The organism is Aquiflexum lacus, from assembly GCF_015476655.1.
Classification (GTDB): Bacteria; Bacteroidota; Bacteroidia; order Cytophagales; family Cyclobacteriaceae; genus Aquiflexum; species Aquiflexum lacus.
The window spans coordinates 1-57,671 of sequence record NZ_JABFHF010000010.1; the positions used below are offsets into that span (position 1 = coordinate 1).

The window sequence follows — 57,671 nt, forward strand, 5'->3', positions numbered from 1 at the left end:
ATAGTTTAGTTTTAACCCTACTTCTCAATTCCGAAGGAATTTTCCAAGAAGGCCTTTTTAATCAAACCAAATTCTACAAATACCCCACCACCCAATACACCACAATCCCGATCCATTCCTTGAAAAGCTTATGCCAGAGAAAAATAGAATACGGTTCCGGTGCGATGAGTTTTGGGATACTGAACCTGACATCTTCTGCATAGTAATCCACCGGAAAGGTTTCAGTCTTGATTCCCGCCTTGTCAAAGCAGCCCTTGGCTCTTTTCATATGAAAAGCTGAGGTAATCAATAGCTGTGTTTGATTTAAAGATATACCCTTTTCAATCAATATTTCCTTTGTTAGGATTGCATTTTGGTAAGTGTTAACCGCTTGGTTTTCGACCAGAATATCTCCTTCAGGCACACCTGCCATGACCATAAAGTCCCGAAGCAATTCTGCCTCGGTATTGGTATTGGATGGGTTCAGTCCTTGTCCTCCTGTAATTAGAATTTTGTTGATTTTCCCCAACTTATACAGCTGAACAGTATGGGTAGCCCGATCGGCCCCTTTATTAAAAAAAGTTCTGTCGTAGGTGGTTTTGTTGAGATTTGTGACTCCGGTAAGGACTATTCCCAGGTCGTAGTTTTGTAGGCTCTCAAAAGACTTAAATTCCGGTTCCCAGGTATTCATGGCAAGGTTGGAAAGAAACTGATTGGAGAAAAAAAACAGTAGGATCATGCTGGACCAAAAGATTTTTTTGCTTTTCCACATTGCTCCGACCAAAAGTAGGACGATGACAATCGTCAAAGGCATGGCCAAAAAACTCAGAAATTGGGATAGGTAGAAGAACATGGGGTGTTTGGTTTTTCAAATATAGCAATCTCCTGCTATTTTGATTTTTCCTGAATTCTCACATCATGAACCCAGAACATTTTTATCTCCCCTTTATTTTTTGCGGGAACAAATCCACGTGGCTCGCAAATAAAATGATCTTTGATTTCAAAATAAGTTGATTCTGAGATGTTGATTTTTCCGGGTTCACTTGTTTCTTCAATTCTTGCTGCCAGGTTAACAGCATCCCCCCATATATCATAAACAAATTTTTTGTCCCCCACAACTCCGGCTACTACAGGTCCTGTGTTGATGCCAATCCTGAAATCAAAAAAAATATTACCGTTATTCAGTTGTTCATTTTTAAAATGGAGGTTAGTTTCTTGAATTTCAATGGCAGCCTCTACGACATTAATGGCATTTGCCTTATTGGACCCTGGCACGCCACCGGCAGCAAGATATGCATCACCGATTGTTTTGATTTTTTCTAAACCGTGTTTTTGAATAATTGAATCAATCCTTTGAAAATAGGCATGTAATAATTTGACAAGTTCGGGCGGAGTTAAACCTTCCGAAAGACTTGTAAAATTTTTTATGTCTGCAAAAAGAACAGTCACGTTTTCATGCAGACGGGCTTTAGCTTTGCCCGTTTCTTTGAGTTCTTCAGCGATTTCTTTGGGAAATATATTAAGCAATAGGTCTTCAGATCTTTTCTGCTCTGATTTAAGTTCTTTTTGCTTCGAAAGCAAACTATCCAAGGCCTGTTGCTTTAAAGCTTCAAATGTGGTGGTAATCAAGTAAAATATCACAATTAACCCCATCATAGCTAGTACTAAAAATATAAGATGAAATGAATCACTGTAAGTTTTTGGGAAATCATATCCATCCAAAATCATCCAATAAAAGCCTAAAACATAAAAAATGCACAAAAACAATATGATCAAAGCATTTCTTCTATTTGTTAGCAGCAAAACAAAAGGTGGCGTAAGTGTAATCCAAGGTGAAACAGGAGAGGCAAATAATCCCCCGGAGTAGAATACCAAAGTAGCATTAAGCCAAATTGTATAAACTCCTATTAAAAAACCAAGTGTATTGATGTTCAAATACTTTAAGAAAAAAATATTGGATGTAAAAAATATAACTGAAACAGCCATTGTCCATACTCCGACTTCAAATCCAATAAAGTAGCTGAGGACACCATATAGAAACCCGAAAATTGTCACAAAAAGACATGTAGTAACAAATAATTTATATTTCCTCACCGAATCTATAGATTGGTCCAGATTATTTGATAGAGCAAAATCGTAAATTTTAGATAAGTGATTTATCATTTGATTTAATGAAATTACGATTCTTGTAAATTAAAATTATAAAGGCAATATCGAAAATGGCCACTACAAAATAGATTGCCCAGAGGAAGTAATTATCGGGATATTTTGTGCTGAACATAACGCTGATGATCCCTGTTCCCAAAAATTTACTCCAAGCAAGCAATGCTGAGTGTTCTTGAAAATCAGGCACATACAAAAGACTGATAAAGGCAACACTCATAACCACGTTGACAATGTATGCATCCAAAACTCCCATTGGTAAGTCATATTGGATCATGAATAATACAGAGAGCGGGATGCTGCATGCCAAACCTGTAAACACTAGTGTTTTAAAATTGTTTTTAAAAAAAGGTGTCGTAAACTGCTTAGATCCAAATTCAAGTAGTTTGTACACAATTAATGTATCTAGGATCAACCAGCCCCAATATGCTATGACCAAGGCCTTTCCCATATCCGGGACAAAGAAAATTGCACCACCTACTTCGTTTCCATAGTTACAGATGACAGCTATCGCGGGTATTAGGACAGTTTTCTGTTTGAATGAATATTTAATAACCACTAAATATGCCAAAATCCATAGCAAGGCGCCGGTTGTGAAAAGTCCGATTTGGAGAGGCGTGTAATTTGTGGTGTCAAACCAAGGATGAGGTTCTTTGATGTAATCCCAAATGGTCATAATTAATTTGATTTATTTTTTTTACTAAAAAGTCTGAAGATTTTATAAACTAGATTGATGCCTGAATGCAGCAGCTTAAATGGCCATGGGAAATATTCATTCCATGGTAATCCTATGTCAAATCTTCTTCTATCATACCACCTAAATGGCGCGAGAATAAATGGTTCATGCAAATTCCAAACTTTGCATTTTTTTTGTGTACTGCCACTTTGCTCAAGAATGACGTTGACAGCCCTGCGTGCGGCTTCATTCGCACCTTCCATAGTTGCCAGGTCGGTGTGCGTTCTCACATAATCCGAAGCAAAAAACAGGTTGAAAATATTACAATAGGCTTCAGGACGCAAGTCCCAAGTTCTTGTATTATTTACCAAAAGTGGTTCTTTGTCGATTGTTTTGAAATCTTCTTTTTTTGTCCCTCCTATTGGGGAATCAAGTATGGAATTTGGTTTCACTTGATCCGGAGCACAATCTGTAAGTTTTTTGACATCAAGGTCCATATCATCATTAGGATTTTGAAACTGAATGTCCCTGTCAAGGTTACAGGCTACAACCATATCTGCCGATAATATATTTTGGTTGTTTTCTCTAAGTCCAAGACTTAATTGACACCATACTTCCTCCATTATTTCTTGTTTGGTACAAGCTTTTGCAATTTTCCCATTGTAGCCGACTCGTCCCCAATCACTGATATCCACAGAAATTATTCCTTTTACTTGACCATTTCCATAGTCGCTCATCTTAATTCTATCCCAAAATTGGGGTTGACTGATAGCCGTGATGGCCCAAGGTGAATCAATGATCATCATATGTCCCCGAGCAATTCTAATATCTTCATTCAGATAAAACTGAATACCTGTCATCCATTGTACATCTTTGGCCAATTCTTTAATTGCCAACAATTGGGGATCTGCTTTCAATATATTGGCATTCAACAAAGAGGACATCACTTCAACAGGTACAGCGGAAATGAAATAATCACCTGTTATTTTTTTGGTGAAGCCATCTTCATCTGTGGCGGTAATACTGGAAATAAAATTACGGTGTTTAGTTTTATCAAAACCGCAGTTAATTTCATTGACAATGTGTGAATGGTTAAATTTCACTCCCTTTTTCAATAAATAATCTCTCCATGGATATAGCCATGCCTCATTTGTGGGCCCATTTAATACTCTATCTGTATGAGTGAATGGATTGGCCATCTGAAAAATCAACTGAAGTAGAATATCTCCTCCTGTCCGTGTACTGACTAGCCTTGGCTTTGCAGCGACCAGGGTTCTTGTAATCCCGCCGACAAAAAATTCATTATAAGCTTCACTGTGATTGTCAGCTCCGGTAAATTCCCACCATGCTATCCGCTCGTAATCCTGAAGTCTTCTTTCATAGCAACTTGTCATTAATTGCCAGATTTTCCCCATAAATGAATTTACTTCCTCTATTGTAAGTCCTGTATTGCTGTTGTGGACTGCATTTGCCATTATTTTTAAATCGGCTAGTGATTTTGGGAAATTCACTAAACTCAATATATCATTTTTTCCTTCTCTTCCCATGACTACCCTTTGGGTTGCGACAAGGTTGTCATAAACACCATTTTTGTTCCCTTCGAATGGTATTCGTTTCATGGTGTCGGTGATATGGGTATAAAAACCTGGGAAAAATCGAAATCCATGTTCTCCTGGCAATGGCTTTTTGTCTCCAACTGCAGAATTCGGGACATCTGTACTTCTGGCTTTTCCTCCTACATAAGAAGGCTGTTGTTCAAAAATTTCTACCTCAAATCCACGTTCTATCAATTCATGAGCAGCGCTCATACCTGCTACACCTCCGCCAATAATTATGATTTTATTCATGTTATTATTTTGTGAAAAAATGAAATTAAGCAATTTCATTCAATGTTTTTGGCGAGGAAAGAAATAAATCTTGGATTTGATAAATTAATATATCAAGTCAGAATTCGTTTCAAAATCAACCGCATCATTAGTTTTTAATTATAGCCAAATTTGGAAAAACAATTGGGTTTGTTTCTTTTGTTAACAACACGATGTTTTGTATGTTTTATTTCTAAATCATTTTCAAAAAGCGTGTATCTACCTTACTTCTATTTCTTATTTTTGCCCCATGACTTTGACCAAACCTAACCTGTTGCCTTTATTACAGAATTTGTCAACCCAATTGGAAGGTGAACTGAAATATGATTCCCTTACCAAAACGCTTTATGCCACTGATGCTTCTGTGTATCGGGAAATGCCTTTGGCAGTCGCTTTTCCAAAATCTGAATCGGATATCAAAAAATTGATACTTTTTGCCAAAGAAAACAAAACCTCTTTGATCCCACGTACCGCAGGGACTTCCTTGGCAGGTCAGTGTGTGGGAAATGGAATCGTAGTTGATGTGTCCAAGAATTTTACCAAAATCCTTGAATTTAACAAAGAGGAAAGATGGGTCCGTGTTCAGCCCGGAGTGGTAAGGGATGAATTAAATAGATATCTAAAACCACATGGATTATTTTTTAGCCCCATTACATCTACGGCGAATAGGGCGATGATAGGCGGGATGGTAGGGAACAATTCTTCCGGAACTACCTCTATCGTCTATGGGGTCACAAGGGATAAAGTCTTAGAATTGAAAACCATTTTAAGTGATGGCAACAAAGTGGTTTTTGGTGAAGTCAGTCAAGAAAATTTTAAATCAAAATGTGAATGGGATTCTTTGGAGGGCACAATTTACAGACAAGCAAAACAGGAACTATCCAATCCTGAAAACCAGAAAAACATTATTGAGCAATTTCCAAAAAAATCCATTCATAGAAGAAATACAGGCTATGCCGTAGATGCCTTATTGGATTCGGAGATATTTACTGAGGGAGGAGATACTTTTAATTTCTGTAAACTTCTGACAGGCTCTGAAGGAACATTGGCCTTTACTACAGAAATCAAGATTTCACTTGATCTCTTACCTGATCCCATAGAAATAGTCGTTGCTGCTCATTTTGAGACCATCAACCAAAGTATGAGGGCAGCGCAGGTAGCCATGAAACATCCTGCGACTGCTGTGGAACTGATGGATAAGATCATCTTGGACTGTACCAAAGAGAGTATAGAATATGGGAAAAACCGGTATTTTGTTGAAGGTGACCCTATGGCCATGTTGATGGTGGAGTTCACCGGTAAATCTGAAGCAGAAGCCAGGGCCAAAGGAGAAAAATTGATCGCTGACCTGAAATTGGCTGGATTGGGCTATGCCTTTCCAGTTATCGGACCCGATATGACCAAATCCGCATGGGCCTTGCGTTCTGCAGGATTAGGATTGTTGGCAAATATTCCCGGAGACCGAAAAGCGGTGGCCTGCATTGAAGATACGGCAGTGGATATTGATGACCTGGCGGATTATATTGATGAATTTGACAAAATGATGGAAGTTTATGGCCAGGAACCTGTGCATTATGCCCACGCGGGTGCAGGTGAAATACATCTTCGTCCCATTCTTGATTTGAAGAAGAAATCGGATCAGGAGGATTTTTTCAAAATTTCTGAAGCCTCTGCCAAGTTGGTCAAAAAATACAAAGGTTCATTGAGTGGGGAACATGGAGATGGCCGGGTTCGGGCACCCTTTATTCCATTGATGGTGGGAGAAGAGAATTACCAACTTTTCAGAAGGGTCAAGTACACATGGGATCCGGATAATATTTTCAATCCCGGTAAAATTGTGGATACCGCCCCCATGAATACCTCGCTGAGGTATGAACCTGATATGGTGACTCCGGTTCAAGATACTTTAATGGATTTCAGTCATGTGGGTGGTTTCCTGAGGTTGGCCGAAAAATGTAACGGATCGGGAGATTGCCGAAAATTACCCGAATCAGGGGGGACCATGTGCCCCAGTTTTCAGGCAACCAGAAACGAACGCGATACTACAAGGGGTAGGGCAAATACATTGAGGGAATTTTTGACTTTGGACAAAAAAGAAAATGCCTTTGACCATCCCGAAATCAAGGAAGCCTTGGATTTGTGTCTTTCCTGCAAAGGCTGTACCTCAGAATGCCCTTCCAATGTTGACATGGCTTCAATGAAAGCAGAATTCCTTTATCAATACCAAAAGTCAAATGGGACGCCTTTACGTTCCAAGGCTTTTGCCCATATCAATGAATTGAATGGTTTTGCATCGATATTCCCGTCATTGGCTAATTTTTCTTTGTCTAATGGTCTGACAGGTGGTTTGATGAAGAATGTGTTGGGAGTTGCACCAAAAAGAAAGTTGCCGGTAATTTCCAAGGTGAGTTTGAGAAAGTGGTACAAAAGGCATTATGCTTCTCTTCCTGGAAAGACTCCTGTCATCAAATCTATTTATTTGTTTGTCGATGAGTTTACCAACCATAACGATACACATATAGGCATCACTGCTCTCAAGCTGTTAAAAAAACTGGGATATGAGGTTAAAGTAATCGACCATCAGGAAAGTGGGCGTTCAGCGCTTTCAAAGGGCTTGCTTGAAAAAACCAAAAAACATGCTGAGGCCAATGTGAAAATCTTTCAGGATATCATCAACGGAGAAACACCTCTTGTGGGGATTGAACCTTCTGCAATTTTAAGCTTTAGAGATGAATATCCCCGATTGGTAGGCAAAGAATTGGTTGAAGGAGCCAAAAAGCTAAAATTCCATACCTTAATGATTGATGAATTCATAGGCAGAGAAATAGCCTCAGGAAATATCAAAGCAGATTCATTTACTGAAAAGGTTCAAAAAATAAAGCTTCATGGCCACTGTCACCAAAAGGCATTGTCTTCTTTGACCTGGACCCAAAAATTATTGAGTCTTCCCAAAAACTACTCTGTGGAGGTGATTCCTTCCGGATGCTGTGGGATGGCGGGTTCCTTTGGGTACGAGGCTGAACATTATGACTTAAGCATGCAGATAGGGGAGATGGTGCTTTTTCCAGCAGTTCGAAATTCCGAAGAAAGTATCTTGATTGCCGCACCGGGTACCTCATGCCGTCATCAGATCGCTGATGGAACAGGAAAAAAAGCCAAACATCCTGTGGAAATTTTGTGGGAGGCCATGAACCTTTGAGGTCTTTTTTTGACCTCGAAGGTTTGAAAAATCTGAAAAAGTCATCTTATTGAAGCACAGAGTATGTTTTTAATTACCACATAGTCAGATAATTCACATAGAAATTTAGGTTTTTTTACTGTTAACAAATTCTATTGTTCCCGTAACTATGTGTTCTATGATACTATGTGGTAAATATTCTTTTTGGCGAAAGACCTTCGAGGTTTGAAAAAAACCTCAAAGGTCTTGTGCTGAAACTTTTAAGTTCAATCAAAGCTTTGTTTTATTTCGGGCTACCTTTTCCGCCATAATCAAAGCATTATAAGCATTGACCATTTTTCCTGACCTAGAAAGTTGTTCAAAAGGTAAAACCTTCTCGGGGTCTCCCGCCACTATTACATTTAATTTTGGCTTAATCCCGGACTCCATGATGATTTTCTTTACCTGTACAGCGCTCAGTTGGGGATAATGGGATCGGATCAATGCGGCCAATCCGGAAACCATAGGTGCAGCCATGGAAGTGCCTCCCTGAAAATCATATTCGTTCTCAGGCATGGTAGAATAAATTTCATCACCCGGAGCAAAAACATCGACATTTTCTTTCCCAAAATTTGAAAAAACAGCCACCAAATCTTCACCGAAATAGGGAGTCAAGGCGCCAACGGTAATGACATTGTCAACAAATTCCTGTCCTTTTATTAATTGATGGTCATTGGGGAAATTTGGGTTTTCGGGATCATCCAGGTCATTTCCATCATTTCCTGCAGCCAAAACAAATAACACGTCTTTTGAAGCTGCGTATTTCAAAGCATCATACACCCAATCAGCGTTTGGTGAAAAAGATTTACCGAAACTTGCATTGATGATTTTGGCACCGTTATCCACGGCATACCGTATTCCCAAGGCAATGTCTTTGTCATATTCATCTCCATCAGGAACAGCACGGATTGACATGATGCTTACATTATCTGCAACACCCATAATTCCCAAGGCATTATCACGCTTAGCCGCAATAATTCCTGCTACGTGAGTTGCATGGCTTTCATCCTTGACAAGATTCTTGGGATTGCCGTTACCATAGCCCAAGTCTGTGATATCATAAGGATCATCTCCCACTTTTTCCCGGCCGTCAAAGTCTATATTCAAATGGTAATTCAAACGAGAATCCATTTGAGTGATTCCTTCTGCTATCATTTCTTTCAAGTCTTCAATATTATCACCATAGGATAGCATTTCCCTTAAAAAAAACAGGATCTGTTCTGTCATTTCATTATCAGGCTCTATCTTATTCAAATCAGCAGCTTCATAAGTGGATTTCCCCAATTCCCTTACGATGAATTTGTCAGCTTCCTCGAGGAAGAATACCATTCCCTGCATCTGCATTGCTCCTTCTGTGATTTCGGCGAATTCCTTCTCATGAGCCATTTTTGCTTTTTCTTGGTAGGGTTCATCACCGATTCCCAACCTTAGGATTCTTGTGTATTCTACTTGTTCGTGATAGGAATCGCCCAGAAAATTATACCCATGGACATCATCCACGTATCCGTTGTTGTCATTATCGATACCGTTTCCTAGAATTTCTTTGGAATTTGACCAAAGAACCTCCATTAAATCTTCGTGCTCCAAGTCCAAACCCGAATCTAAAACCGCTACTGTCACAGGAGCACCCTTTTTATCTTTGATGATCTCCGCATAGGCACGGTTGAGACTCAAACCAGGAATAGTGTCTTTTAAGAGATCAAGATGAAACCAGTTTTTATTTTCCGCCTCAGTGAGATCCACGGATTTGGAAATTGGTTTTCCTTTATATTCAATCAGCTTTGGGAGTGGAGCGAGTGAACTACAAGCCGAGAAGAAAAAAACAAATACTACAAAAGTTGAAATTCTATTTAAAACAGCCGTTTTATAATTGTTATCTGGGTTTATTGTCATAATCGGAATTGTATTTTTAAAATAAAAGATTTCAAAAATAGTATTTCTTCCTACTAGTTTTTATGAATAGCTGAGGTTTTATTTGAGTGGAATACTTCTAGGCTAATCTAAGGTCTTATCAAACCAGTTTGAACTGATGAATTGAACTTTGTTTTTTTTTATTTGGACAACTCGTGTCAGTTGTTTTTTTATCTCTCGATTTTCTCTTTGATTTGTTTAAATTGATTTTTGAATATGAAAAGCAGACCTTTTATCATCTATAAATCTTCAGCAGGTTCGGGTAAAACTTATACCCTTACCACAGAGTATCTCAAGTTGGCCTTGATTTCCCCGGAAAGTTTCAGGTCCATATTGGCAGTGACTTTTACCAATAAAGCTACGCAGGAGATGAAAGAGCGGATTTTGAAGGAATTGAAGCGATTGAAAACTGAGATCAGACCTGATGAGAAAATGGATATTGAAATCCTATTGGCCTTGGGGGTGGGGGAAGATGAACTGAAAGTCCGTGCTGCCCAATCTCTTACTGCTATCCTTCATGATTATGGTCGGTTTTCGGTCAGTACCATTGATAGTTTTTTTCAGAAAGTGGTAAGGGCTTTTGCCCGTGAAATGGATCTGAATGCCAAATTTGAAGTGGAAATGGATCAGGATGATGTGTTGGACAGGGTAGTGGATAGGGTGGTAGACAAAGTCATGGAAGATGAGTTTTTGCATAAATGGTTGGTGGATTATGCAATAGAACAAATACAAAACGGAAAAACATGGGACATCAGAAAAAATATCAAATCACTTGGCAGTCAGATTTTTCAGGAGGGTTTTAAAAAGTTTGGGACAGAAATCAAGGAGTTTTTAAAGGAAAATGAAAATGTGAATTTCCTTCAAAAATACCTCAGAGATAGAAAAAAGGAGATTATAGAAATCACCTTGCAACTCAAGGAAGAAGCTAACCACATCCGGGAAGCCAATGGATTACAGTGGACTGATTTCTCAGGAGGCTCAAGATCTTTTGCGCTTAAATTCGATAAATTGGGAGACAGAAACCAACCGGTTTTAGAATTAAGTCCCACACAGGTCAATTTACCCGATTCCGAAGATGGATGGTTTTCAAAAAGCAGCAAACAAATTGATGCCATTGTGACTGCCTATCACCAAGGTTTAGGTAATATTCTTGCCCAATTTGAACCACTGTCCATCAAGTGGAATACCCTTGAGGCTATTTCCAAAAATATCTTTGTTTATGGGATATTCAGGAACTTATTGGAAGAACTTACCCAGGTAAAGGACGAGGAAAACATGTTGCTCATCTCAGATGCCAACGAATTTCTCAAGGAGATCACCCGCGAAAATGACGCTCCATTTATCTATGAGAAAGTGGGGAATCAGTATAAAAACCACCTAATCGATGAATTTCAGGATACTTCAGGCTTTCAGTGGGCAAGTTTCAAGCCCCTACTGGAAAATTCCCTTGCACAGGGAAATACCAATCTACTTGTTGGGGATGTCAAACAATCCATCTACCGTTGGAGAGGTGGGGAGATGAAATTGCTGTTGGAACAGGTGGAAAGCGAAATAGGCGCTCAAAACATTGACCATAGAGACTTGGATACCAATTTCAGGAGTTTGCCCAATATCATTGCTTTCAACAATGCACTATTTAAGAAGTTGCCGCAATCATTTGAGCATTTGGCGACCCATTCGTATCACGCAGAAGATGCCGGTATCATTTCTAAGGCGTATCAGGATGTTTTTCAACATGTATCTCCAAAAAAAGCAGGATCTGATTATAAAGGAAAAGTAAGGTTTGAGTTTATCGATGTGAAGGAAAGTGAAGAAGAGGAAGGGAATTTTGAGGAGCAGGTGTTGAGTCGGTTGCCAAAAATGGTAATGGAATTGCAGGACAAAGGTTATGGATTGAAAGACGTCGCTTTTTTGGTCAGACGAAAATCGGAAGGTGAAGCCATTGCGGATACCTTGATGGCGTTTGCTTCTGAAAATCCTGGTTTGGAATACCGCTTTGATGTGCTGTCCGATGAATCCATGTACCTGCACAAATCTGCTTCGGTCAAAGCATTGGTAGCAGGATTGAAATACCTGCATGACCCTGAGGACAAAGTGCAGTTTAAGACCATGTGGTATTACCGGTCGGTATTGCGGGATGAGCCCGTAAACCATGATCTTTTTGCCTTGGACAAAAGTCCGATTCATTTAAAGGAAAAAATAAATGCATTTCAGGAAAGGGAAAAAACCCTATTGCAATTGCCTTTGATGGAAGCCTTGGAGGAATTGATAGCGGAACTGGATTTGCAGGAATCAGGCATGGAAAAAGCCTATCTATCCGGTTTTAAGGAAGCTGTTTTTGACTTTACCGCTAACAATAGGGCTGATCTTCCGGGTTTCTTGGCTTGGTGGGAGGAAAATCAAACCAAAAGAACTGTCAAAATTCCCGAAGGGCATGATGCCATGCGGATATTGACCATTCATAAATCCAAAGGGCTGCAGTTTAAGGTGGTGCTGATGCCCTTTTTGAAATGGACCATTTTTGAAACCAACAAGGGCAATGTAGTCTGGTCTCCTTTTGAAGATAAGGACAAAGGTTTAAATGTCATTATACCTTTGAACCTAAACGCAAAACTGGCCAAGTCGGACTTTAAGGAGACTTATGGCGAAGAAGCCATTATGGCCTATTTGGACAGTTTGAATATGATTTATGTGGCTTTGACTAGGGCAGAGGAGGTAATATGGGGGATTTCTCCCTTCAAACAGGAATCCAAAAAAGATATTTCTTTGAACAATATGCAGATCCATTTGCAACAAGTCCTCAGCAGCTCCATGGATGGGCCCGATGGACTTTCTCTTTCTGAATTTTTTGATCATGAATCAAAAACATTTGATTTTGGGGATTGGCCTCAAAAAGTTGTTAAAGAAAGGGGGGATTTCAAAACTCCCGAACTTCGCTGGACCTATCAGAACTGGTCTGAATTGCTAGAGGTCAAGCAATATGCTGTTGATTTTTCCAAAGGAGGATTGGATCAAAGACAGAAGCGCGATTTTGGTTTGTTGGTTCATGAGCTATTAGAGAAGTCCCGAACCCATGCTGATATCAACATGCATTTGGAGGCATTTTACTTTGAAGGCCGATTGGATGAATCGGAAAAAAATGAAGTTAGTAAACAATTGGATAAGCTGTTTGATCATCCTGTTTTTGCATCCTGGTTTGAAGGAGAGGGACAGTTGATGGCCGAGCAGGGTATTTTACTTCCAGATGGTTCCCAAAAGCGCCCCGATAGAATCATTCTTAAAGAAAAAGAGGCAATAATTGTGGATTTTAAGACAGGTTCTGAATTTGAGAAACACCAAAAGCAGGTGAAAGAGTATATGGATTTGGTTTCATCTTTGAGTCAAAAGACGTGCAAAGGTTATTTGTGTTATTTGGAAGATGGGAAGATTGTTGAAGTTGAAAATTTGAGAAAATGAACAGTTTTTTAAGAAATACCGCCCAGGAAATCATTCAGACCTATCCGGAATTACAAAACTTGGTTGTTGTACTTCCAAATAGGAGGGCAGGGCTTTTTTTTACCAAACACTTGGGGACCCTGATCGATAAGCCCACTTGGATGCCTGAGATCAAGACCATTGAAGATGTCTTTTACCAATATGCCGGACAAAGGCCCTCAGATGACCTGACTTTGATTTTTGAACTCTACAAAGTCTATCAGAGCCTTCATCCTGAACCGGAAACCTTCGACCGATTCTATTTCTGGGGAGAGATGATTCTCAAAGATTTCAACGATGTGGATCAGTTTATGGCGGAGGCCAAAAAACTATATTTATATCTCTATGAGATCAAAGAAATAGAATCCGATCTGAGTTTTTTGACTGACCAGCAAATTGCTTTGATCAGACAATTTTGGGATTCTTTCCAAAATCAGGGTAGGGGACATCAGGAAAAATTCCTCAAATTCTGGCAGATTTTATATCCTTTGTATGATGCTTTCAAGGCTTCCCTGAATGTTTCAGGAATGGCTTACTCAGGGATGTTATATCGAAAAGTCGCCGAAAAATTGGATGGGGTTGCAACATCTGAAAAGCAGTATGTTTTTATCGGTTTCAATGCTTTCACCAAAACAGAGGAAAAACTGATCAAGCATTTTGTATTGGAATTTGGGGCCAAGATTTATTGGGATATAGATGCCTATTATTTGGAAGACAAAAATCAGGAGGCAGGTTTGTTTTTCAGGGAATATCAAAAAGACCCTGTTTTTGGACCTACATTTCCCAAAGAAATACCAGAACAAATTGCAAACCGAAAGGCAAAGATCCAAACCTATGCAACGCCACTCAAAACGAATCAGGCCAATCTGGTAGGCTCTTTATTGGAGAAGGTTGACAAAAATGAAAACTGGGAGGAAACGGTCATCATCTTGCCGGATGAACAATTGCTGTTTCCTGTATTACACACCTTGCCTGAAAATATTGACAAGGTCAATGTAACCATGGGCTACCCTGTCAAAAACACGCCGGTTTACGCTTTCTTGGAAGCAGTCCTTGAAATGCAGCGGTATATTAAAATTGAGGATGGAATACCTTTATTTTATCATCAGCCCTTGAAAAGTCTCCTTTCCTCCATTTACCTCCAATCTGTCAATCCAACTTTTGTGACGGATCTGCTTAGGGAAATGAAGGAGCAAAATCAGATTTACATCACCCAAAAGAAGTTGCATGAGGGAGGGGCATTTTTTGAATTGATTTTCAGACCGCTTGGCAGTGCACAGCTATTTCCTTACCTCTCTACCTTGATGGAGGAACTCGCCAAACGATTGGGAGAAGAACCCCTTCAGCGATCTTACCTTTATCAGTGTTTTAAGCAATTGAACAGGCTTAGGGACAATTTTGAGAAGCAGGAAGGACTTTCTGTGGACCGGGAATTTTTCATTCGTTTGTTCCGTCAGGTTTTCAGAGAGGTCAAATTGCCCTTTGAAGGAGAACCCTTGCAGGGATTGCAGGTCATGGGGGTATTGGAATCGAGAAACCTTGATTTCAAACGCGTCATCATCTGTAACATGAATGAAAGTAGTTTTCCGCCAGCAGGCAGTCTCAATTCCTTGATTCCCTATAATATCCGCAGGGCTTTTGGATTGCCGGTTCAGGAACAGAATGATGCCATTTATGCCTACACCTTTTATCGCTTACTGCAAAGTGCAGAAGAGGTACATATGATTTATACAACAGCAGCAGACCAAGGAAAAGCGGGAGAAAAGAGCCGATACATTCAACAGATGGATGTGGAAATGGGATTGGACATGAAAGAGGAAGTGGTATATGTTCCTGTTGATCTCAAAGAGACGGCATCTATTGTTATTGAAAAGAATGAAGAAGTACTCCAATTGCTGGAAAAATATGTGGTAAATCCCGATGGAAGATCCAAGAGTACAATTTCTCCATCGGCCCTTAGTGTGTATTTGGATTGCAGGTTTAAGTTTTACCTCAGGTACCTTGCCGGCATAAAAGAAAAAGAGGAAGTAAAGGAAGAAATTGATGCTTCGGTTTTTGGTAATATAGCCCACTACAGCATGGAGTTTTTGTATGAAGGATTTCAGGAAAGGAAAAAGCGATCTTTACTTGCGAAAGAAGATTTTGCTGAGTTGAAGAAAAATTGGATTTTTCCGGCCATAGAAAAAGGAGTAAGGAAATTCTATCATTTGGATGAACTTGCCGATACCAAGCTTAGCGGTCAGATGGCTATTGTCAGGGATGTATTGCAGAAATACATCCAAAGACTATTGGAAATCGATGAGGAAGCAGCTCCGTTTCAGATTCTATCTATGGAAAAAGCCCATCAGGCCAAATTCCAAATTGACACCGCAAAAGGTAAAGTGGAAGTTGGTTTGGAAGGATACATAGATAGGGTGGATGAACAGCAGGGTACCGTGAGGTTAATAGATTATAAGTCCGGTGCTGACAAAAAGGCCTTTAGCAGTATTGAATCTCTTTTTGACCGGGAAGATAAAAACCGCAATAAAGCAGCCATGCAGACCATGTACTATGGATTACTCTATCAGTCAATGCACCCTGAAAACACTAAACCCTTAAAACCTGCTTTATTCAATTTCAAAGAAATATTTAAAGAAGATTTTAATCCCTATTTGCAACTAAAAGAACCAAAAGGTAAGGCTGAAGAGGTAGGAAATTATAATGAATACGCCCAACCTTATGAAAATGGATTAAAACGATTATTGGAAGATATGTTCGACCCGAAAGTTCCTTTTAATCAAACCGAGGATTGGGATAAGTGTAAGTATTGTGCCTACAAAGAGATTTGTGGAAGGTGATATTTAATTTTTAATATTTTATTAACATAAGAATGCTACCTAATTGGTATAGAAATTGATAAATTCAAATTGTTGATTGGGTTAAATAGGATTCCCATCAGGGTGACTTCTATAAGTCTTTACGTTTGAAACTTTTTACTTTTCCACCATTGATTATTTATTTATGAAATTTTATTGCAAAAGGATCTATCTTTTGATCTTGATTCCTCTTTTGATGTCTTCCTGTTTGGAAGAAGAAAAGGAAGAAAATATGATAACCTCTGAAGATTATATTGATGGGGTGTTTTTCTTGGAGCACTTGGATGAAGGCTTAAAAATTAACATTGAGACAAATAAGCCGGCAAAGTTTTTCCCTAATTCCGAACGTCAAACCTTTGAAATTGAAGAATCTGGTTTTGCGGGACTGTCACTTCCTCAGGGGGTTTATTGGATTGATTGCTCATTTGAAGAAAGTCCAAATATTATTGAAACCATTCCTATCCTCATCATGAAAAATAAGGCTCATGCAATCAGGACAGTTCGTTCACTAAGAAATATGAAGGAAGATTATCAGGGTTTCGCTTTGGTTTTAAGACATGTAGATGCTAGAATCGGAGATGATATTGTTGACTCACCTTTACCGGAATGGTGGAAATCCTGTGACCCGGAAGTTGCCAGACAGTTGAATGATAATGGAAGAAGGAACGGTAAGAAAATAGGTGACGCCATCAAAAAACTTCAAATTCCTATTGAAACTGCCATCAGTAGCGAGTTTTGCAGAGCAGTTCAAACCATAGAGGCAATGGAGTTAGATCTTGAAATTGAAACTGATTCAAGACTGAATCATGAAAATGCAAATCCCAACGATCCAATGTTTGAAGATGTTTTTGATATTATCAAAGAAAACCAAACTAAAGGGGTTCAGCTTTTGGTAGGACATTTTAATATGATCGATTCTAACCCATACAGGAATTTATTCAGACCTTTTAATATGTCGGATGGCTTCCTTATGAAAGTAAATAATCAAGGTCAACTGGAATTTATAGGTTCAGTTCCTCTGTATTTATGGTCTCTATTTGACTAAGCAAACTTTACCAAATTCCCTTTAGATAATGCACTGAATTGCTTTCGGTAAATCCGTTTAATTCTACTTTAGAATAAAATTCATTTGGGAAGATCAAGTCAGTCATCACAAGTTCACCATCATTAATAAATACCTCGATGGATGAACGATCAATAAATAACCTGACTGTTCCCACTTCAATCCCATGTAATGGAGCCTTATGTACAGCGGGGAATTCCGGACTGAAGTCAATCTTTCCCGATTGTGTTCGGTCAATTTTTAATTCTTGACCTGATTTTTCAATAATCAACGTTTCACCTTTATCATTTGAGAAATGTATTTTGAAATCTGATTGGTTTGGGGAAAGCTCAAGCTCCACCAACTCATTTTCCAATTCAAAAGATGAACCGGAAACTGTTTTTGATTCCTTTCTTAATTTTTCAATTTCTTTTACGGGTCGAGATGCAACCAAATATCCATCGTTGATCTTGATCAATTCAAGTTTTCTTGGAATGGTCATGGCAGAGCGCCATGGGTGGGTAGGGACAATTTGGCCGTATTGCCAATTGCTCATCCAACCTATAAACAGGGTTCTTCCATCTGATTCAGGTACGTTGGACCAAGTAACCCCAGCATAATTGTCTGCACCGTAATCAAGCCATAAAGTTTCTGAGCTTTCTGTAGTAAAAGTTTTTCCATCAAAGTTTCCTACAAAATACTGTGTTGCCGAACCGCCCTGTGGACCTCCGGGGTTGATGCTGACAAACAAGATCCACTTTTTAGTGCCATCAGCAGCTGTCAGCGGAAAAAGATCCGGGCATTCCCATACGCCACCATAGGCAGCCCATTCTGGATTAAAGTCACTTTCAAAGGTCCATTCCAAAAGATTAGGGGAGGAGTAGAAATCGATCTTGTCCAAGACAGCTAGGGACATGATCCATCTTCCATTTCCTGCTTCATCTTCATGCCACATCACTTTCGGGTCACGAAAATCTTTGATACCAGGGTTTTTCAACACGGGATTTTCTTCATATACGGTCCAAGACCTGCCCTTGTCCAAACTGTAAGCGATGCCTTGAGTCTGAAAATCATTCCTTCCTTCTTTTTCACCTATTGGCTCATGATAAGTAAAAATGGCAATCATGGCTGGATTTTGAGATGAACCCAAACCACTTGTGTTATCGTGGTCAATCACAGCCGAACCGGAAAAAATCCAACCATTTTTGTCAGGATAAATGGCAATGGGCAAATGCTCCCAATGCACCAAGTCTGTGGAAACAGCGTGTCCCCAATGCATTGGCCCCCAAACTGTGCTGTCAGGATAATACTGATAAAACAAATGATATTCCCCATCCAGATACACCATCCCATTTGGGTCATTCATCCAATTGGCTTCGGGAGAAAAGTGGAATTGGGGGCGAAAAGGCTCATTGTATGATGTGGTGTCCATCGGACTCGATTTCTCCTCTATTGTTTTACAGGCAAAAAAAACCGAAAACAAAGAAATAATGATAAAAAGAGATTTTTTCATGTTGGTGGAAATTTTGAATGTAATAAAAATAGAGGAAAAATAATGAACCACAAAAGGAACAAAAAGGAACAAAAGGTTTATGTTGAAACAAAGGAATTACAAATCATCCCTATTCAGTTGAATCTTTTGTTTTCTTTGGTCTCTTTTGCGGTTCACAATCCCACGTTATAGTTTCTTCAAGCCCTTAGTCTGTTCTTTAGTAGCTTCCATAATGCTTATCGCATAACCACCACCGGGCGCTGATTCCTGACTGAGCGTGGATTTATTCGTAACCATTACTTTTCTGATGGTATATGCCTGAGGGTTGTTTCGGTAATGGGCATCTTTGGCATCAGCATAAATGGTGGCTATGTAGGTTTTATCAGGATCGAGGAAATCAAATGAAATCGTGGATGTCCGTACAGGTACACCATTGACATTGCCCACAAACCAATTGTTGCTACCTTTTTCTTTTCTGGCGACAGTGATAAAATATCCGGGTTCTGCTTCCAAATACCTGCTTTCATCCCAATCAATGGCCACGTCCTTGATAAATTGAAAGGCATCCATAAAACGTTCGTAATTCTCCGGTAGATCGGCAGCCATCTGAAGTGGGCTGTACATGGTGACATAGAGTGCCAATTGATTGGCTATGGTGCTGTTCACCCAAGAATTATTTTCTGGGTTGATTTTGCTGATGTCCATTTCAAAGATGCCTGGGGTATAATCCATTGGCCCACCAATCTGTCTGGTAAATGGCAATACAGTCACATGGTTGGGCTTACTGCCACCGAAGGCTTGGTATTCTGTTCCTCTTGCGGACTCATTGGCAATGAGATTGGGCCAGGTACGGGCAATCCCTGTTGGCCTGACAGCTTCATGGGCATTGACCATGATTTGGTAGTCAGCGGCTTTTTCAACGGCATATTGATAATGGTTGACTATCCATTGACTATAGTGATTTTCTCCTCTTGGAAGTATGTCACCAACATAACCGCTCTTTACAGCATTGTAGCCATTGTCCTTCATAAATTGGTAAGCCCGATCCATATGCCTTTCATAGTTTCTTACAGAAGAGGAGGTTTCATGGTGCATGACCATTTCGACCCCTTTGCTTTTGGCATAATCCCTGATGCCCTCCAAGTCAAAATCAGGATAAGGAGTCAAAAAGTCAAATACATAATCTTTGGAATTTCCAAACCAATCTTCCCAACCAATATTCCATCCTTCTACCAATACGCCGCTAAAACCATGCTCGGCGGCAAAATCAATATGTCGCTTAACATTGGCATTGTTTGCTCCATGTTTCCCATTGGGTTTGGCTTTAGAAAAATCAGTTTCCCCTAACCTGACAGCAGGAAATTCATCTGTGTAGGCCCAAGAGCTTTTCCCAGTGATCATTTCCCACCAAACCCCGATATATTTCATGGGTTTAATCCAAGAGGTGTCTTCGATTTTGGAAGGTTCATTGAGATTGTAAGTAATCCTTGAAGCGAGGATTTTCCGTGCATCATCACTGACAATCACCGTTCTCCAAGGAGTGTTGAATGGGGATTGAAGGTATCCTTTGTCTCCGTTGACATCTGGGGTCAGCCAAGATTCAAAGATGAAATTTTTGTCATCCAAATTCAGGTGCATGGTTGAATAATCCATCAATGCTGCTTCATGAAGATTGATGTACAACCCATCCGCAGATTTCATCATCAGGGAAGTCTGAACACCAGTTGGCGAAAAAGGCTTTTGGGAAAGATTGGCAGTAACCGCTTTTGCCATTTGCTCTCTGATTTCAGAAAGTTTGGATTCTGTGTAATCATATTCCTGAGTATCATAATCTCCTGCAATCCAAAAAGCAGTATGGTCACCTGACATTGCAAACTGGGTTTTTTCTTCTTTGACTACAAAATGAGCCAAATTTGGTTGTGAAGGAAACTCATACCTAAAACCTAACCCATCATCGTATACCCTGAAACGAACTGCAATAATTCGCTCCGTGCTTGGTTGATTTAGTTTCACATAAAGTTCGTTGTAATGGTTTCTGATTTTACTTTCTTCACCCCATATTGGTGTCCAATATTCATCATAAGCATCGGTTTTGGAATCTACTAGACTGAAGCCATCCAAGAGAGTGGCTTGGTTTTTTAGTTCAAAACCCAATTGGCTTGGTTTAATTACCGTTTTCCCTTTAAAAGACAACTGATAGATTGCTTTACCTTCCTTTACTTCAAAATCAAGTTTGATCTCAGCGTTTGGAGATTGGATTGATTGGGAAAATAAAAAAATTGGCCAAAGAAATATTATTAATGATAGATAAATGGATTTTCTCATGTGGAATATTATTTAAACTATTGAAATAATTGATTTTTTGAATTCAAAGACATACTAGTTTTGAAAGACGAAAATTTATACTTTTGTCAAAGCCGATTTGACCATTACAAACTCGCTGATATTTTCTTGGTCAAGGATGCCGAGAAAATTCCCATTCTCGATGACAAAAGCCACTTTCTTGTTCTTGGTCACCATATTTCTCCAAGCATCATCAAGTTCTTGTTCTGTCTCGATTTTCAATGGACCGAAATCAGCGACTTTTTCCACTAAAGTAGTTTCATTTCCTTCTTTAAGTCCTTTGATGATTTCATTTCTGCTAAGAGTTCCGACAGCGATATCATCCTTAACGACTACAAAATGAGTTGCTTGTGAATTCAAAAGCTTTTCAATGGCTTTTGCCAATGGTGCATCATATCCAATGATCTGAAATTTCATCATCAACGCATCTTTGACTTTATAACCTTTCAAAAAACTTTCCTGCTGTGTGTGACTTACCTCTGCGCCTGCACCAAGAAAAATAAATATCCCTATCAGAACTAATATGGGGTTATTGAACAACCCAAAGAAAATAAAGAATATGGCCATGAATTGACCGATCCCTCCTGCAATCTGAGTTGCTTTGGCCCTTGGAAGTTTGATGGCTAAAAATGCTCTTAATACCCTCCCGCCGTCCATGGGAAATGCAGGGAGTAAATTGAACAAGGCAAGTATCAAATTAGCTGAAGCCAGGTATAAGACAATTGTATTTGGGTTTATTTTGATCTCTTCCAGATTTTCAAGGTCAAAACCCGTGAAACTTAAAATAGCTGAAAGAATGAGAAATAAACCAATATTGACAAGAGGTCCTGCGATAGCCACCCAAAGTTCCTGCTTCGGGTCTTCTGGTAATTTTTCAAGTCTAGCAACTCCTCCGATCGGATACAGCACAATGTCTTTAGTCTGAATGCCATACTTTTGAGCAGCTAATGCATGCCCAAATTCATGTAAGACCACACAGAAGAATAAAGCAAGGACAAAAATGATAATCCAAAAAATATCAATGGCGGGCATGCCCTGACGCATATTGGAAATGATGATCCATAGTAATAACAAAGAAAATGTCCAGTGGATAAAGACTTTGACATTTTTGTATTTTCCTAAAAACAGTGAAAATTTCATTTGAAGTTATTTTGGCTAAGTTTATGATTCCTAAATTAAGCTTTTATCAATTGTTTTTTACAAAGAAAATCCAGTATTGTCAATCAATAACTGATTTGTATCATCTTTAAATATGATTGTCTTTTGTCAGGAATGATATGTTTATTTTTGTTTCGGATTAAATTCATCAAACTATGTTCTGAAAAAATATATTTAACCTAATTAATCAAAATAATATTTTGAATTTCCATTTAAACTGTGGTTTTAACGCTGTGATTTTTCTTATCTTCGCAAACAGAAAATACCATGAGCTAAAAGTTGGAAGTTGATCCAAACTTCCAATTTAGGTTTTTTGTTAGATTACATAAACCCAATTAAAATGTCTTTTTCCCAGGAAATTTACAAACCAGAGAATCATATTAGAATTGTGACAGCCGCATCTCTTTTTGATGGACACGATGCTGCTATCAATATAATGCGTCGAATCATCCAATCCACCGGCTGTGAGGTGATTCATCTAGGGCACAACCGATCAGTTCAGGAAATTGTGGATTGTGCCATTCAAGAGGATGTACAGGCAATCGCCATTACCTCCTATCAAGGAGGCCATGTTGAATTTTTCAAATATATGTATGACCTCCTTCAGGAAAAAGGAGCAACTCATATAAAGATCTTTGGTGGCGGTGGTGGTACCATTTTGCCTGAAGAAATCAAAGAACTTCATGCGCATGGGATTACAAGGATTTATGCTCCTGACGATGGGAGAGCCATGGGGCTACAAGGAATGATCAATGATTTGGTGAAAAAATCAGATTTTCCTCTTGGTCAGAATGTGACCTATGATGGGAGTTTTGACAAAACAGATGCCAAGTCTATTGCGAAAGTGATTTCAGCAGCGGAAAATTTTCCTGAAGAAAGTAAGTCAATGCTTCAGGAAATTAAAAATGCTGCGTCAGAAAGTAAAGTACCTGTTTTGGGCATTACAGGAACAGGTGGGGCAGGGAAGTCCTCTTTGGTGGATGAGTTGGTCAGAAGATTTTTGGTGGATTTTAAGGATAAGAATATCGCCATCATATCTGTTGATCCATCTAAAAGAAAAACAGGCGGGGCATTGTTGGGAGATAGAATCAGGATGAATGCCATTAACAGTCCCAGGGTGTTTATGCGGTCCTTGGCCACAAGGCAATCGAATTTGGCGCTTTCCAAATATGTTCAGGATGCAGTAGATATAGTCAAAGCTGCCAATTTTGACCTGATTATCCTTGAGACTTCTGGAATAGGCCAATCAGATACAGAAATCGTCGAGCATTCGGACATGTCACTTTATGTGATGACCCCGGAATATGGGGCAGCGACACAACTGGAAAAAATCGATATGCTCGATTTTGCCGATATTATAGCGCTTAACAAATTTGACAAGAGAGGCGCACAGGATGCCCTTAGGGATGTCAAAAAGCAATACAAACGCAATCATAATCTTTGGGATATTGCAGATGAGGATATTCCCGTTTATGGAACAATTGCCTCCCAGTTCAATGATCCGGGAATGAACAATCTTTACAAATCTATACTTCAAAAATTGGTTGAAAAGACGGAAGTTGATCTGAATACTTCTTTTGAAGTCAGCAATGAGATGTCTGAAAAGATTTTTATCATTCCTCCCGCAAGAACAAGATACCTTTCTGAAATTTCTGAAATCAATAGAGGCTATGACAAATGGGTAGAAGACCAAAAAGAAGTCGCCCAAAAACTCTACAGTATCAAAAAATCCATAGAAGCCATTAATTCGTTGAATGTTGATGATGAGGATAGATTGGTCAAGGAACTTGAAGAGGTTTATGAACAAGTGGCTTTGGGCCTTGATCCTAAAAACAAAAAATGGTTGGAGGAATGGCCTGAAAAAAAACAGCGGTACGCAGATGATTTTTATGTTTTCAACGTCAGGGATAAAGAAATCAAAATTCAGACTTATTATTCCTCTCTTTCCCAAACCAAAATCCCAAAAGTGTCCCTACCTAAATATGAAGCGTGGGGAGATATCCTTAAATGGGGATTAAAGGAAAATGTACCCGGTGAATTTCCCTACACAGCGGGTGTCTTTCCTTTCAAAAGGGAAGGTGAAGATCCTGCCAGGATGTTTGCAGGAGAAGGTGGGCCCGAAAGAACAAACAAACGTTTCCATTATGTTTCAAGAGGTCTGCCTGCAAAAAGATTGTCAACGGCTTTCGATTCAGTAACCCTTTATGGGGAAGATCCGGATTATCGACCGGATATTTATGGCAAAGTCGGTAACTCAGGTGTAAATATCTGTTGCTTGGATGATGCTAAAAAACTCTATTCAGGTTTCAATCTTGCTGATCCTATGACCTCAGTTTCGATGACAATTAATGGTCCTGCAGCAACGATGACGGCATTTTTTATGAATGCGGCCATAGATCAACAGTGTGAAATTTATATCAAGGAGAATGGGCTTGAACAGGAAGTCAATTCCAAAATCGAGGATTTATACAAAGCCAAAGGAACTCCAAGGCCAGCTTATAAAGGGATTATTCCAGAAGGTCATGATGGTTTGGGTCTGATGCTTTTGGGAGTTACCGGTGACGAGGTATTACCTGATGAAATTTATCAAAACATCAAAAAAGAAACCCTCAAAAAAGTCAGGGGAACCGTTCAGGCAGATATACTAAAAGAAGATCAGGCTCAAAATACTTGTATTTTCTCCACGGAATTCTCATTGCGTTTTATGGGAGATGTGCAGCAATTTTTTATTGAAAACGAAATCAGAAATTTTTATTCTGTTTCAATTTCAGGATACCATATTGCTGAAGCGGGTGCCAATCCGATTACCCAATTGGCTTTGACATTATCCAATGGGTTTACCTATGTGGAATATTATGTATCCAGGGGAATGGATATTAATAAATTTGCACCAAACCTTTCTTTCTTTTTCTCCAATGGAATAGATCCCGAATATGCTGTAATTGGTAGAGTGGCACGGAGAATCTGGGCAAAAGCCATGAAATTGAAATATGGGGCCAATGAGCGTTCCCAAATGTTGAAGTACCATATTCAGACTTCAGGCAGATCTTTGCATGCCCAGGAAATTGATTTCAATGATATCAGGACTACACTGCAGGCATTATATGCAATCTATGATAACTGTAATTCATTGCATACCAACGCTTATGATGAAGCTATTACTACTCCGACAGAGGCATCTGTCAGAAGGGCCATGGCCATTCAACTTATAATTAACAAAGAGTTGGGGCTTGCCAAAAATGAAAATCCGATACAGGGTGCTTTCATAATCGAAGAACTTACAGATTTGGTGGAAGAAGCTGTTTATAAAGAATTTGATAGAATAACCGAAAGGGGAGGGGTTTTGGGTGCTATGGAAACCATGTATCAGCGTGGAAAAATCCAAGAAGAAAGTCTCTATTACGAAACTTTGAAACATACAGGTGAATACCCAATCATAGGAGTAAATACATTTCTTTCTTCGGAGGGTTCTCCAACAGTGACACCCGGAGAAGTAATCAGGGCAAATGAAGAGGAGAAGGTTGGACAAATCAATACTTTGGAACTGCTAAAAGCAAGGCATCAAGACAATTCACAAGCTTACCTGAATGAACTTCAAATGGCAGCTGTTCAAAATGATAATATTTTCAACCAACTAATGGAAGCAGTTAAATTCTGTTCCTTGGGCCAAATTACAAGGGCGCTTTATGAAGTAGGCGGTCAGTATAGAAGGAATATGTAATATTGTAATATTGAAAAATTTCAAAATTCGAAAATTTAAAAATTGTAAACTCCTGGTTTGGTGTTAATCTTTCAATTTTTCAATTTTCCAATCTTAAAAAATAAATAAAAAATGAGTAAAAGAAATGTTACGCTCCGCATGAAAGCGGATTATGAATATGAAGCTACCAATCTTCAGGGGAATAAGGTGGATATTGACATGTACGATGCGCCGAACAAAAAAGCCCAATCCCCGATGGACTTATTACTCTCAGCTTTGGGGGGATGTTCGGCAGTTGATGCAGTGCTGATGATGAAAAAGAAAAGGAAAATCATTGAAGACTTTTATATCGAAATAGAAGGAACCAGAAATGATGGAATTCCGGCATTTTATACGGATATAGTCTTGAATTTTGTCATTGTATCTCCGGATGCTACTGAGGAGGAGTTCAAAAAAGTCGTAGCACTTTCCGTGGAGAAATATTGTTCGGTGGCCTCTTCACTCAAATCTAATATTACTTTTACGACAGCTGTAAAACGTCCTTTATGAGAGTATTAAAAGAGTTTACAAAAGAGCAAGTTCGGATTTCAGTTTTTTCGTGGAACAATAAATACCTGATTAAATATGAATTAGGTCCTATGGAACAGACTTTTAAAATACCAGAAACAGATATTTTGGATGAATCGGAATTAGAAGGATTTTACAACGGAGATTTTTTTAAGTCTGTTATTCAAAGATTTGAAGAAATGGGACAAACTTTTCAAAAACAGCTTGAAAATCTTTAGCTTTATGGAAGCACCTGAATTTTAGATAATGAAGACATCAATATATTTGGTTTATTTTCTATTGTTGGTTGTTTGTTCCTGCAGTCCATCCGTTTCAACTGAAAACGCTGAATATTGGTTTGAACTTGAAGCGATGGCTTCGCTTATGGACCATGACCTGAGGGGACTTGAAGATGATATAATAAGCTTGGGTCACTTTACAGAGGATCTTTTTGAGAAACAAGATGAGTTGATTTCTAAATCAGATAAATCAAAGTATGTCATAAAAGGCGTTGCTGCCAATGCTGCACCGAATGCGGACTCAACTATGAGTTCTTTGTATATACCGGATATGGGTCAAGATCTTGAGTCTGTCAAAAGAATGATTTACATTACCAATCCACTCGATAGCCTATTTAAAGAGATTGTGGAAAAAAAGAAAGTGGTTTCTCAAGTGTATTTTAATTCCTCGGCACAGATAAACAGACTTTTTCCGCCCTATGATGTATATAATATGCTAGAACCGAATTTAGATCTTACCTCATTTAATTTTTATTACTTAGCGGATGAAAAACACAATCCATCCAAAAGTACAGTTTGGGTTGAAGATATTTACATTGATCCGGTAGGAAGAGGATGGATGATATCATTATTGCAGCCAGTTTATCATGAAAGCAAGTTGATGATGGTTTTAGGATTTGATATTACTGTTAATGATATCATTGAATCCTATATCAATAAATCAAATAGGATTTTTCTCATAGTGGACGCTACCGGTACTGTAGTGGCCGGTAAAAACAAAGCGATAGAAGCCCTTTCTTTTCCCCCTTTGAAAAACCATACCTATACGCAGACAATTACTTCTGATAGCTTTAGGGTTGAAGATTTCAATTTATTCAAAAGTAAAAGTAAGGAAGTCAGAAAAATGGCTTCAGATATCATATTGGCTGGAGAAAAAATATTTGTTTTGGATGATGAAAGTGATAAAATGATTATCAGGGCCCAAAGGATTGATCGACTTAATTGGTTTATACTCGATTTGGAATTACAATGAGATCAAAAATCTATTCTTCTTTTTCATTTAGCAAAGGGTATTATAGATGGTTTGTAGCCATTGGGATCTCTGTAGTCTTATTGGTTTTATTTTTGTCTTATAGTTTTTTCCTTGTTCTCAAGGAAAATCAAATCAATTCAAGGAAACAGACATTTTCCAAGCAGGTAGAGCTTGCTGCCAAAGATATCCAAAACGATTTTTCTTCAATGCATGATGATATGTTGTTTTTTATAAACAATCTTGAACCATGGACTTATGAACGAACCTCAAATGAAGAACTTGCCTTTGAAAAAAGAGCAAGAAGAATTTTCAATAACCACAGGGATGTATTGGATACCATTGTGGTCACATTCCCAAATACAATAGTTTCATTTCACTTTGATGATCAGAATAATTTCTTGAAATCAATTTACGAAAGCAGTACAGACGTACCAAAAAGTAAAAACGAAATCATTCTTTCAAACCCTGTCAAGGACGTAAAAATAGATATAAAAACAAATCTGGAGAGGTTTTTTGTCTACAAATTGGGTAATTATTATCTGGGTAAATCGGGGGACAAATTTATTTATGACGATGGAGAGTACCTTACTCTTGGTTTCGAACAGCAATTTGGAGACTACGTTTTTGAAGGGGCAATTATTTCAGAAATTACACAAAATGTCAATGAAGGCTTAAAAGGTGACTACATAGGTTATATCAATTCCATAGATACCAAGGCGAAGTTAAAGGTGCTTGTTCACCAATATCCTTTCAATCTTGCCGCCTATGACAACAAGTTTGCAGTTGTTTTTATTCAAGATATTACCTACATAGGTTTTTCGGTTTATAGTGCCTATTTCTATCTTCTTTTGGGATTATTGGTTTTATTGGTATTTGTAATTTTGATCCTGTATAAGTTCATCAAAAACACCCAATATGCCAATGAATTACTTTCAAGAAACTCTGAAGAAATAGCAGAACTTTTTAGAAGACAAACTCTTTTGCTCCAGGAATCAAAAGGGTTTATTTACTTCCAGAGTTCGGATGGGAACATGACCAAAGTCGGGGATGAGGTTTATAATGTTCTGGGTTATACCAAAAGTGATTTTATCAGGAATTTTAAAAGCTATATCATAGATGATGATAATGTTCGGTTACATAAGATTATACAGGGTGCAATAAGAGAGAAAAAAGAAGTTGTGACCTCCCAAATTCAATTTAGAAAATCCAATGGTGAGGTAATTATGGTCAGAATATTCGAAAAATTACTTTATGATTCGGAAGGAAAATATCTCGGAAATGTTGGAATCTGTACTGATATTAATGATAAATACGAGTCCGAACAAGAGTTAATCAAAAGTGAAAACAGGCTTAGAGCCGTATTGAACAGCCTTCCGGATTTGATTTTTATTTATAATAATGAAGGTGTTTTTCTAGACTATTATGTTCAGGATGAAAGTTTGTTGCTTTTTCCGGCTTCAGATTCTTTGGGGAAGTCCTTACTTGAAGTGCTTCCTGAACCCTTAAACAAAGAAATGATGGAGCTATTTGACAAAGTAGTTCAAACCGGAAAATTGCAGACACTAGAATTTGAGCTGATGCTTACCATTGGGAAAAGGATATTCGAAACAAGAATATTCAAGCTGGATGAAGGTAGAATCATCTCAATGGCAAGGGATATTTCCGCCCAAAAATTATGGGAAAAGGGTCTTCAAGAAGCAATGTTGTCTGCTGAGCAATCAAATAAAGCGAAGTCAGAATTTTTGGCCAATATGAGTCATGAGATTAGGACTCCTATGAATGGGCTTCTAGGCATAATTGGTCTACTGAAAGAAACCAAACTTGATGATATTCAAAAAGAATATGTGGAAATTATCAAGGATTCGGGAGAATCATTACTCAATATTATTAAAGATATTCTTGATTATTCGAAAATAGAGGCAGGGGAAATGTCCCTCAATTCTAAGGTTTTTAATTTGAAAAAGGAAATTGAGAAGTCTATAAGGATTTTTTCAGGATTGATAAGCGAAAAAAACTTGAATTTTACCTATCATTTTGATTCCATGATTCCGGAGTATGTGGAATTGGATAAGGAAAAATTGATTCAGGTCTTGATCAATATTATAGGAAACGCCATTAAGTTTACACCTGATGGAGGTAATATCAGCCTCAAGATTTCAGGAGAAGAAATTCTGGAAACAAACACCATCCTTCATTTCGAAATTTCCGATACAGGAATAGGAATACCTGAGGATGAGATCAATAAGCTTACCATGCCATTTGTTCAGGTAGATAGTACAAATACCAGGCAGCATCAAGGAACTGGGCTGGGTCTTGCAATATCTCACAAGTTTATCGAGTTGATGGGCGGGGAATTAATTATAAAAAGTGAGATTGGAGTTGGATCAACTTTTGCCTTTTCAGTATTTGGTAAAATCTGGAAGGAGAAGAAAGGAAATTCGGATGAAGAAATTATTGAGGACGATGAGTTTGGCTTATTGGATTGGAAAAATATGGCCGAACATTACCCTCTTAAAATCATGATAGCTGAAGATAACAGAACAAATCTTAGATTTATGGATATGCTGATGGGCCAATTAGGGTATTCGTATGATGTGGCATCCAATGGCAAAGAAGCTGTTAACTTGGCAAAAAACAATGATTATGACTTAATATTGATGGATATCCAAATGCCTATCATGAACGGACTTGATGCTTGTAGGCAGATTAAAAAATCACTTCCCAATTCAGTGGAAATCATAGGGCTTTCTGCGAATGCTTTTCAAGAGGATGTGGATAGGGCACTTGAAGCTGGGATGACAGCGTACCTTACCAAACCTGTTAAAATTGAGAATCTTGCTGAGATTTTTAAAAAATACGCGGAAAATAAGCACAATAAAAAAGAGGTCGAATGACCCCTTTTCTATAACTCGGTATTCAGATCAAAAGCTTCAAGGTAGTCAGCAACTCTTCTGACAAACATTCCTCCCAAAGATCCATCAACGACCCTATGGTCGTATGAATGTGAAAGAAACATCTTGTGTCTTATGGCTATCACATCACCTGTAGGCGTTTCTACTACTGCAGGTTTCTTCTGAATTGCGCCAACGGCCAAAATAGCTACCTGTGGCTGCATGATAATCGGCGTGCCCATGACATTTCCAAATGAACCTACATTAGAAACTGTGTATGTGCCACCAGCAAGCTCGTCAGGAGATAGTTTATTGATTCGAGCACGGTTTGCTAGATCATTTATTTTTTTTGATATCCCAGTCAGATTCAATTCGTCCGCATTTTTGATAACAGGAACGATCAAATTACCGCTTGGCAAAGCCACAGCTACCCCAATATTTATGTTTTTTCTTTTGATAATGTTGTCACCATCAACAGTAATATTGATCATAGGAAAATCTTTGATGGCTCTTGCAACTGCTTGGATGAAGAATGGCGTAAAGGTGAGTGGTTCGCCTTCTTTCTTTTTAAAATTATCTTTTACTTTATTTCTCCACAAAACAATATTTGTGACATCTGCTTCAACAAAAGAGGTCACATGCGGGGAAATCCTTTTTGAGTCCACCATTCTTTGCGCTATCATTTTGCGCATCCGGTCCATTTCAATGATTTCATCCTGTGCTGACATACTCATTTCGACCTTTGGAGAGGTATAGATTGTCTCAGGTGTAGCAATAGGCCTTGGCTTTGTTCTATCTTTTTCTTTTAGAAAAGTCAACATGTCCTGTTTCGTGACCCGTCCATCTTTACCAGTTCCTAAAATCGAAGCCAATTCATCTTTACTTATTTTTTCCTCTTTTGCGATACTCAATACCAAAGGAGAGTAGAATCTGTCGTCGGCAATGGATGAACTACTCAAAGCCTCAGAAGAAGCGATCAAAGTTGAAGTCTGTGAAGGTGCCACTTCCATCAATTCTTCCTTTGTAGTTGAGATATCTGATTTTACCTGTTCAATTTGACCGCTTTCTTGTTCCTCAGTTTCGATGACGGCAATAGCGGAACCTACAGCCACCACTTCCCCTTCTTTGGCTAGGATTTTTGTAAGTGTTCCACCGTGAATAGCGGGGACTTCCGTGTCCACTTTATCAGTGGCTACCTCCAAAACAGATTCATCCTGTTCGATTCTATCACCTTCTTTTTTGAGCCAAGTGAGTATGGTGCCTTCTATGATACTCTCACCCATCTTGGGCATCAGCATTTCTACAGTAGCCATGTTACTTTTATTTAATTGGGTTTATTTCCAAGTTTTAAAATTAAATTTTATTTTATCGAATACAAAACTCACAATGAAAATTTTTATTCTGTTTTATTCAACAAACATAATCTTAACAAATTCAGAACAGCAACCCCTGTTAATTGAATATTTAGCATTCGGTCTTGGGTAAGCTGTAATTTTTTTGTAATTGTTTTATCCTTCATTGCGCAGGCAATCCAAACCGTTCCTACAGGTTTTTCGACCCAACCACCTCCAGGGCCTGCAATACCACTGCTTGCAAGTCCATAATCTGCATCAAACATTTTTCGGATATTTTGTGACATTTGGATAACCGTCTCCTCGCTTACTGCTCCAAATTCATTTAAGGTTTCAGATTCTACTTCCAGCAATCTGTTTTTATAAAGATTGTGATAAGGGATAAGGCTACCCTGAAAATAATCGCTGCTTCCTGCAATACTTGTCACCAGATGTGAAATATATCCCCCTGTACAGCTTTCGGCCAAAGCAACTTTTTTATTTTGGAGTTTGAGAAGTCTTCCTATCGCTTCTTCAAGGGTTTCTTGGTTATAGCCATAGATATACTTTTCAATGATAGGTTTGACTCTTTCAATTTCTTTTTCGACTTCATCATGAAGTTTCTCATTGTCTTCTCCAAATGCTGTCAGTCTAAGTTTTACATGCCCAAGAGAGGGTAAATATGCCAATTTGATGTGTTTTGGAAGATTTTTTTCCCAATCTTTTATCAAATCAGCCAACCAACTTTCCCCGATGCCTACAGTCTTGATGACTTTATGATAGATGTTAGGGAGTGGAAATATTTCTTTGATTTTGGGTATTACATGATCCGACATGAGTTTTTTCATTTCATGCGGGACACCGGGCATTGACATCCAAATTTTACCGTTTTCATTGAACCACATCCCGGGGGCTGTGCCCAAATCATTGGCCACATAAGTGCATTTAGTGGGTAAATGAGCTTGAAGTCTATTTAGTTGGGTGAGTTCTCTCCCTCTTTTTTCAAAAAAAGTTCTGACTGCTTCCAAAGCCTCCGGTACCAATTCAATATTGCAATTGAAATATTCTGCCAATAGGGGTTTGGTCAAATCATCATTTGTAGGTCCCAATCCTCCTGTCATCAGAATTATATCAGCTCTTTTTTCAGCCTCAGCAAAGGCCGTCAATATAGATTCTCTTGAATCTCCAACGGTGCTTCTTCTCACTACACGGACCCCGATTTTGTCCAGTTCCTGACTTATCCAATGGCTGTTGGTATCGATGATCTGACCATAAAGCAATTCATCACCAATGGCCAGGATTTCAGCTTTGATTTCTTTAATTTTGGTCATTTCGTTTGTAGATGACAAAGTCAAAATCATATTCATTTTTTTCATCACATGGAAAGTGTTCTCGAGAGATTTCATTCCATTGGTCAGGGTCGATAGCTGGAAAAAAAACATCTCCTTGTGGAAAAGCATCTACTTCAGTCACGATAAGTTCATCGCAGATTGGCAATGCTTGAAGATATATTTCTGCTCCACCAATAATGTATACTTGCTCGAGTTTTCTACTGATGCATAGCTTAATAGCATCTTCTAGTGAATGAAAAACATAATGACCTTCAGGAAGCTCGAAATCTCTGTTTCTAGTGATGACAATGGACGTTCTGTTAGGAAGGGGCTTACCAACTGACTCGTAAGTCTTTCGGCCCATCACGATATGGTGGCCGGTTGTCAGTTTTTTGAATAATCTTAAATCGGAACTGAGTTTCCAAATTAATTGGTTGTCTTTACCGATCACGTTGTTTTTAGCTTTCGCTACGATGATTGAAATTTTCAAAATTGTCGGTTGTTTATTTGCTAAGTTATTAAGCTTTGTCAAATCAAAAAATCTTATTCTTCTAAATAAATATCCCATTGTCCAAACCAACCAAATGAATATAGTTTATCTGAACGATGGGATAAGTGCATTAAATTATAGAAATCAGGTTTTTGGCTTATTTAAATTAAAATAAATCTTTCCTTAATTAATTGGTTTTCACGAGTAATTGATTCTTTGAGGAATAATCAATTTTCAAAATTGGCCATGCCGGGATATTCGGCCATCAGGAAACTTTTTGGTTGATTCTCTTTCAAATCAATGACTTTCATTTCCATTTTGCTTTTATCTTTTTTACTTTCCATGTAGGCTTCCATCATGTTGCCCGAAGGAAGGTTATCGAATAAGTCAGGATTATGTTCTTTCATCCTCGCAGTAAGGAATGGATTATTTTGACCCCAAAAGGAAGCCTGACCAGTAATTGGACTTTTCGTAACCCAATAATTGGTGATATTTTCATCCGTCTCGATCAGATATTCTTCACAATCATGGCCCATGATATTTTTAGAGTTCCCGGTTTTTTTGAATGAAGCGTTTAGGTCACTTCCTTCTTCAATTGTACCTTCTTTATCCACAGCTTGACTCATAGCTGCATAATCATAACCAAAGGCCATCCTCATTTTTTGACCGTCATTTTCAAATAAGGTAATAGAAATGTTTCTGTTAAAATCAAAAATCATAACATAGGTTTCGGTGTCATTTTTATCTTTTTCAGAGAATTCCATTCCTGTGATACTTGAATTCTCTGATAAGTAGGATTTCAAAACCACCGGATCTATGGATTTCCCCTTTTCATCAATTCCCGTGATTTCGAGAATCGAATACCCCGTAAAATCATAAGATTCATCAACTTCAACATCATTTTGAATGGATTCCATTATTTTCCCTATGTCCATACCAGGGATTCGTTCCACGTCTTCTGTGCCATAAACATCTTTAAAAACTTTATTCAGCTGTCTCATGGCAAGTTTTTCCATTTCACTTTCTACTTTTCTTTCAATGGCTCTACTTACCCCCCTTTCAGCTGCTTTTTTGAGTTGCTTTGCAAATTGTGCGTGGGAATCAACAGAAATGATTAGAAAAATGATCAATAATAAAAGTTTGATGGTGGTTTTCATATTGTTATGGGTTTGGTTAAAGTTACAATTTAAAAAAAATATTGATGAACTTCCTGTTGTAAAGGAGATAGATTCATCCATCTTTTAAAAAAATTCTGGAATCAAACCTGAAAGGAGAAATATTGATCACTCTAATTTTTTGTATTTCATCATGTCTTGGATTGATCAAAAAGTTAAAATCTCCATTCACAACAGCAGAGGGCACCTTGAGTCCCAAAAACCTTTTTTCTTTGATAAAGTCATCACCAATTTGCTGGGTTTGAATGGAGTAGGGAAACAATTCCCAATTATTTTTCAATTCTTGAAAAGGTAAAGAAGTAATTGAATCCTCTGGAAGGTATAACTCTACCATCATCATGTCCTTAGGGATTTTTTGTATGTGTAGGTGGACTGATACTTCAGCCATAGCCAAAGCCCTTGAAGAGGCTATATAAATAATAGGAGTTCCTACGCTATTCCATCTCCCTCCATAAAGTTCTGCCCCTTTTCCACTGAGATCCTCAGCAAACCTACTACTAGACAATCTGAAAATAATCATGCAAAAATACCATGTTGGATTCTGCCTAATTCTTCTTTTACCAGTACAATCCCAAATGAAGTATCTAATAATGACAATGGAGTAACATTACCTAATGGGATACTTTGGTCATGAAGCCATGATTGAAAGGGTCTTTTATCTCCAAATACCTCTTCTCCAAATTTAAAAAGCATAAATAAATCCAAAATCCTCTCTGAATGAATGGATTCAAAGGATTTATTGTCTTTTTTGTACCGCTGAAGCGTACGGTCTGATAAATGGAGTAAGCCTGCCCATTCTTCAATAAAGATTGGACTCCTGTCCAAAAAATACTCAAACTCCTCAAAGGAAATCCCATCCCTGCTTTTGATTATTAACTTCTGGGTTAACCTTGGGGCAGCGGTGTAAGTGGATTCAAAATCATTCAATAGATTGTCCATTTCTGAAAATGATTAGTTGTCAATAAAATTACGACAATTGTCGTGTTTTTCAAAATTAAAATTACAATTTTGTTTTATTCCTTACTCAATTTTTTTTCTCATCAATTGTCTATTTCAAAGCTCAAACTTTATTTCCTCTTAAAAATTCTTCAATTCCCATTCGTTTTTTACCTTCTAATTGTAGTTCAAGGATTTTAAGATTGCCATTGCCTGTTTGAAAAATCAGGTTTGTCTTGCCATCAGAAAGATACTGTCCTGTGTTTAGATTTGTAAGAACCTTATCTGACACCTCCGTTTTGAAGAATTTACATGTCTTCTCTTGGAATTTGGTCCAAGCAGCAGGATATGGAGAAAGCCCTTTTACAAGATTATGGATTTCTTCAGCAGACTTGTTCCAGTCTATTTCACAGGTTTCTTTGTAGATTTTAGGAGCATGTCGGAGATTTCCACTATCTGTTTGGGATTCGGTAGTGACATTACCTAAGGCCACTGCTTCAATGGTTTTCAAAACCAAATTAGCACCCTTTTTCATCAACCGTTCATAAAGAGTGCCCACATTGTCTTCCGGATAGATGGTTTCTTTTTCCTGGAAAATAATACTTCCCGTATCAATTTCGTGTTTGAGAAAAAATGTGGTTACACCTGTTTCGGTTTCTCCGTTGATAATAGCCCAATTGATAGGGGCTGCACCTCGGTAGTTTGGTAAAAGAGATGCGTGCAGGTTAAAAGTTCCAAGTGGAGGCATATTCCAAACGACCTCGGGCAACATTCTAAAAGCTACTACGATCTGTATATCTGCATGGAGTTCTTTAAGTTTCTCTAAAAAATCCGCTGACTTTAGATTGGTAGGCTGAAGGACAGGAATTTGATGTTCTAGTGCTACTTCTTTCACAGGTGAGGGGATCAGTTTTTGTCCTCTCCCTTTTGGTCTGTCAGGTGCGGTTATCACAGCAACCACATTCCAGCCTTCCTTTATCAATATTTTCAATGATGGAACCGCAAAATCCGGAGTTCCCATATATATAATCTTGAGGTCTTTATTCATTGGTCAAAATTACTCTTCTAAAGGTTCTGATCAAATTATACTTCAGTGGAACTGATACCAATTTTATTTCTGGATTTTGATTCAATTTTACCATTCAAAAAATATTAGGAAAAAAGAATATTTCCGAATTTTAAATTTAAGTGTGAAAGATTATGCTTTTCGGAAGGATATTGCCCTTTATCGTTCAAGATGATAATTTTTGACTGGTACAATGGTGTAAAAAAGCAAAGTGATATTCATAAATTTATTAATATTACGACGTGAAAAACAACTATCAATATCGAATGAGTAACGCCCTAAGGTTATTAGCCTTTGTGCTTGCATTATTTTTTGTTGTATTGGCGGTTTTTGATGCTTTTGAAGAAGATGCGGTTGAGTATTGTGGTGAATTTGTCACAGAAGCTGAATTCGATTATGTTGATTTTCCAACTTCTATTTCACGACCTACAGGAAACAGTAAGGTAAACAAATTAGAAAGAATCCCGATTATCAAATTTTTTGATAGAATCAATAATATACTCACGGTGGAGGAAGTCGCTATTGAGACCTCTGATATAATATACCCTGAGATAAATTCCAATTACAATTTTTTAATAGCACGTGCAGTTTTGCCAAATGCTCCTTAGCAGTTGTTTTTATCAACCAATTCCTTTTAAACCTTAAACCCAAATAATCTTTCAGAAAGGTTATTCAATTATCATTATTTATTTAGTATGAAATCAATAGTTTCAAAAAGAAATTTCGGAATTTCAATGGACTCGTTGTGTCTAAAATCCAAATATACCCTGATCATAGCAATAGGAGTAATGATTTCTTCCTGCAGTACCGGAAGCAGCAAGGAACAAAACAAGATTAAATTATTGGATATTCCTGTATTGGAATTACAGTCAAGGAATATAGAAGTGCCAAAAACTTATGTTTGTGATATTCAAGCCGTTCAGTTTGTAGAGGTAAGAGCGAAGGTGGAAGGATATGTAGACAGAATCTTTGTGGATGAAGGGGAAAATGTAAGAAAAGGTCAAACCTTGTTTCAGTTAAGTTCTATGGAATTCAATGAAATGGTAAACTCAGCAAATGCAAGACTTATGCAGGCGAAAGCAGAGTCTAAAGCTGCCAGTTTGGAGGTTGAAAGATTAAAAATCCTTGTTGATAAAAATATAATTTCGTCCTCAGAATTGGAGTTGGCAAATTCTAAGAAAGCAGTGGCGGAATCTGCCATCTTGGAAGCTGAGTCTTCACTGAAAAATGCCAAAACGGGTTTGTCTTATACTACAATCAAAGCCCCATTTGATGGTATTGTAGATAGGATCCCTTACAAAACAGGAAGTTTGGTAACAGCGGGGGATCTATTGACAAATATCACAGATATTTCTGAAATATTCGCCTATTACAGGGTTACTGAAAATGAATACTTAAGATACATGAGAGACAGGTTGGAAGGATCTGAAGAAGGTTTCAACGAGGAAATAACCTTGATCCTTTCAGATGGGGAAGTTTATCCATTTAAAGGAAACTTAGAGACTATGGAAGCTGATTTTGAGAGAGGTACGGGTTCTATTGCATTTAGGGTAAGATTTCCTAATCCTGATCAATTGATTAAACATGGGGCAAGCGGGAAAATTCAGATGACCAATATGTTGGAAGATATTTTTTTAATCCCTCAAAAATCAACCTTTGAAATACAGGAATACAACTATGTTTATTTGCTTGATAAAGACAATAGAGTAAAAGTCAGAAGCTTTAAGCCAATTCAGCGATATGGCGTTTATTATATTGCCGACGGTTTTGAGCCTGGAGACAAGATTATTTTTGAAGGAATTCAACAAGTCAAAGACGGCATTGAGATCACCCCTTCATTAGTATCAGAAAAAGATGCTTATGATACCCTCAGCACATCTATTTGACATCCTTTAAAGCCAAGAGACTACGATAATGTTTGAGATATTTATTAGAAGACCGATACTTTCTACGGTGATTTCGGTATTCATTACCTTGTTGGGATTACTCGCATTGACTACGCTTCCGATCACCCAATTTCCCGAGATTGTTCCCCCTTCCGTAACTGTGACAGCCAAGTATACAGGTGCCAATGCAGAGGTGTTGTCCAAGGCTGTCGCTACGCCTTTGGAAAGGGCCATCAATGGCGTCCCGGGTATGACTTACATGACCTCTGTCAATACCAACGATGGTATGACTTTAATCAATATTGTTTTTGATGTTGGTGTCGATCCCGATCAGGCTGCTGTACAAGTCCAAAATAGAGTAATGACAGTGATTGATGAATTACCAGAAGAAGTGATTCGTGCAGGGGTAATGACTGAAAAAGAGATCAACAGTATGTTACTCTATCTGAATATCATGAGTACAGACACTACTCAGGATGAGAAATTTGTTTACAATTTCACTGATATCAATGTTCTTCAGGAACTCAAAAGAATCAATGGGGTTGGTTTTGTGGAGATTATGGGTTCTAGAGATTATGCCATGCGGGTTTGGCTCAATCCGGATAGATTGGTTGCCTATAACCTATCTCCGCAAGATGTGACAGAAGCTATCCAAAACCAGAATGTGGAAGCAGCTCCGGGCAAATCAGGGATTAGTTCTGATCGAGATCCGCAAGCACTTCAATATGTTTTAAAATATACGGGTAAGTTTAGCGAGGAAGTCGATTTTGAAAACATTACTTTAAAAGCTTTGCCTGATGGTTCATTATTGAAACTCAAGGATGTAGCAGAAATCCAATTTGATTCACAGGATTATAATATGTTTTCTATGACGGATGGAAGACCTTCTGCATCCATAATGGTCAAACAACGTCCAGGTTCAAATGCACGTGAGGTAATCCAAAATATCAAAGAGAAAATGGCAGAATTGGAGGAATCCTCATTCCCGCCGGGTATGACTTACAATGTATCTTATGATGTGTCAAGGTTTTTAGATGCCTCTATTTATGAAGTTGCCAAGACATTGTTGGAGGCATTTCTATTGGTTTCCTTAGTAGTATTTATTTTTCTTCAGGATTTCAGGTCTACGTTGATTCCGGCTATAGCTGTTCCGGTTTCTTTGATAGGCACTTTTGCTTTTATGTCGCTATTTGGATTTTCAATCAATCTGCTAACGCTTTTTGCATTAGTCTTGGCTATAGGAATTGTGGTGGATAATGCAATAGTGGTAGTTGAAGCCGTCCACGTCAAAATGCATATAGAAAAACTAAATGCAATGGATGCCACAATTGCTGCCATGAAAGAAATCGGAGGAGCGATAGTTGCGATTACTTTGGTGATGTCTGCAGTATTTGTACCTGTAAGTTTTCTATCAGGTCCTGTAGGTGTCTTTTATAGACAATTTTCCCTGACCTTGGCCATAGCAATTGTTATTTCTGGAATTAACGCTTTGACACTTTCACCGGCCTTATGTGCATTATTGCTAAAGCCATCTGATGTGGAGCATGATCCAAAGAAAGGATGGTTGCAAAAGTTTTTCTTTGGTTTCAATAAAAAATATGATAGTCTTTCATCAGGTTACGCAGGGGTTCTTGACAGGATTGCCGGACGTAGGGTAGTTACATTTGGTATTTTGATTTTATTCTTTTTCTTGGCCTACGGAGGTATTGCAGTATTGCCAACTGGTTTTATACCCAATGATGACCAAGGAATGATATATGTCAATGTAACCACTCCTCCGGGCGCAACTTTGGAAAGAACAACGGATGTCATGGATCAGGTTCAAGCAAGTCTTTTGCCTTTGGATGAAGTTGAAACAATTTCCACCTTGGCAGGATACAGTTTGCTTTCCGAAACAGCAGGGGCATCTTATGGAATGGGAATGGTAAACCTGGTCGATTGGAGCGATCGGGACAAAAATGTAAACCAATTGATTTCGGAATATCAAGAAAGAACGGCTCATATCAAAGGAGCTGAAATTCAGTTCTTTTCTCCACCGCCAGTGCCTGGTTTTGGAAATGCTTCAGGATTTGAATTGAGGTTACAGGATAAAACAGGTGGCAATTTGGATGTGATGGCTCAAGTCAGTCAGCAATTTGTATCTGAATTAAATAATAGAGAGGAACTCAAGGAGGTCTTTACCAACTTTGAACCGAATTTCCCGCAGTATGTATTGAACGTTGATCATGATAAAGCAGCCAAGTTGGGGGTTTCTGTTAATGATGCCATGGAGACGCTGCAGAGTTATGTTGGAAGTTTTTATTCCAGCAATTTTATCAGATATGGACAGATGTATAAAGTAATGATTCAAGCCTCTCCAGAATATCGGACTTCCCCTGAATCTATACTAAATATGTATGCAAAAAATGACAGAGGTGAGATGGTACCCTATTCCAATTTCATCACCATGGAAAGAGTTTATGGTCCAGAACAATTGACAAGGTACAATATGTTCACCTCAGCTTTGATCAATGGTGATGCTGCTGAAGGATTTTCGAGTGGTGATGCAATTTTGGCCGTAGAAGAAACAGCATTGAAAATCCTACCCAGAGGTTTTGATATTGATTGGTCAGGAATCACGAGGGAGCAGATTGCTTCGGGAAATCAAGCGGTATATGTTTTTATGCTGTGTTTGGTTTTTGTTTACCTATTGCTATCTGCGCAATATGAAAGTTACTTCTTGCCGCTCCCTGTTATTTTATCCTTGCCTGCGGGTATTTTTGGTTCCTTTTTGTTTTTGAAATTGACAGGTTTGGAAAATAATATTTATGCTCAGGTATCCTTAGTAATGTTGATTGGGCTTTTGGGTAAGAATGCCATATTGATAATTGAAATTGCTATTCAAAACCGACAGAAGGGACTTTCCATTCTGCAAAGTGCCATTAACGGTGGAGTGGAAAGGCTCAGGCCAATTTTGATGACATCTTTTGCTTTCATTTGTGGGTTGATTCCGTTGACTATTGCTTCTGGTGCAGGTGCTATTGGAAACAGAACCATAGGTACTGCAGCAGCTGGAGGAATGTTGATTGGTACTATTGTGGGAGTATTCTTGATTCCAGGTCTATACGTGGTTTTTGAAACCATGGCTACCAAATTCAAGCGTAAAGAAATTGAAAAACCAACTGTGACTGCATAAAGGCAATGAAAAAGTATTTTAACACAAAAATTATATTGGTTCTGATATTGGTTTTGCTATTCCTTCAGGGGTGCAAAGTTTCTCAAGTTAACCTCGGAGAAACTGATTTAGAATTACCTGTTGCTTTTGATGCCAATAATGCAGACAGTACAATTTCTGTTGCAACCATGCATTGGGAGGAGTTTTTTGAGGATGAAATCCTTAAAAAACTCATAAGGATCGCATTGGAAAACAATCAGGATAATTTAAAGACACTCGAAAAGATTAGAGTGGCTAGGGCAAATTATAGAGTCGCCAAGGTAGGTTGGATGCCAGAATTAAATGGTCTAGCAGGAGCCTCTACAAGAAGATTTGGAGAATTTACTATGGATGGTGTAGGTAATACCGATTCCAACTTGTCCCCAACAGTTCCAGAAGATAAAAAAATTCCGGATCCTTACAGGGATTTTGTAATCGGTGCGGGTTTCAATTGGGAAATTGATGTGTGGGGAAAATATAAAAACATGAAAAAGGCAGCTTCGGCCCGGTATCTGGCATCGGAAGAAATGGCCAATCACATCAAGACATGGCTTATTGCTGAAGTGGCCTTAGGATACTATAATTTGATTGGGTTGGACGAAGAAATTAGAATTTTGGAAGAAAATATAAAACTCCAAGAGTCTGCTTTAACGCTTTCCAAGGATCTGAAAATATCCGGTAAGGAAAACCAACTTGCCGTAGATCAATTTGAGGCACTTTTACTCAATTCAAAATCTCTTTTTGTCGAAAGGCAAAGAGATCTCAGGTCAGCGGAACTTTTTCTTACTAGTTTATTGGGGGTTTATCAATTGGAACATGAAAGGGTTTCGCTGGATGACGCCCTTGACACTCCTGAGTTGGTCAAAATTGGTTTACCTGCCGCAATGTTGGTTTATAGACCGGATATTAGAATTGCAGAAAGGGAATTAATCGCTTCAAGGGCAGATGTAAACGCAGCAAGAGCATCCTTTTTCCCCAGTATCAATTTATTTGGAATGTCGGGTTTTAATGCTTTTGATTTTGGAAAACTGTTTTTCAATCCTGCCTCTACTGTATATCAATTGGGGGCGGGTCTTTCAGCCCCAATTTTCAACAGAAATCAAATCAAAATGGCTTTTGAGTCATCAAATGCATTTCAACAAATTGCTTGGCTGGAATATGAGCAAACTGTCTTTAAAAGTTATTTGGAGGTTTTAGATCTTGTAAATCAATTTGAAGCCTATCAACTGCAAGTTCAATTAAAATCCTTTGAAGTTGAGGTACAAAAAAGATCTGTCGACAATTCAAACATCATGTTTACTGTGGGATATGCCAATTATCTCGAAGTACTAAACGCGCAAAGTAGAGCGCTCTTTGCTGAGATAGAACTGGTTGAACTCAAGATCGAAAAATTGCAAACCAATGTTAAACTTTATAAAGCATTAGGGGGTGGTTGGATTTAAACTTATTTCCTTTTTTTAGTGACTTAATCAATTGAATTAAAGGGACTTTGATTTGAAATCATTTGAAAAATAAATATTTTGGAATAGACTAAAAAAATTAAAATTGGCATACATTTTATGCATATGTATTTGTCCGGTGAGGACTTAAAAAAATCATCAATATGAAAAAAACCATCCTTGCGATGACATTTGCTACAGCCGCTTTTTTAGCTTCTTGCGGCAACAAAACTTCCGAAGAATCTGAAACTGAAGTTACGCCAGTTGAAGAAATTGCTCCCGAAGTTGAAGAAGTAGAAGAGATTGAAATCGAAATTGATTCGACTTCAGTAGAGGTAGAGGAAACTCCCTCAAATTAAAAAAGCTTAAATTTAAAGGCCTGCCGAAATGCAGGCCTTTTTTAATGAAAAAAGTCTCTGCAAACAGCAGAGACCTTTAATTGTTGGGACTAACCCTTATTTGAACTTAAACACTTCCTAGAGAAACTCTACAAAGTACTCAAATGTACTTAATTAAATTACTTAAAAAAATACCCAATAGAGGGTATTTTTTTATTTTGTTTACTTATTTATTCAATTTAATAGTGATATAGTTAAAAATCATTGAATTTTGAATACAATCATGAATTCTAATTTCAATCAAAAACCCTGTTTTCGAGGTGTTCTTCCAGTTTTAATTTTTCTACGCCGGAGGCTATCCAATCAGGTGCTTTTTCACCCTTCAAGTGGTGGTCAAAAAACTCCATCATTCTGACACTGTAATCTTTTCTATTTTCCAGTTTAGAGAGTCCATGATTTTCTCCTTTGTATTGAACCATAATGACCGGCTTTTTCAATCTTCTCAATGCGTTGTAATATTCTATTCCTTGGGTGAAATCCACTGCCCCGTCTTTATCATTGTGCAACAACAATAAAGGTGTATTTACATTTTTGACATGATAGACGGGAGAGTTTCTTTGGTATGCATCCCAATTTTCCCATGGAGCGCCTCTAAATCGCCCTTGAGACGCCTCAAATATAGACATATTACCGCCACCTGAATTCCAGTAGATCAAGTCATACATTGATATCATATTAGTTAGAGGGGCGCCCGCAGCTGCAGCTTTGAACATGTCCGTCTGCGTAATCAGGAAAGAAGTTTGATAGCCGCCCCATGAATGTCCATGAAGCCCCATGCTTTTTGGGTCGATAACACCTGATTTAATGGCTTCCTTTACAGCAGGAATGACACACCATACAGCAGACATGCCAGGGTCATCTAATTGGTAAACTATATCAGGAATCAATACCGCATATCCATTGCTCGTGTAGACATTTGGATTCCATCCTGTTCCGCTGAATCCAGGGTTTGAATAATTGTGTAATGTTTGGGACAACTTTTCATAATAATATACAATGGTGGGATACGCTTTTCCCGCCTCATAATTGGAAGGAAGAAACAAAGCTGCCTGTAAAGAATCCCCTTTATCTGAAATATAATCCACTAATCTGACACCTGATGACCAATCATATTTTGAGGCATCAGGCGCGTTTTCGGTTACCTTAATCGGGTTACTGAGGGTCGCGTCTGTTAAGAAAAAATCAGTAGGGTCATTGAATTTCTCTTTGCTGAACAAATATACCGCTGCATTTTTTGCTTTAACCAGCCTATTGATATTGGCATCCTCCCAAATCAGAGATTCTGTTCCTGCAGCCAATCCTGATTTAGATGGCTGAATTTTGACAATCCCGCTTTTTTTGGATTTTTCTCCATATTTTCGAATAAAAATTGCCTTACTCAGATCGATTCCTTTTTCATCTTGATCGAGTACAAACCTATATTGGTATCTTATTTTATCAGATTTGCCATTCATAGTTAGATTTTGCGGGCTTCCTTTCCCTTCTACAGGAACCTGCCAAATATCCCATGCATCTCTCAGCAAGACAAATTTGCTGTCGCTACTCCAGCCCAATGGAGTAACCATCGGTTTTTCAACATTATGGTCATCCTCCACATTGACAAATGTGGTATTGATATTTGAGGTAATATTTTTTGAGGTATTTGAGGCTAAGTTATATACATAGAAGTCTCCATTTTCTGCATAAAGCAGTTTTGTTCCATCAGTTGAGGGTCTTGGCATTGAAGAAAAAGATGGGAGATAAAATTTCTTGAAAAGCAATTTCCGTTCACCTGTCTGAAGGTTTACCGAGTAGATGTCTCTGTAATTTTGTCCATCCAGATTTATATCCAATTCATATTCTTGAATATCATAACCTAAAGCAAATTTTTCTTTTGGTAATAGGTCTAGTTGTTTTAAACTACTATCCTGAAGGGTAATGAATTTACCGTTTCTGGTATCATACATGGACCAAATGCTGTAATTCTTGTCTTGATTTTCCAGTATTTGTTGCCTTGATTGTAACCTGCTATCCTGCCAATGCCAGATTGTCAAATCAGGTTTTACTTGGTCTTTGCTTCCATTTGAAGTTTTCGATTTGGTACTGTCAATTTTTGCTATCGCTTTTTGAAGGTCTGCCAAAGATTTGATCGTCGAATCGGATTTGATGCGTTGGAGATTTACTTGTTCCAATGAATCCTTATTGACCACTTGTTCAGGGCCCTTCTGTTCCGGTTTTTTTTCAGCGATAAGCGGATGGATCCCGAAAAATAACCTTGTCAAATCCTCAGACCACATGGGTTTGCGATTTGGACTGATGGTATAGGATTTAGGGAAATTAATGGAATCATTTTTAGGATTATATTGTGTCAGTTGCGGATTTGAAAGATTTTTGACACCTAAAATTTGGCCATGATCCTGTTTGTATTCTTTGTCTTTTATCATTTTCAGTAAGGTAAAAGCATCCCCTTTTTCTGTCCAATTGATGGATTTATAGGTAGCCTTATCACTTTCAAGGATTTCTGTTTTGCCTGAACTCAAATGCAATAGAACGACAGCATTACCTGATTGATTGGCGGCATCTATGGTGTATGCGAGATATTCTCCACTTTTATTAAATGAATATTCTAAGACATTGCCAATATTTTGCTTTTTTCCTGAAGCAAGATGCACCAATAGTAGGTCAGATCCTTTACTGTCCCCATTAGATCCTTCCTTGTTTAAATTAACTGCCAAATGAGTGGCGTTTTTGCCGTTAAAAGCAAAGTTGGAAACATTTTCAACTTCTGATTTTTTGAAATCATTATTTAGGTCTAGCAAAATAAGTTTATCCTTCAAGTCTTTGCTTCCATTTTTGGATTTAGTTTTTTTGACAGATTCCTTTGGATATTCTTTGAACGCAAGCCATCTGCTGTCTTCTGAAAATGAAATACTTGGAAAAGTAGTTGAACCGATAAAGAATGATTTTTTTGATTCCGGTTCAGCTGCCTTTTGAATAAACACTTCGCTATCGCCTTCAACAGGCATCATTGCATAAACCAACCATTTTCCATCAGCAGATAGTTTTGTGCTGTTTGTATTTATTGATTTCCATTCTGGGATTTCTTGCCAGGTAATGGGCTTCACTTTTTCTTTATCAGATTGGCCTACGACTATATGAGTGGCGAGTAAAAGAAAAACCAGATAAAATTTAAATTTAACCATGATCATTATTTTTGTTCTTAATTTGATTATTATTCATTTTGATTAATGGTATATTGTCCAAAATTATCACCCAATATAGAAGATGCTGGAATAAATTGCATCATTGTTTTTAACTACTGGTTATGAGTAGCGAAGAGAATTTTAATTTGACCGCCTTTTTTGATCATTTGAAAGATCCTGTTTTGGTCCTGACCAAACAGGGTATAGACTTTATGAATCAGTATTTAGAGGTCAATTTCATAAAGATACCCACACATTGGAAAGAAATTATCAGAGAGAATCAATCCCATAAAACGTTGGAAGCGTATTTTAAAATTGGGTCTCTGCCAAAAACAGAAATTTACTCTGAACTCGAACACGTCAATGGAGGAAAAGTTAAGTACCAATGGAATTTTGTTGCCTTTCCCAATGATAAAGAAAAATTAATCTGTGTTGGAAAGATTAATAAGTTTGTACCCTTTCTAGAAACACTGTCAAAGAGTAATATTAGCAGAGATCTGCCTATAAAGAGACTTCGTGACTTTCATTTGGTTGATAGTATACTTCAACACAGTCATGATATGTTGGCCATTCTAGGGAAAGATGGGGACTTTAAATTCATAAGCTCAGCAATTATTGAAAAACTGGGGATTAGGCCAAGTGAAGTCATTGGTAAAACCTTCCATCATTTCATTGAGAAAGGTGTAATTATAATTGAAAATGGAGACCTTGAAAAGGTATTTAAAACCAAGAGAAAGGTTAAACTTGGATTTTGGATCAATCTTCCCAATCAAGAAAGAATACTAATTGAAAGCCATTGTAAGAATCTTTTAAATGATCCTTTGATTGAGGGTGTCCTTTTTAGTGCCCATGACAATACCGAGTATTATCGCGCAAAAAAATCGCTACAAAAAAAATATGAACTTGAAAACTTGATCAACAGGATTTCAGCAAAGTTTGTAAATGCCGATTTTGATGAGATTGATAATGTTTTTAGGTTATCTCTCAAAATGCTTGGTGAATTTGAAAAGGCAGATCGAGCTTATATATTTCTTGTACATGAGGATGTTCACGAGATTGAGAATGTTTATGAATGGTCCGGTAAAGGTATTGACTCTCAAATTCAACAATTAAAAAACATTCCATACAAAGAAGACGATCTTACCATCGAAAGTCTCTCAAAAGGTGATATTTTGGTTGTGCCTGATGTGGATCTCATGTCGAAAAAATTTGATCGGGAGAGGGAAGTATATCAGCAACAGGGTATAAAATCATTTGTTTTAATTCCGATTTTTTCTGAAAACAAGTTGTTTGGTTTTTTTGGTCTTGATGCAGTTCGTGAAAGAAGGGCTTGGCATGAAAAGGATGAATATGTTCTCCGACAACTTGGGGATGTTTATGCAGGTAGTTTTATCAACCGAGCCATTAAAAGAAGCTTAGATAGAAATAAAAGGTTACTGGCTTCAACTGAGATTTTAGCTAAATCAGGTTCTTGGAGATTTAGTAATTCCAAAAAAAGAATTTATTTTTCAAATGGTCTAAAACGGATTTTTGAAATTGAGAATGAAGTGGATTCTGCTAGTTTTTCACAGTTTATCGGAAAGATTTCCAATAAGGACAGGGTTGAGTTTTTGCAAAACTTACGTGTAGCCATTGAGGGTATAAGTTCAACAACAGGTGCTTTTTCTATTATTTCCACTGAGGGTAAGGATAAGTACATCAATTATAGTATTCAGGTAAGGAAGTCTACTGAAAGTGATGAAGTTGAAGTATTTGGCTATTGTACTGATATAACCCACAAAAGGGACGCTGAAAATTATCTCAAGCTTCAGTCGCAAATTCTAGCCCAAGTCAACGATCCTATTTTTGTAACAGATAATACCTTTAATATTATCTATATTAACAAAGCAGGTCTCAAAGAATGTGATATCAAGGATGATGAGAAATTCGAAGGGAAAATTACCGACTTGTTCGAATTCCTAATGCCAGGTGGCAAAGGAATTGAAGAATCCCTAAAATTGCTTGGGCCTGAAGAAAGCTTCAGAAAACAGATGGAATTGAGGTCGCGATGGGGTGAAGTGGAGCTCCACGAGGTTTCTGTCCAATATTTCCTGAATGATGAACATGAAAAAATAGGATATTCTTTTATCATCAGAAATCTTACCATTCAAGTGAGACAGGAAGCGATGGCCAGAAAGGCTCAAATGATTGTAGAAAACAGTCCCGCTGTATTGTTCACTGTTGATCCAAATGAAAATTTCAGGATACTTTACATTTCTGATAATATCCGGCAGTTTGGATATAATTCGACCAAACTGATAGAGTCAAGATCAAGTTTTCTGGAATTAGTCCACCCAGATGATATAGAGAGGTTGTTACATTTTCATAATTCCAAAAAGTCGGAAGAAGGAATACCCGCTTATTCAGGAGAATATCGCATAAGAAAATCGGATGGAACGGTTAGATGGGTCGAAGATAGAACAAGGGAGGTATATGACTCCGAAGGAAAAATATTGACTCATGAAGGAATAATCCAAGATATTACAGAAAGGAAAAAAAACAGGGAAGAAATCCTTAAAAGCCAGGAAAGATACAGGGTGTTGGCTTCAAATATACCGGGCACAAGTATTTTCCTTATCGATAGGGATTTAAGGTATATCGTTGCCCAGGGAACAAACTTTGTAGATTGGGGAATGACATCCAAAGATTTTGAAGGGAAAACCTTGTCTGAAGTTCACACAAAAAATTTGAATGAAATTCAGCCTGTGGTTACCCGGGCTTTACTGAAAAATGAAATTGTTCAAAAACACATCATATTCAGAAAACGTGTTTATGAGATCACAGTCAGGCCCATCATTTACGGTGGAGAGGTAGAGTATGCCCTTGGTATTTTGAGAGATATCAACGAGGAGCATCAGGCTAAAGAGGACCTGAAAAAGAATGAGGAGAAATACAGAAGGTTGGTGGAAGAATCCACGGAAATCATTTTTTCTTTGGGGCCGGATATGACCATGACGTATATATCTCCCAATGTAAAGCAGTTTTTGGGCTATGCATCAGATAAGGTAATAGGAAAGAAACTGACAGAATTTCTCCACCAAGATGATTTGGTGGCTTTTTCTGAAAAAAGTCTGAACGAACCCGATTTCTTCCAAAAAACACAATACCATGAATTCAAACTTAAACATATTGATGGGTCATACAAGATCTTTAGTTCAAATGGTAAACTTGTATCTGATGAAGAGGGGAATCTGATTTACTATACAGGCATAGCAAGGGATATTACCAAATTGAAGGAGGCGCAAAAAGAATTATTTCTGGCCAAAGAAAAAGCCGAACAGGCATCCAATATCAAATCCCAGTTTTTATCCATCATGAGTCACGAAATCAGGACGCCGATGAATGCTGTGATTGGAATGGCCCATTTGCTGATAGAGGATAAGCCACGACCGGATCAATTGGAAAATCTTAGGACGCTTCAGTTTTCTGCAGAAAACTTATTGGGATTGATCAATGATATCTTAGACTATAGTAAAATTGATTCAGGTAAGGTTGAATTGGAAAAGGTAAGTTTTGAACTCAATAATGTATTCAACAGAATATTACATTCTTATTCGTATCAGGCCAGAGAAAAGTCACTTGATATTTTGTTTGAGGCAGACCCAAGTTTGCCAAAAAATCTGATAGGAGACCCTGTTAGATTGGGTCAGATTGTCAATAACCTTGTTTCGAATGCCGTTAAATTTACGGAACAGGGAAGCGTGAAAATCAGACTTACCAAAGAAAAAGAAGATGATGATTTTATCTCAATTAGATTTGATTTTGAGGATACCGGTATAGGAATTCCTCAAGAAAAACTTGATCAGGTTTTTGAAGCTTTTACGCAAGCCAGTGCTGCCACTACGCGAAAATATGGAGGAACAGGACTTGGATTGGCCATAGTCAAAAGACTTGTGGAGCTGTTTGGATCAAAAATTAAAGCGCAAAACAGGCCAGATGGAGGCACAAAGTTTACTTTCACCATCATTTTTGAAAAGGCCAAGTCAAGCGATGTCTTATCACCAAAAGGCAATACAGATGGATATAAAACCCTTCAAAATACCAGTGTTTTAGTTGCTGAAGATAATCTTGTCAATCAGATCATGATCAAAAAGTTCCTCAATAAATGGGGAGTTGGCCAGGTAGTCATTGCAAATGATGGAAATGAAGCCATCAGTGCTTTTGAAAAACAAGATTTCAATCTCATATTATTGGATTTGCAAATGCCGGAAAAAGATGGCTTTCAGGTAGCGGAATTTGTTAGGTCTTTCCCAGATCCAAAAAAGAAAAATATTCCCATCATCGCTCTTACGGCATCATCATTGATTGAAGTAAAAGAACAACTTGAAAAAGTGGGAATGAATGATTATATACCAAAGCCATTCAATCCGGATAATCTTTATACTAAAATTCTTAAAATCCTAGAGTCATAATTTTGATGAAACTTAGGTTCAATTACGCTTTTAATAATAAATTTGGGGGCAAACTGAAATACATGAGATCGTTTCTCCTAATAATATTTTCTCTTTCCACTTTTATTCCATTACATGGTCAGTCCGAAAAGTCAAACAGGACCACGGTGTATTCTACTTTTGGTAGAACAGGTGCAAACCTGAGGGAGTTTAATCAAATGCTTGAAAATAAGGGGCTTACTCCGATGAGAAACAGTTATTCTAATTTGAGTTTTGGTTATCTGTCCCGGTTTAATGATTTTGTCCTCGGTATTGAATTATTTCATAACAAGGGACTCAAATCAGAATTCAATAATTATGAAATTGATTATCAGACTACCAGGTTCTATATAAATGTGGGATTTGCATTTACAGAGGAAGGTAATTTCCAGTTAATTCATTACATGTCATTTGGATCGGGTTTTGTCAATTTTCAGATGTTAAGGGAAAATGAGGTCAATTCCTTAAATGGATTTTTACAGAATCCCGAACATGGCTTTATTCTTAGAGAGGGCGATTTGCACAAAGGTACACTTAACATGTCCGGATTTCTTACAGAAATTGGGTTTCAGATGAGCTATGACCTTCCAATTCCGGGTAGAGAAGAAGCTTTTGAGGTTTTGGCAAGATTTGGATATTCATTCAGTCCATTTGAGGATTCTTGGAAAATGAACGATATCAGCTTTAGAAATATTCAAAGTGGAGCGTTTTTCAGACTCGGTGTTGGAATATCTCTTCCTGATCACAATTATTTCTATAAAGACGCTTCCCTTGGGGCACACCTGATTTATGGAATGCACTTTACCCGGCCTGATGGGTTTAACAAGAAGTTGGAAGAAAATGGACTACAGTCTTTTTCAGGCAGGCCAAATAATTGGGGTTTAAAAGTCCTAGGGGAATCCAAGGGGTTTTTATATGGTTTTGATTTTTATAATTTAGGCTTATCCGGGCAGGCCAATGAATCAAAAAGCCATACATTGAATAGTTTGCGTCTCTATGCCAATTTGGGTATGAAATTTTTTGAAAGAAGGAACCTTGAACTAGGCGGATTAGGAGGTCTGGGTTTTGCAAATATCAGATATAGCCTATTGTCAAATGAAAAACCCGATTTCCCAAGACTATTTGAAGAACCACTTCATGATGGATACCTCAGAAATGCAGGCCTAATGGCCAAACCGGAGATTTATCTTTCGTATGGAATTCCCATTTCCAGTATAAGCTCATCTAAGATTATTTTGGGTTTGCACGGAGGTTATGAACTTCCCCTTTCCAATTATAAATTAGAGGATTTCTCCATGTACCAATATATGGCTAATCCTTATCTTCAATTCAGTGTAGGAATCAGGCCTTAATCTTCTATTTCAACAATCAGTTCAACCTCAACGGCGATATTAGATGGTAATGCGTTCATTCCAACAGCTGAACGAGCATGTTTTCCTTTTTCCCCAAAAACTTCAACCATAAGGTCAGAAAAACCATTGATGACTTGGGGCTGTTCTGTGAACTCTGGGCCGCAGTTTACCATACCCAAAACTTTCACCACCCTTTTCACCTTATTGAGGTCTCCCAATTCAGCTTTCAAGACCGCCAATTGACTGATGGCAACTAACCTTGCGGCTTCCCTACCTTCTTCAATGGTCAGGTCTTGACCTACTTTTCCGGAAACATACCCACCTTCAGGAAGGTCGGGCCCTTTACCGGATAAAAACAACAGATTCCCCGTTCTTACTGCATTCACATAGTTTGCCACAGGGGAACTCGGCTGAGGAAGATTTATTCCAAGCTCAATAATTCTAGTCTCGGCATCCCAAGTATCAGCTACCGGTGTTTCAATGCTTTGATCGTTTGATGGTTGTCCACAGGATATTAATACCAATAGAAAGGGAAAGTAGAGTAAGTGTTTCATGAATGTCGAGAATTTAATGATTTTGAATGAATTCATAAATTAAGCGTTCAATTTGGTAAATCAAATAGAAGTGATTGTGTTTAGTAGAAATAGTAATCATAAAAGTAGTCATTTGAAATTTGACTGCTTTAGCTAAGAAATACAAAAAAAGTTGACAAAATTGAAGAATTGGGTTTACCTTTGATATTGCTTATCGAGAAAGACCGAGGGAAGGGCCCTGAGACGTCTTAGCAACCTGAATATACAAGGTGCTAATTCCCATTCCGTAAATGACGGAAGAAGATGAGCGGAGGTTAAAATTCTTTTTTCATCCGGTTCTTGCTCGCATAAGCTTTTATTATTCAAACATCATTATGAATAGAAGCGAGCTTTTAATTTCTCAAGCAAATAAAAAAATCCTTATTCTTGACGGTGCCATGGGTACCATGATTCAGCGATACACATTGACTGAAGCGGATTTTAGAACACCTGAATTGGCACAGCATCCCAAACCCTTGAAAGGTAATAATGATTTATTATCCCTTTCAAGGCCTGATATTATCAGAGCAATCCATGCTGCTTATTTAGGAGTGGGTGCCGACATTATTGAGACTAATACTTTTAGTGGTACTTCCATCGCACAGGAAGACTATGGGTTGTCTGATCTTGCTTATGAAATAAATTTCCAGTCTGCAAAAATAGCCAGAGAAGTTGCTGATGAATTTACTGCCAAAAACAATGGTCAGCCTAGATTTGTAGCAGGAGCTCTTGGACCCACAAACAGAACAGCCTCAATTTCTCCTGATGTCAATGACCCCGGATACAGGGCCATCACCTTTGATCAGCTTGCAGAAGCTTATAAAGAACAAGTTAAGGGATTGTTAGATGGAGGGTCTGATATTTTATTGGTTGAAACAATTTTTGATACCCTTAATGCCAAGGCTGCTTTATTTGCCATACAGGAAGTCTTTGAAGAAAGAAACATTCCTTTGAATCCAGAAGAAGGGGGAATTCCCATTATGATTTCAGGTACCATAACGGATGCTTCGGGAAGGACATTGTCAGGGCAGACTACGGAAGCCTTTTTGATTTCCATATCTCATGTACCTTTATTCAGTGTAGGGTTGAACTGTGCTTTAGGTGCAAAAGAATTAAGGCCCTATTTGAAAGTTTTGGCTGACAATGCCCCTTTTCTTGTCAGCGCTTATCCCAATGCAGGTCTTCCGAATGAATTTGGACAATATGATCAGGGAGCATCCGAAATGGCCGGACAGGTTGAAGAATTTCTAAAAGATGGTTTGATCAATATCTTGGGGGGCTGTTGTGGAACTACGCCAGAACATATAGCAGCAATCGCCAAAACAGCGGAAAAATATACACCAAGAAAACTTGAATTTGTAACAGCAGGAGATGAGTAAAATCCAAAAACATAACGTATTGAAGCTTTCAGGTTTGGAACCTTTGGTGTTTACGCCTGAAATCAACTTTGTCAATATAGGTGAAAGAACCAATGTCACCGGATCCAAGAAATTTGCGCGTTTGATTCTCAATGGGCAATATGATGAAGCATTAGAAGTTGCATTGGATCAAGTGAGGGGCGGTGCCCAAATATTGGATGTGTGTATGGATGAAGGGATGTTGGATGGTGCAGCCGCCATGAAAAAATACTTGAATCTTATAGCCTCTGAACCGGAAATCAGCCGGATTCCTATTATGATTGACAGTTCGAGATGGGAGATCATTTTGGAAGGGCTGAAATGCGTTCAGGGTAAAGGAATAGTCAATTCGATTAGCTTGAAAAACGGTGATAAAGAATTTATTCATCAGGCAAAGACCATCAAGAAATTCGGAGCTGCAGTGGTGGTAATGGCATTTGATGAAGCAGGTCAGGCAGATACCTATCAGCGGAGAATTGATATTTGTAAGAGGAGTTACGATACGCTTGTCAACGAAGTCAGGTTCAATCCTCAGGATATTATTTTTGATCCTAATATTTTTCCTGTAGCTACCGGAATGGATGAACACAGGAAAAATGCGATTGACTTTTTTCACGCAACACAATGGATCAAACAAAACCTACCCGGTGCCAAGGTCAGTGGAGGAGTGAGCAATGTCAGTTTTTCTTTTAGGGGCAATGATCCGGTGAGGGAAGCGATGCATGCTGCTTTTCTCTACCATGCCATCCGTCATGGAATGGATATGGGTATTGTCAACCCTTCCATGTTGGAAGTGTATGACGATATACCTAAAGACCTCTTGCAAAAAGCCGAAGATGTCCTTTTTGACAGAAACGAGGATGCGACCGAAGCATTGTTGACATTTGCTGAAACTGTCAAAGCATCCGGCAAAAAGGAAGTGGCAAGTGAAGAATGGCGAAATGATCCGATAGAAAAACGCATTGAACATGCATTGGTCAAAGGTATCATAGACTTTGTCATTGAAGATACTGAAGAGGCAAGAATTGCTTATAAAAGTCCCTTAAAAGTAATCGAAGGTCCTTTGATGGATGGGATGAATGTAGTGGGGGATTTATTCGGAGAAGGCAAAATGTTTTTGCCACAGGTAGTCAAATCCGCCAGGGTAATGAAAAAAGCCGTTGCATACCTTGAACCCTTTATGCCAAAGCTTGGAGATTTGGATTATAATGCCGAGCAAAGCAGTATCAAAAAAATTCTTTTGGCCACAGTCAAAGGGGATGTACATGATATCGGTAAAAATATTGTGGGTGTTGTTCTGGCTTGCAACAGTTATCAGATCATAGATTTGGGAGTTATGGTCGATGCCCAAAAGATCATCGATGAAGCCATTAAAAATCAAGTCGATATCATAGGGCTAAGCGGATTGATTACGCCTTCCTTGGATGAGATGGTGTATGTGGCTTCTGAATTGGAACGGCAAGGTTTGGATATTCCATTGTTGATCGGTGGAGCGACTACCTCAAGAATCCATACAGCTGTGAAAATAGACCCGGTTTATAGTGGAATAGTAGTACATGTCACCGACGCTTCCAAGTCTGTACCTATTGCAGGAGAGGCAATCAGCGAGGAAACAAAGTCTGAATACAAGATCAAACTCAAAGAAACTTACCGACAACTCAGAATAGAACATGAGGCAAAGCAAATGGTCAAGCAAATGGCCACTTTGGAAGAAGCCAAAGCCAACCCGGTTTTCATAGATTGGGAAAACTATGAACCATTGGTTCCTAAAAAACTTGGCGAAAAGGTATGGGAAGAATTGGACTTATCCATACTCAGGGATTATATAGATTGGACGCCGTTTTTCAGTACTTGGATGCTTTCCGGTAAATATCCCAAGATCCTGGAAGATCCTGTTGTGGGAAATGAGGCTAAGAAATTATTCGCAGATGCTAATAGCATGTTGGATGAAATGATTGCTGAAAAATGGATATCTGCAAGGGCTGTTGTCAGCTTATTCCAAGTGAAAAAGAATGGTGATGATGTAACCATATTGAAAAATGAATCGGAAACTCCTTTTAGATTCCATTTTCTTCGTCAGCAAGGTAAAAAAGGAAAAGGAGTGCCAAATCGTTCTCTTGCAGATTATATCCATCCGGATAAGATTGATTATATGGGCGGATTTGCTGTCACAGCAGGATGGGGGATTGAAGCTAAATTGGCCCAATTTCAGGAAACGCATGATGATTACCATGATATCCTATTGAAAGCGTTGGCAGATAGATTGGCGGAGGCAGGCGCTGAATATCTGCATGAGGTGGTAAGAAAAGATCTTTGGGGATATTCCAATAATGAAAGCCTTAGCAATGACTCTTTGATCAGGGAAGAATATTTGGGAATCCGTCCTGCACCGGGTTACCCTGCTTGTCCCGAGCATTCGGAAAAAAGAATTCTTTTTGACTTGCTTGAGGTAGAAAGGAAAACCGGAATTACTTTAACTGACAGTTATGCCATGTACCCCACTTCTTCGGTGAGTGGATTTTATTTTGGACATCCCGAAAGTAAGTATTTTGGATTGGGTAAAATAGGGGAGGATCAGGTAGAAGATTATGCCAAAAGAAAAGGTGTGAGCAAAGCTCAGGCAGAAAAGTGGTTGTCACCAAATTTAGGATATTCACCCTCATTACAAATACAGGAAAAATAACAGATGAAAATAACAGAATATATCGATCAAGCTGAAAAAACACTTTTTTCGTTTGAAATCTTGCCACCGTTAAAGGGACAAAGCCTCAAAGAGTTGTTGGTTGGGATTGAACCCTTAATGGAGTTTAAGCCCCCTTTTGTGGATGTGACCTATCATCGGGAAGAATTCATTTATAAAAAGCACCCAA

The 57,671-nt window shown here is 38.2% G+C and carries 36 protein-coding genes and 1 riboswitch (1 of these 37 running past the window's edge); of the genes, 19 read left to right on the forward strand and 17 right to left on the reverse strand.

Going from position 1 to position 57,671, the window contains the following annotated elements:
• Positions 1-73 precede the first annotated feature (73 nt).
• Genes HMJ38_RS10555 through HMJ38_RS10570 form a run of 4 tightly spaced genes read right to left on the reverse strand, consistent with a single transcriptional unit; the run spans position 74 to position 4,665 of the window.
• A complete protein-coding gene (locus HMJ38_RS10555) occupies positions 74-832 on the reverse strand; it encodes a YdcF family protein (RefSeq protein ID WP_194974366.1) in 759 nt (252 codons plus the stop codon).
• 35 nt (positions 833-867) lie between these two features.
• Positions 868-2,142: an adenylate/guanylate cyclase domain-containing protein gene (locus HMJ38_RS10560; RefSeq protein WP_194974367.1), complete on the reverse strand. Its 1,275-nt coding sequence runs from the start codon at positions 2,140-2,142 to the stop codon at positions 868-870.
• The gene (locus HMJ38_RS10565) at positions 2,123-2,818 is read right to left on the reverse strand and encodes a transmembrane-type terpene cyclase (RefSeq protein WP_194974368.1); all 696 of its coding nucleotides are present in this window, start codon (positions 2,816-2,818) and stop codon (positions 2,123-2,125) included. The genes HMJ38_RS10560 and HMJ38_RS10565 overlap by 20 nt, the downstream gene beginning before the upstream one ends.
• Positions 2,819-2,820: 2 nt before the next feature.
• Entirely contained in the window at positions 2,821-4,665 is a 1,845-nt protein-coding gene (locus tag HMJ38_RS10570) for a hydroxysqualene dehydroxylase (RefSeq protein ID WP_194974369.1), read from the reverse strand.
• A gap of 268 nt (positions 4,666-4,933) precedes the next feature.
• Between HMJ38_RS10570 and HMJ38_RS10575 the strand changes: the two genes are divergently transcribed.
• Complete coding sequence (locus HMJ38_RS10575) at positions 4,934-7,882, forward strand: FAD-binding and (Fe-S)-binding domain-containing protein (RefSeq protein ID WP_194974370.1); 2,949 nt, start codon at positions 4,934-4,936, stop codon at positions 7,880-7,882.
• A gap of 249 nt (positions 7,883-8,131) precedes the next feature.
• Here HMJ38_RS10575 and HMJ38_RS10580 read toward each other — a convergent pair whose 3' ends face one another.
• On the reverse strand, positions 8,132-9,793 hold the full coding sequence (locus HMJ38_RS10580; RefSeq protein WP_194974371.1) for a S8 family peptidase: 1,662 nt from the start codon (positions 9,791-9,793) through the stop codon (positions 8,132-8,134).
• Between the two features lie 234 nt (positions 9,794-10,027).
• Between HMJ38_RS10580 and HMJ38_RS10585 the strand changes: the two genes are divergently transcribed.
• The 3 genes from HMJ38_RS10585 (at position 10,028) to HMJ38_RS10595 (ending at position 17,185) form a co-directional block, all read left to right on the forward strand.
• Positions 10,028-13,267, forward strand: coding sequence for a UvrD-helicase domain-containing protein (locus tag HMJ38_RS10585; RefSeq protein WP_194974372.1), 3,240 nt, complete (start codon positions 10,028-10,030; stop codon positions 13,265-13,267).
• Entirely contained in the window at positions 13,264-16,122 is a 2,859-nt protein-coding gene (locus tag HMJ38_RS10590) for a PD-(D/E)XK nuclease family protein (protein WP_194974373.1), read from the forward strand. The genes HMJ38_RS10585 and HMJ38_RS10590 overlap by 4 nt, the downstream gene beginning before the upstream one ends.
• A 163-nt stretch (positions 16,123-16,285) precedes the next feature.
• Entirely contained in the window at positions 16,286-17,185 is a 900-nt protein-coding gene (locus HMJ38_RS10595; protein ID WP_194974374.1) for a SixA phosphatase family protein, read from the forward strand.
• 7 nt (positions 17,186-17,192) lie between these two features.
• Here HMJ38_RS10595 and HMJ38_RS10600 read toward each other — a convergent pair whose 3' ends face one another.
• The 3 genes from HMJ38_RS10600 to HMJ38_RS10610 form a co-directional block, all read right to left on the reverse strand.
• Complete coding sequence (locus HMJ38_RS10600) at positions 17,193-18,695, reverse strand: glycoside hydrolase family 32 protein (protein ID WP_194974375.1); 1,503 nt, start codon at positions 18,693-18,695, stop codon at positions 17,193-17,195.
• 165 nt (positions 18,696-18,860) lie between these two features.
• Positions 18,861-20,999 carry a glycoside hydrolase family 97 protein gene (locus tag HMJ38_RS10605; protein ID WP_194974376.1) on the reverse strand — a complete coding sequence of 713 codons (2,139 nt, stop codon included), beginning with the start codon at positions 20,997-20,999 and terminating at the stop codon, positions 18,861-18,863.
• A gap of 75 nt (positions 21,000-21,074) precedes the next feature.
• A complete protein-coding gene (locus tag HMJ38_RS10610; protein ID WP_194974377.1) occupies positions 21,075-22,157 on the reverse strand; it encodes a site-2 protease family protein in 1,083 nt (360 codons plus the stop codon).
• A 358-nt stretch (positions 22,158-22,515) separates the two neighbouring features.
• Here HMJ38_RS10610 and HMJ38_RS10615 point away from each other — a divergent pair, with 358 nt between their 5' ends.
• The 5 genes from HMJ38_RS10615 (at position 22,516) to HMJ38_RS10635 (ending at position 30,587) form a co-directional block, all read left to right on the forward strand.
• Positions 22,516-25,896 carry a methylmalonyl-CoA mutase family protein gene (locus HMJ38_RS10615; protein WP_194974378.1) on the forward strand — a complete coding sequence of 1,127 codons (3,381 nt, stop codon included), beginning with the start codon at positions 22,516-22,518 and terminating at the stop codon, positions 25,894-25,896.
• Between the two features lie 111 nt (positions 25,897-26,007).
• Positions 26,008-26,424, forward strand: a complete 417-nt coding sequence (locus HMJ38_RS10620; RefSeq protein ID WP_194974379.1) for an OsmC family protein — start codon at positions 26,008-26,010, stop codon at positions 26,422-26,424.
• Positions 26,421-26,660 (forward strand): hypothetical protein, encoded by a 240-nt coding sequence (locus HMJ38_RS10625; RefSeq protein WP_194974380.1) that lies wholly within the window; start codon positions 26,421-26,423, stop codon positions 26,658-26,660. The genes HMJ38_RS10620 and HMJ38_RS10625 overlap by 4 nt, the downstream gene beginning before the upstream one ends.
• A gap of 28 nt (positions 26,661-26,688) precedes the next feature.
• The gene (locus tag HMJ38_RS10630) at positions 26,689-27,693 is read left to right on the forward strand and encodes a Cache sensor protein (RefSeq protein ID WP_228780002.1); all 1,005 of its coding nucleotides are present in this window, start codon (positions 26,689-26,691) and stop codon (positions 27,691-27,693) included.
• Positions 27,690-30,587 carry a PAS domain-containing hybrid sensor histidine kinase/response regulator gene (locus tag HMJ38_RS10635; RefSeq protein WP_194974381.1) on the forward strand — a complete coding sequence of 966 codons (2,898 nt, stop codon included), beginning with the start codon at positions 27,690-27,692 and terminating at the stop codon, positions 30,585-30,587. Before HMJ38_RS10630 ends, HMJ38_RS10635 begins: the two co-directional genes overlap by 4 nt.
• Before the next feature lie 8 nt (positions 30,588-30,595).
• Here the strand turns inward: HMJ38_RS10635 and HMJ38_RS10640 are convergent, their stop codons facing one another.
• From HMJ38_RS10640 to fmt, 7 genes are all read right to left on the reverse strand, one after another.
• Complete coding sequence (locus tag HMJ38_RS10640; protein ID WP_194974382.1) at positions 30,596-31,897, reverse strand: dihydrolipoamide acetyltransferase family protein; 1,302 nt, start codon at positions 31,895-31,897, stop codon at positions 30,596-30,598.
• Positions 31,898-31,980: 83 nt separating this feature from the next.
• Positions 31,981-33,246: a competence/damage-inducible protein A gene (locus tag HMJ38_RS10645; protein WP_194974383.1), complete on the reverse strand. Its 1,266-nt coding sequence runs from the start codon at positions 33,244-33,246 to the stop codon at positions 31,981-31,983.
• A complete protein-coding gene (locus HMJ38_RS10650; RefSeq protein ID WP_228780003.1) occupies positions 33,233-33,736 on the reverse strand; it encodes a dihydrofolate reductase in 504 nt (167 codons plus the stop codon). The genes HMJ38_RS10645 and HMJ38_RS10650 overlap by 14 nt, the downstream gene beginning before the upstream one ends.
• A gap of 227 nt (positions 33,737-33,963) precedes the next feature.
• Positions 33,964-34,893 carry a DUF4412 domain-containing protein gene (locus HMJ38_RS10655; RefSeq protein WP_194974385.1) on the reverse strand — a complete coding sequence of 310 codons (930 nt, stop codon included), beginning with the start codon at positions 34,891-34,893 and terminating at the stop codon, positions 33,964-33,966.
• Positions 34,894-34,966: 73 nt separating this feature from the next.
• Entirely contained in the window at positions 34,967-35,431 is a 465-nt protein-coding gene (locus tag HMJ38_RS10660) for an RES family NAD+ phosphorylase (protein ID WP_194974386.1), read from the reverse strand.
• A complete protein-coding gene (gene parS / locus HMJ38_RS10665; protein ID WP_194974387.1) occupies positions 35,428-35,850 on the reverse strand; it encodes a type II RES/Xre toxin-antitoxin system antitoxin in 423 nt (140 codons plus the stop codon). Before parS ends, HMJ38_RS10660 begins: the two co-directional genes overlap by 4 nt.
• Positions 35,851-35,971: 121 nt before the next feature.
• On the reverse strand, positions 35,972-36,895 hold the full coding sequence (gene fmt / locus HMJ38_RS10670; RefSeq protein WP_194974388.1) for a methionyl-tRNA formyltransferase: 924 nt from the start codon (positions 36,893-36,895) through the stop codon (positions 35,972-35,974).
• A 260-nt stretch (positions 36,896-37,155) separates the two neighbouring features.
• Between fmt and HMJ38_RS10675 the strand changes: the two genes are divergently transcribed.
• The 5 genes from HMJ38_RS10675 to HMJ38_RS10695 all read left to right on the forward strand — a co-directional run bounded on the left by HMJ38_RS10675 (position 37,156) and on the right by HMJ38_RS10695 (position 43,790).
• A complete protein-coding gene (locus tag HMJ38_RS10675) occupies positions 37,156-37,521 on the forward strand; it encodes a hypothetical protein (RefSeq protein WP_194974389.1) in 366 nt (121 codons plus the stop codon).
• A 126-nt stretch (positions 37,522-37,647) separates the two neighbouring features.
• Positions 37,648-38,799, forward strand: coding sequence for an efflux RND transporter periplasmic adaptor subunit (locus HMJ38_RS10680; protein ID WP_194974390.1), 1,152 nt, complete (start codon positions 37,648-37,650; stop codon positions 38,797-38,799).
• 28 nt (positions 38,800-38,827) lie between these two features.
• On the forward strand, positions 38,828-41,974 hold the full coding sequence (locus HMJ38_RS10685) for an efflux RND transporter permease subunit (RefSeq protein ID WP_194974391.1): 3,147 nt from the start codon (positions 38,828-38,830) through the stop codon (positions 41,972-41,974).
• Positions 41,975-41,979: 5 nt separating this feature from the next.
• The gene (locus HMJ38_RS10690) at positions 41,980-43,434 is read left to right on the forward strand and encodes a TolC family protein (RefSeq protein WP_194974392.1); all 1,455 of its coding nucleotides are present in this window, start codon (positions 41,980-41,982) and stop codon (positions 43,432-43,434) included.
• A gap of 161 nt (positions 43,435-43,595) precedes the next feature.
• Positions 43,596-43,790: a hypothetical protein gene (locus HMJ38_RS10695; protein ID WP_194974393.1), complete on the forward strand. Its 195-nt coding sequence runs from the start codon at positions 43,596-43,598 to the stop codon at positions 43,788-43,790.
• A gap of 275 nt (positions 43,791-44,065) precedes the next feature.
• Here the strand turns inward: HMJ38_RS10695 and HMJ38_RS10700 are convergent, their stop codons facing one another.
• Positions 44,066-47,011, reverse strand: a complete 2,946-nt coding sequence (locus HMJ38_RS10700; protein ID WP_194974394.1) for an alpha/beta hydrolase family protein — start codon at positions 47,009-47,011, stop codon at positions 44,066-44,068.
• Positions 47,012-47,133: 122 nt separating this feature from the next.
• Here HMJ38_RS10700 and HMJ38_RS10705 point away from each other — a divergent pair, with 122 nt between their 5' ends.
• On the forward strand, positions 47,134-51,462 hold the full coding sequence (locus tag HMJ38_RS10705; protein ID WP_194974395.1) for a PAS domain S-box protein: 4,329 nt from the start codon (positions 47,134-47,136) through the stop codon (positions 51,460-51,462).
• Between the two features lie 62 nt (positions 51,463-51,524).
• Positions 51,525-52,832, forward strand: a complete 1,308-nt coding sequence (locus tag HMJ38_RS10710; protein WP_194974396.1) for a hypothetical protein — start codon at positions 51,525-51,527, stop codon at positions 52,830-52,832.
• On the opposite strand, the gene HMJ38_RS10715 is transcribed toward HMJ38_RS10710, so the two are convergent.
• Entirely contained in the window at positions 52,829-53,386 is a 558-nt protein-coding gene (locus HMJ38_RS10715; RefSeq protein WP_194974397.1) for a RidA family protein, read from the reverse strand. The two genes, HMJ38_RS10710 and HMJ38_RS10715, sit on opposite strands and share 4 nt — an antisense overlap.
• Positions 53,387-53,573: 187 nt before the next feature.
• Positions 53,574-53,675, forward strand: a riboswitch (SAM riboswitch).
• A gap of 64 nt (positions 53,676-53,739) precedes the next feature.
• Here HMJ38_RS10715 and HMJ38_RS10720 point away from each other — a divergent pair.
• The 3 genes in view from HMJ38_RS10720 to metF are tightly spaced (at most 3 nt apart) and all read left to right on the forward strand, a layout consistent with a single transcriptional unit that may run on beyond the window.
• Positions 53,740-54,783: a homocysteine S-methyltransferase family protein gene (locus HMJ38_RS10720; RefSeq protein WP_194974398.1), complete on the forward strand. Its 1,044-nt coding sequence runs from the start codon at positions 53,740-53,742 to the stop codon at positions 54,781-54,783.
• A complete protein-coding gene (gene metH, locus HMJ38_RS10725; protein WP_194974399.1) occupies positions 54,776-57,484 on the forward strand; it encodes a methionine synthase in 2,709 nt (902 codons plus the stop codon). The genes HMJ38_RS10720 and metH overlap by 8 nt, the downstream gene beginning before the upstream one ends.
• Before the next feature lie 3 nt (positions 57,485-57,487).
• Positions 57,488-57,671, forward strand: the 5' end (the start) of a protein-coding gene (gene metF, locus HMJ38_RS10730) for a methylenetetrahydrofolate reductase [NAD(P)H] (RefSeq protein ID WP_194974400.1). 770 nt of this gene lie beyond the right edge of the window; 184 of the gene's 954 nt are visible here — the first part of the coding sequence; it begins with the start codon at positions 57,488-57,490; the stop codon falls past the right edge of the window.

What these genes read in the sequence shown, in the direction of transcription:
- HMJ38_RS10555 (WP_194974366.1), bottom strand. Translation starts at nt 832, where the DNA reads ATGTTCTTCTACCTATCCCAATTTCTGAGTTTTTTGGCCATGCCTTTG.
- HMJ38_RS10560 (WP_194974367.1), bottom strand. Translation starts at nt 2,142, where the DNA reads ATGATAAATCACTTATCTAAAATTTACGATTTTGCTCTATCAAATAAT.
- HMJ38_RS10565 (WP_194974368.1), bottom strand. Translation starts at nt 2,818, where the DNA reads ATGACCATTTGGGATTACATCAAAGAACCTCATCCTTGGTTTGACACC.
- HMJ38_RS10570 (WP_194974369.1), bottom strand. Translation starts at nt 4,665, where the DNA reads ATGAATAAAATCATAATTATTGGCGGAGGTGTAGCAGGTATGAGCGCT.
- HMJ38_RS10575 (WP_194974370.1), top strand. Translation starts at nt 4,934, where the DNA reads ATGACTTTGACCAAACCTAACCTGTTGCCTTTATTACAGAATTTGTCA.
- HMJ38_RS10580 (WP_194974371.1), bottom strand. Translation starts at nt 9,793, where the DNA reads ATGACAATAAACCCAGATAACAATTATAAAACGGCTGTTTTAAATAGA.
- HMJ38_RS10585 (WP_194974372.1), top strand. Translation starts at nt 10,028, where the DNA reads ATGAAAAGCAGACCTTTTATCATCTATAAATCTTCAGCAGGTTCGGGT.
- HMJ38_RS10590 (WP_194974373.1), top strand. Translation starts at nt 13,264, where the DNA reads ATGAACAGTTTTTTAAGAAATACCGCCCAGGAAATCATTCAGACCTAT.
- HMJ38_RS10595 (WP_194974374.1), top strand. Translation starts at nt 16,286, where the DNA reads ATGAAATTTTATTGCAAAAGGATCTATCTTTTGATCTTGATTCCTCTT.
- HMJ38_RS10600 (WP_194974375.1), bottom strand. Translation starts at nt 18,695, where the DNA reads ATGAAAAAATCTCTTTTTATCATTATTTCTTTGTTTTCGGTTTTTTTT.
- HMJ38_RS10605 (WP_194974376.1), bottom strand. Translation starts at nt 20,999, where the DNA reads ATGAGAAAATCCATTTATCTATCATTAATAATATTTCTTTGGCCAATT.
- HMJ38_RS10610 (WP_194974377.1), bottom strand. Translation starts at nt 22,157, where the DNA reads ATGAAATTTTCACTGTTTTTAGGAAAATACAAAAATGTCAAAGTCTTT.
- HMJ38_RS10615 (WP_194974378.1), top strand. Translation starts at nt 22,516, where the DNA reads ATGTCTTTTTCCCAGGAAATTTACAAACCAGAGAATCATATTAGAATT.
- HMJ38_RS10620 (WP_194974379.1), top strand. Translation starts at nt 26,008, where the DNA reads ATGAGTAAAAGAAATGTTACGCTCCGCATGAAAGCGGATTATGAATAT.
- HMJ38_RS10625 (WP_194974380.1), top strand. Translation starts at nt 26,421, where the DNA reads ATGAGAGTATTAAAAGAGTTTACAAAAGAGCAAGTTCGGATTTCAGTT.
- HMJ38_RS10630 (WP_228780002.1), top strand. Translation starts at nt 26,689, where the DNA reads ATGAAGACATCAATATATTTGGTTTATTTTCTATTGTTGGTTGTTTGT.
- HMJ38_RS10635 (WP_194974381.1), top strand. Translation starts at nt 27,690, where the DNA reads ATGAGATCAAAAATCTATTCTTCTTTTTCATTTAGCAAAGGGTATTAT.
- HMJ38_RS10640 (WP_194974382.1), bottom strand. Translation starts at nt 31,897, where the DNA reads ATGGCTACTGTAGAAATGCTGATGCCCAAGATGGGTGAGAGTATCATA.
- HMJ38_RS10645 (WP_194974383.1), bottom strand. Translation starts at nt 33,246, where the DNA reads ATGACCAAAATTAAAGAAATCAAAGCTGAAATCCTGGCCATTGGTGAT.
- HMJ38_RS10655 (WP_194974385.1), bottom strand. Translation starts at nt 34,893, where the DNA reads ATGAAAACCACCATCAAACTTTTATTATTGATCATTTTTCTAATCATT.
- HMJ38_RS10660 (WP_194974386.1), bottom strand. Translation starts at nt 35,431, where the DNA reads ATGATTATTTTCAGATTGTCTAGTAGTAGGTTTGCTGAGGATCTCAGT.
- parS (WP_194974387.1), bottom strand. Translation starts at nt 35,850, where the DNA reads ATGGACAATCTATTGAATGATTTTGAATCCACTTACACCGCTGCCCCA.
- fmt (WP_194974388.1), bottom strand. Translation starts at nt 36,895, where the DNA reads ATGAATAAAGACCTCAAGATTATATATATGGGAACTCCGGATTTTGCG.
- HMJ38_RS10680 (WP_194974390.1), top strand. Translation starts at nt 37,648, where the DNA reads ATGGACTCGTTGTGTCTAAAATCCAAATATACCCTGATCATAGCAATA.
- HMJ38_RS10685 (WP_194974391.1), top strand. Translation starts at nt 38,828, where the DNA reads ATGTTTGAGATATTTATTAGAAGACCGATACTTTCTACGGTGATTTCG.
- HMJ38_RS10690 (WP_194974392.1), top strand. Translation starts at nt 41,980, where the DNA reads ATGAAAAAGTATTTTAACACAAAAATTATATTGGTTCTGATATTGGTT.
- HMJ38_RS10695 (WP_194974393.1), top strand. Translation starts at nt 43,596, where the DNA reads ATGAAAAAAACCATCCTTGCGATGACATTTGCTACAGCCGCTTTTTTA.
- HMJ38_RS10700 (WP_194974394.1), bottom strand. Translation starts at nt 47,011, where the DNA reads ATGGTTAAATTTAAATTTTATCTGGTTTTTCTTTTACTCGCCACTCAT.
- HMJ38_RS10705 (WP_194974395.1), top strand. Translation starts at nt 47,134, where the DNA reads ATGAGTAGCGAAGAGAATTTTAATTTGACCGCCTTTTTTGATCATTTG.
- HMJ38_RS10710 (WP_194974396.1), top strand. Translation starts at nt 51,525, where the DNA reads ATGAGATCGTTTCTCCTAATAATATTTTCTCTTTCCACTTTTATTCCA.
- HMJ38_RS10715 (WP_194974397.1), bottom strand. Translation starts at nt 53,386, where the DNA reads ATGAAACACTTACTCTACTTTCCCTTTCTATTGGTATTAATATCCTGT.
- HMJ38_RS10720 (WP_194974398.1), top strand. Translation starts at nt 53,740, where the DNA reads ATGAATAGAAGCGAGCTTTTAATTTCTCAAGCAAATAAAAAAATCCTT.
- metH (WP_194974399.1), top strand. Translation starts at nt 54,776, where the DNA reads ATGAGTAAAATCCAAAAACATAACGTATTGAAGCTTTCAGGTTTGGAA.